The 57,671-nt window shown below is 56.2% G+C and carries 50 protein-coding genes and 1 pseudogene (2 of these 51 running past the window's edge); 27 read left to right on the top strand and 24 right to left on the bottom strand.

The genetic code is table 11. From position 1 onward, the window contains the following. Positions 1-991, bottom strand: partial view of a delta-9 fatty acid desaturase DesA gene (desA, locus tag AUC61_RS03595; protein WP_243244490.1) — the 5' portion only. Its footprint begins 194 nt before the window's first position; 991 of the gene's 1,185 nt are visible here — the first part of the coding sequence; its start codon is at positions 989-991; the stop codon falls past the left edge of the window. A 155-nt stretch (positions 992-1,146) separates the two neighbouring features. Here desA and dibA point away from each other — a divergent pair, with 155 nt between their 5' ends. The 6 genes from dibA (at position 1,147) to AUC61_RS03565 (ending at position 7,609) form a co-directional block, all read left to right on the top strand. Then, positions 1,147-3,063, top strand: coding sequence for a phosphodiesterase DibA (dibA, locus tag AUC61_RS03590; protein WP_243244489.1), 1,917 nt, complete (start codon positions 1,147-1,149; stop codon positions 3,061-3,063). A gap of 325 nt (positions 3,064-3,388) precedes the next feature. Then, on the top strand, positions 3,389-3,571 hold the full coding sequence (oscA, locus tag AUC61_RS03585) for a sulfur starvation response protein OscA (RefSeq protein ID WP_003170956.1): 183 nt from the start codon (positions 3,389-3,391) through the stop codon (positions 3,569-3,571). A 144-nt stretch (positions 3,572-3,715) separates the two neighbouring features. After that, positions 3,716-4,723, top strand: a complete 1,008-nt coding sequence (locus AUC61_RS03580; RefSeq protein WP_122667371.1) for a sulfate ABC transporter substrate-binding protein — start codon at positions 3,716-3,718, stop codon at positions 4,721-4,723. Between the two features lie 188 nt (positions 4,724-4,911). Then, entirely contained in the window at positions 4,912-5,733 is an 822-nt protein-coding gene (gene cysT, locus AUC61_RS03575) for a sulfate ABC transporter permease subunit CysT (protein WP_122667372.1), read from the top strand. A 13-nt stretch (positions 5,734-5,746) separates the two neighbouring features. Further along, on the top strand, positions 5,747-6,619 hold the full coding sequence (gene cysW / locus AUC61_RS03570; RefSeq protein ID WP_243244488.1) for a sulfate ABC transporter permease subunit CysW: 873 nt from the start codon (positions 5,747-5,749) through the stop codon (positions 6,617-6,619). A 3-nt stretch (positions 6,620-6,622) separates the two neighbouring features. Then, positions 6,623-7,609 carry a sulfate/molybdate ABC transporter ATP-binding protein gene (locus AUC61_RS03565; protein WP_243244487.1) on the top strand — a complete coding sequence of 329 codons (987 nt, stop codon included), beginning with the start codon at positions 6,623-6,625 and terminating at the stop codon, positions 7,607-7,609. A 101-nt stretch (positions 7,610-7,710) separates the two neighbouring features. Here the strand turns inward: AUC61_RS03565 and AUC61_RS03560 are convergent, their stop codons facing one another. Next, positions 7,711-8,235 carry an Mpo1 family 2-hydroxy fatty acid dioxygenase gene (locus AUC61_RS03560; RefSeq protein WP_243244486.1) on the bottom strand — a complete coding sequence of 175 codons (525 nt, stop codon included), beginning with the start codon at positions 8,233-8,235 and terminating at the stop codon, positions 7,711-7,713. Positions 8,236-8,318: 83 nt separating this feature from the next. On the opposite strand from AUC61_RS03560, the gene AUC61_RS03555 reads away from it, so the two are divergent. The 14 genes from AUC61_RS03555 to AUC61_RS03490 all read left to right on the top strand — a co-directional run bounded on the left by AUC61_RS03555 (position 8,319) and on the right by AUC61_RS03490 (position 25,606). Next, a complete protein-coding gene (locus tag AUC61_RS03555) occupies positions 8,319-9,038 on the top strand; it encodes a Crp/Fnr family transcriptional regulator (protein WP_243244485.1) in 720 nt (239 codons plus the stop codon). A 15-nt stretch (positions 9,039-9,053) separates the two neighbouring features. Then, positions 9,054-9,734, top strand: coding sequence for a response regulator (locus AUC61_RS03550; protein WP_243244484.1), 681 nt, complete (start codon positions 9,054-9,056; stop codon positions 9,732-9,734). A gap of 624 nt (positions 9,735-10,358) precedes the next feature. After that, entirely contained in the window at positions 10,359-11,639 is a 1,281-nt protein-coding gene (locus tag AUC61_RS03545) for an MFS transporter (RefSeq protein WP_279290907.1), read from the top strand. A 332-nt stretch (positions 11,640-11,971) separates the two neighbouring features. Further along, positions 11,972-12,553 carry an alpha/beta hydrolase gene (locus tag AUC61_RS03540; RefSeq protein WP_243244481.1) on the top strand — a complete coding sequence of 194 codons (582 nt, stop codon included), beginning with the start codon at positions 11,972-11,974 and terminating at the stop codon, positions 12,551-12,553. A 94-nt stretch (positions 12,554-12,647) separates the two neighbouring features. Beyond that, complete coding sequence (locus AUC61_RS03535) at positions 12,648-13,670, top strand: sigma 54-interacting transcriptional regulator (protein ID WP_422764926.1); 1,023 nt, start codon at positions 12,648-12,650, stop codon at positions 13,668-13,670. A 302-nt stretch (positions 13,671-13,972) separates the two neighbouring features. Beyond that, positions 13,973-14,914 carry a hypothetical protein gene (locus AUC61_RS03530; RefSeq protein ID WP_243244479.1) on the top strand — a complete coding sequence of 314 codons (942 nt, stop codon included), beginning with the start codon at positions 13,973-13,975 and terminating at the stop codon, positions 14,912-14,914. Positions 14,915-15,076: 162 nt separating this feature from the next. Then, positions 15,077-18,520 carry an RHS repeat domain-containing protein gene (locus AUC61_RS03525; RefSeq protein ID WP_243244477.1) on the top strand — a complete coding sequence of 1,148 codons (3,444 nt, stop codon included), beginning with the start codon at positions 15,077-15,079 and terminating at the stop codon, positions 18,518-18,520. Further along, positions 18,517-19,734, top strand: coding sequence for an RHS repeat-associated core domain-containing protein (locus AUC61_RS03520; protein WP_243244476.1), 1,218 nt, complete (start codon positions 18,517-18,519; stop codon positions 19,732-19,734). The genes AUC61_RS03525 and AUC61_RS03520 overlap by 4 nt, the downstream gene beginning before the upstream one ends. Before the next feature lie 192 nt (positions 19,735-19,926). Next, positions 19,927-20,709 carry a MetQ/NlpA family ABC transporter substrate-binding protein gene (locus AUC61_RS03515; RefSeq protein WP_243244475.1) on the top strand — a complete coding sequence of 261 codons (783 nt, stop codon included), beginning with the start codon at positions 19,927-19,929 and terminating at the stop codon, positions 20,707-20,709. A gap of 317 nt (positions 20,710-21,026) precedes the next feature. Further along, positions 21,027-21,923 carry a TauD/TfdA dioxygenase family protein gene (locus AUC61_RS03510; protein ID WP_243244474.1) on the top strand — a complete coding sequence of 299 codons (897 nt, stop codon included), beginning with the start codon at positions 21,027-21,029 and terminating at the stop codon, positions 21,921-21,923. Positions 21,924-21,938: 15 nt separating this feature from the next. After that, positions 21,939-22,817 (top strand): ABC transporter ATP-binding protein, encoded by an 879-nt coding sequence (locus AUC61_RS03505; protein WP_243244473.1) that lies wholly within the window; start codon positions 21,939-21,941, stop codon positions 22,815-22,817. A gap of 106 nt (positions 22,818-22,923) precedes the next feature. Continuing rightward, complete coding sequence (locus AUC61_RS03500) at positions 22,924-23,778, top strand: ABC transporter permease (protein ID WP_243244472.1); 855 nt, start codon at positions 22,924-22,926, stop codon at positions 23,776-23,778. A 147-nt stretch (positions 23,779-23,925) separates the two neighbouring features. Then, entirely contained in the window at positions 23,926-24,933 is a 1,008-nt protein-coding gene (locus AUC61_RS03495; protein ID WP_243244471.1) for an ABC transporter substrate-binding protein, read from the top strand. 460 nt (positions 24,934-25,393) lie between these two features. After that, the gene (locus AUC61_RS03490) at positions 25,394-25,606 is read left to right on the top strand and encodes a DUF6124 family protein (protein WP_095092925.1); all 213 of its coding nucleotides are present in this window, start codon (positions 25,394-25,396) and stop codon (positions 25,604-25,606) included. Positions 25,607-25,893: 287 nt separating this feature from the next. Here the strand turns inward: AUC61_RS03490 and AUC61_RS03485 are convergent, their stop codons facing one another. After that, complete coding sequence (locus AUC61_RS03485) at positions 25,894-27,054, bottom strand: AAA family ATPase (RefSeq protein WP_243244470.1); 1,161 nt, start codon at positions 27,052-27,054, stop codon at positions 25,894-25,896. A gap of 305 nt (positions 27,055-27,359) precedes the next feature. Between AUC61_RS03485 and AUC61_RS03480 the strand changes: the two genes are divergently transcribed. From AUC61_RS03480 to AUC61_RS03465, 4 genes are all read left to right on the top strand, one after another. Beyond that, positions 27,360-28,478 (top strand): efflux RND transporter periplasmic adaptor subunit, encoded by a 1,119-nt coding sequence (locus AUC61_RS03480; RefSeq protein WP_243244469.1) that lies wholly within the window; start codon positions 27,360-27,362, stop codon positions 28,476-28,478. Beyond that, positions 28,475-29,542, top strand: coding sequence for an efflux RND transporter periplasmic adaptor subunit (locus tag AUC61_RS03475; protein WP_243244468.1), 1,068 nt, complete (start codon positions 28,475-28,477; stop codon positions 29,540-29,542). The genes AUC61_RS03480 and AUC61_RS03475 overlap by 4 nt, the downstream gene beginning before the upstream one ends. Further along, positions 29,539-32,637: an efflux RND transporter permease subunit gene (locus AUC61_RS03470; protein WP_243244467.1), complete on the top strand. Its 3,099-nt coding sequence runs from the start codon at positions 29,539-29,541 to the stop codon at positions 32,635-32,637. The genes AUC61_RS03475 and AUC61_RS03470 overlap by 4 nt, the downstream gene beginning before the upstream one ends. Before the next feature lie 209 nt (positions 32,638-32,846). Further along, positions 32,847-33,305 (top strand): REP-associated tyrosine transposase, encoded by a 459-nt coding sequence (locus AUC61_RS03465; protein ID WP_243244466.1) that lies wholly within the window; start codon positions 32,847-32,849, stop codon positions 33,303-33,305. A gap of 244 nt (positions 33,306-33,549) precedes the next feature. Here AUC61_RS03465 and AUC61_RS03460 read toward each other — a convergent pair whose 3' ends face one another. The 12 genes from AUC61_RS03460 to AUC61_RS03405 all read right to left on the bottom strand — a co-directional run bounded on the left by AUC61_RS03460 (position 33,550) and on the right by AUC61_RS03405 (position 45,981). Further along, a complete protein-coding gene (locus AUC61_RS03460) occupies positions 33,550-34,176 on the bottom strand; it encodes a class I SAM-dependent DNA methyltransferase (RefSeq protein ID WP_243244465.1) in 627 nt (208 codons plus the stop codon). A 41-nt stretch (positions 34,177-34,217) separates the two neighbouring features. Then, positions 34,218-34,862, bottom strand: coding sequence for a methionine ABC transporter permease (locus tag AUC61_RS03455; RefSeq protein WP_027899910.1), 645 nt, complete (start codon positions 34,860-34,862; stop codon positions 34,218-34,220). Beyond that, a complete protein-coding gene (locus AUC61_RS03450; RefSeq protein WP_243244464.1) occupies positions 34,852-35,982 on the bottom strand; it encodes a methionine ABC transporter ATP-binding protein in 1,131 nt (376 codons plus the stop codon). Before AUC61_RS03450 ends, AUC61_RS03455 begins: the two co-directional genes overlap by 11 nt. 1 nt (position 35,983) lies before the next feature. Beyond that, positions 35,984-36,772 (bottom strand): MetQ/NlpA family ABC transporter substrate-binding protein, encoded by a 789-nt coding sequence (locus tag AUC61_RS03445; RefSeq protein WP_243244463.1) that lies wholly within the window; start codon positions 36,770-36,772, stop codon positions 35,984-35,986. 139 nt (positions 36,773-36,911) lie between these two features. Further along, entirely contained in the window at positions 36,912-38,270 is a 1,359-nt protein-coding gene (locus tag AUC61_RS03440; RefSeq protein WP_243244462.1) for an LLM class flavin-dependent oxidoreductase, read from the bottom strand. Continuing rightward, complete coding sequence (locus AUC61_RS03435; protein WP_243244461.1) at positions 38,270-39,475, bottom strand: SfnB family sulfur acquisition oxidoreductase; 1,206 nt, start codon at positions 39,473-39,475, stop codon at positions 38,270-38,272. The genes AUC61_RS03440 and AUC61_RS03435 overlap by 1 nt, the downstream gene beginning before the upstream one ends. A gap of 24 nt (positions 39,476-39,499) precedes the next feature. Beyond that, positions 39,500-40,747, bottom strand: coding sequence for an SfnB family sulfur acquisition oxidoreductase (locus AUC61_RS03430; RefSeq protein ID WP_243244460.1), 1,248 nt, complete (start codon positions 40,745-40,747; stop codon positions 39,500-39,502). 434 nt (positions 40,748-41,181) lie between these two features. After that, positions 41,182-41,910, bottom strand: a complete 729-nt coding sequence (locus AUC61_RS03425; RefSeq protein WP_243244459.1) for a hypothetical protein — start codon at positions 41,908-41,910, stop codon at positions 41,182-41,184. 577 nt (positions 41,911-42,487) lie between these two features. Then, complete coding sequence (tcyN, locus tag AUC61_RS03420) at positions 42,488-43,231, bottom strand: L-cystine ABC transporter ATP-binding protein TcyN (RefSeq protein WP_243244458.1); 744 nt, start codon at positions 43,229-43,231, stop codon at positions 42,488-42,490. Between the two features lie 3 nt (positions 43,232-43,234). After that, the gene (gene tcyL / locus AUC61_RS03415) at positions 43,235-43,903 is read right to left on the bottom strand and encodes a cystine ABC transporter permease (protein ID WP_027899902.1); all 669 of its coding nucleotides are present in this window, start codon (positions 43,901-43,903) and stop codon (positions 43,235-43,237) included. Beyond that, positions 43,900-44,697 carry a cystine ABC transporter substrate-binding protein gene (gene tcyJ, locus AUC61_RS03410; protein ID WP_095092907.1) on the bottom strand — a complete coding sequence of 266 codons (798 nt, stop codon included), beginning with the start codon at positions 44,695-44,697 and terminating at the stop codon, positions 43,900-43,902. Before tcyJ ends, tcyL begins: the two co-directional genes overlap by 4 nt. Before the next feature lie 288 nt (positions 44,698-44,985). Further along, positions 44,986-45,981: a D-cysteine desulfhydrase gene (locus AUC61_RS03405; RefSeq protein ID WP_243244457.1), complete on the bottom strand. Its 996-nt coding sequence runs from the start codon at positions 45,979-45,981 to the stop codon at positions 44,986-44,988. Between the two features lie 195 nt (positions 45,982-46,176). On the opposite strand from AUC61_RS03405, the gene epsC reads away from it, so the two are divergent. Further along, positions 46,177-47,130, top strand: coding sequence for a serine O-acetyltransferase EpsC (epsC, locus tag AUC61_RS03400; protein WP_243244456.1), 954 nt, complete (start codon positions 46,177-46,179; stop codon positions 47,128-47,130). A 68-nt stretch (positions 47,131-47,198) separates the two neighbouring features. On the opposite strand, the gene AUC61_RS03395 is transcribed toward epsC, so the two are convergent. From AUC61_RS03395 to AUC61_RS03385, 4 genes and pseudogenes are all read right to left on the bottom strand, one after another. After that, complete coding sequence (locus AUC61_RS03395; RefSeq protein ID WP_243244455.1) at positions 47,199-47,603, bottom strand: hypothetical protein; 405 nt, start codon at positions 47,601-47,603, stop codon at positions 47,199-47,201. A 662-nt stretch (positions 47,604-48,265) separates the two neighbouring features. Further along, a complete protein-coding gene (locus AUC61_RS03390) occupies positions 48,266-48,910 on the bottom strand; it encodes a polymorphic toxin type 44 domain-containing protein (RefSeq protein ID WP_422765017.1) in 645 nt (214 codons plus the stop codon). 216 nt (positions 48,911-49,126) lie between these two features. Beyond that, a pseudogene (locus AUC61_RS26555) lies at positions 49,127-49,330 on the bottom strand (PAAR domain-containing protein); the annotation flags it as partial. 3 nt (positions 49,331-49,333) lie between these two features. Continuing rightward, positions 49,334-49,819, bottom strand: a complete 486-nt coding sequence (locus tag AUC61_RS03385; protein WP_243244454.1) for a hypothetical protein — start codon at positions 49,817-49,819, stop codon at positions 49,334-49,336. A gap of 395 nt (positions 49,820-50,214) precedes the next feature. Here AUC61_RS03385 and AUC61_RS26475 point away from each other — a divergent pair, with 395 nt between their 5' ends. Then, positions 50,215-50,583, top strand: a complete 369-nt coding sequence (locus AUC61_RS26475) for a DUF6124 family protein (protein ID WP_340163285.1) — start codon at positions 50,215-50,217, stop codon at positions 50,581-50,583. 56 nt (positions 50,584-50,639) lie between these two features. On the opposite strand, the gene AUC61_RS03375 is transcribed toward AUC61_RS26475, so the two are convergent. The 3 genes from AUC61_RS03375 to AUC61_RS03365 form a co-directional block, all read right to left on the bottom strand. Next, a complete protein-coding gene (locus AUC61_RS03375) occupies positions 50,640-51,035 on the bottom strand; it encodes a hypothetical protein (RefSeq protein WP_243244453.1) in 396 nt (131 codons plus the stop codon). A 456-nt stretch (positions 51,036-51,491) separates the two neighbouring features. Continuing rightward, positions 51,492-51,902 carry a hypothetical protein gene (locus AUC61_RS03370; RefSeq protein ID WP_243244452.1) on the bottom strand — a complete coding sequence of 137 codons (411 nt, stop codon included), beginning with the start codon at positions 51,900-51,902 and terminating at the stop codon, positions 51,492-51,494. Continuing rightward, positions 51,889-52,944: a polymorphic toxin type 44 domain-containing protein gene (locus AUC61_RS03365; RefSeq protein WP_243244451.1), complete on the bottom strand. Its 1,056-nt coding sequence runs from the start codon at positions 52,942-52,944 to the stop codon at positions 51,889-51,891. The genes AUC61_RS03370 and AUC61_RS03365 overlap by 14 nt, the downstream gene beginning before the upstream one ends. Positions 52,945-53,428: 484 nt before the next feature. On the opposite strand from AUC61_RS03365, the gene betT reads away from it, so the two are divergent. Further along, on the top strand, positions 53,429-55,384 hold the full coding sequence (betT, locus tag AUC61_RS03360) for a choline transporter BetT (protein WP_243244781.1): 1,956 nt from the start codon (positions 53,429-53,431) through the stop codon (positions 55,382-55,384). 289 nt (positions 55,385-55,673) lie between these two features. On the opposite strand, the gene AUC61_RS03355 is transcribed toward betT, so the two are convergent. Beyond that, a complete protein-coding gene (locus AUC61_RS03355; protein WP_243244450.1) occupies positions 55,674-56,417 on the bottom strand; it encodes an SDR family oxidoreductase in 744 nt (247 codons plus the stop codon). A gap of 403 nt (positions 56,418-56,820) precedes the next feature. Beyond that, positions 56,821-57,671 carry the 3' portion of a nitrogen regulation protein NR(I) gene (gene ntrC / locus AUC61_RS03350; protein ID WP_027902131.1) on the bottom strand. Its footprint extends 586 nt past the window's final position, so the window shows 851 of its 1,437 coding nt (coding positions 587-1,437); its start codon lies off the right edge, out of view — the gene reads right to left on this strand; it ends in the stop codon at positions 56,821-56,823.

The following is a 57,671-nucleotide window of genomic DNA, read 5'->3' as shown; positions in this document are numbered from 1 at the left end:
TGTGCTCCAGCATGGTCTGAATGCGCAAGTGATGCTTGTCATCCAGTAGGCTGGTTTCACGGGACAACAGCCGTTTGGCGCGATGGAATTGATGGCGTACCGAAGCGTCGGCCTTAGCCAGTTCCTGAGCAACCAGTGGGCCGATCACCAGCTTGCGGTACTGGGCCATGATCTGGAAACGGTTGTTGAGGATCGCCATGGCGGTATCCATGTCGATACTGCCTTTGCCCTCGACGCGGTGCGCGATAGGTGCAACCCGCTGCACTTTGGCCAGACGCAGGGCACTGAATACTTTGATCCACGCCCAGCCCATGTCGAACTCCCACTTCTTGACCGACAACTTGGCCGAGTTCGGGTAGGTGTGATGGTTGTTATGCAGCTCTTCGCCGCCAATGATGATGCCCCATGGCACCAGATTGGTTGCTGCATCACGGCATTCGAAGTTGCGATAACCGACGGCATGGCCCAGGCCATTGACGACGCCAGCCGCCCAGAAAGGAATCCACATCATCTGAATCGCCCAGACGGTGATGCCCAGCGCGCCGAACAAGAGCAGGTCAATGACCGCCATGATCGCCACGCCCAGCAACGGATAAGGCGTATAGATTTTGCGTTCGATCCAGTCTTCCGGGCAGTTTTTGCCGTAAATGCGCAATGTGTCCGGATTTTCCGCCTCGGCCCGGTACAGTTCTGCGCCCTTGCGCAGTACAGTAGAAAGCCCTTTTACAACCGGGCTGTGCGGGTCATCGACGGTTTCGCATTTTGCATGGTGTTTGCGATGGATAGCGGTCCATTCGCGAGTGTTCTGCGCAGTGGTCAGCCACAGCCAGAAACGGAAGAAGTGTTTGAGGCCCGCATTCAGCTCCAGTGAGCGATGGGCGGAGTAGCGGTGAAGGTAAATAGTGACGGCGACAATCGTCACATGGGTCATGGCAAGAGTGACTGCCACTAACTGCCAGACTGAAAGGTCGAGCAAACCGTTGTACCACATAGGCTGTTTGGCCCTCGAAAAGACGCTTTGAATAAAAAAACAACAGTGCGCATTATCACTGAGCCACCAGATAAAACCAGTCGGGCTTAGAGATAAGAGTCGCCAGATGTTTCCTAATCTTTAATCCCGCATTTCATAAGGTTTTTAGTTTTCTTATGACCGACTCCTCTCGTGACGCACTGCGAACAGCCCTGTTTTATGGGGTTTTGTCGATTTTTTGGTTTGTCGTGTGTGATCACTGGCTGCCCGGGATGATCGAAAATCCGACTCGATTGGCGTTTGCCCAGCAGATGAGCGGTTATCTCTGGGTGGCGATCAGTGCCGTTTTCATCTTCATCGTTCGCAGCCAGTTACTGCGTTTCATGGGGGTCGATCTTATCCTGCGCCATCAACGCGAAGATCATGACCGTCTGCGTCTGGCGGCGGCGGTGTTCGATAGCACCCTTGAAGGTGTAGTCGTCACCGATAGCCAGGGGCAGATTGTCCACGTCAACCGCGCCTTCATGGAGATCACCGGTTATCAGCTGGACGAGGTTCTGGGCGTCAACCCGAGCAAGTTCAAATCCGGCCGTCATGGGCCCGAGTTCTACCGACAGATGTACCGCTCGATTCTTAGTGCGGGGCAGTGGAGCGGCGAAATCTGGAACCGCCGCAAAAGCGGTGAAATATACCCCCAGTGGCAAAGTATCCGCAGCGTGAAGGGTGACAGTGGCGAGATAAAGCACTTCGTCGCAGTGTTTTCCGATATCACCGCCATCAAGCGCTCAGAGCAGGATTTGTTGCAGCTGGCGCATTACGATCCCCTGACGGATTTGCCCAACCGCTTGCTGTTCATCGACCGCACGACGCAGGCACTTACCTATGCCCGCTCGAACAAGCGCGGCTGCGCGCTATTGCTAATCGATCTGGATCATTTCAAGAACATCAATGACAGCCTGGGGCATAACGTCGGCGACGAAGTGCTCAAGGCTGTGGCCGAGCGCCTCAAATCTTTGTTTGATGCTGATATGACCCTGGCGAGGCTGGGCGGTGATGAGTTTGCGCTGCTGATCGAAAACTGCCAGCAAGTGGTGCAGGTGGCCGGTTATGCACAGCGCATTCTGGATGGCTTCAAGACGCCGTTTTTACTGGGCAACCAGCAGTTGTTCATCAGTGCCAGTGTCGGTATCAGCTTGTTCCCTGGTGACGCCTCCAACCCGGCACAGCTGTTACGCAATGCTGACTCGGCGTTGTTCAAAGCCAAGAGCGACGGGCGCGAAGCGTATGCGTTGTACACCGAGGAGCTCACCGCGCACGCTCAGCAGCGGGTGCATCTGGCCAGTGAATTACGTCGCGCTATCGAGCGTCATGAGCTGCGGGTTTTTTATCAGCCGATTCACAACCTGCACACCAGCCGTATTCTGGGCGTCGAGGCGCTGGTGCGATGGCAACACCCCGAACGTGGGCTGGTGCCACCGGGGGAGTTCATCCCCATCGCCGAACAAAGCGGTCTGATTGCCGATATTGATGCCTGGGTATTGAACACGTCCTGCCAGCAGATGTGTGACTGGCTGGCGGCAGGCGTGGATATTTCCTTTGTGGCCGTCAACATTTCCAGCCGCCTGTTTGGCAGTGGTCATCTGGTTGAGCAGGTCGCCAAGGTGTTACGCGATACCGGGCTGGATCCGGCGCATCTGGAGCTGGAGGTGACCGAAAGCGCAGTGATGGAAGACCCTGATCAGGCTATCGAGCAAATGCACCGTTTGCGTGATCTCGGGCTGAGCCTGGCCATCGACGATTTTGGCACGGGTTATTCGTCGTTGTTGCGCCTGAAGCGCATGCCGGTGCAAAAGCTGAAGATTGATCAGGGTTTCGTCGCCGGTCTGCCTGGCGATGAAGATGATATCGCCATCGTGCGAGTGATTATTGCCCTGGCGCAAAGCATGGGCATGCGCGTACTGGCTGAAGGCATCGAGACGGTCGAACAGGCGGCGTTCTTGCTGGCCAACGATTGCGCAATGGGCCAAGGTTATTGGTTTGCGCGGCCAATGCCGGCTGAGCAGATTGATTGGGCGCATGCGCCGAGTTTTTAGCCAGCCGAAGAGGCAGCTCCTTTCAAACTCCCTACAAACCACAGAAATGAAATACATCCTGTAGAGCTCACCCAGGTTACGAGGCCAGCGATGGCGGAGTGTCAGGCAAACCGCTATCGCGGCCTCGCGGTGCTCGTGCGCTCCTACAGGTCCTATGTTTGGCCACCCCGAAGCAGCGCATACCTCATAAATTCATTTTGGTTATATGTAGATTCTTAAATAGTCTTTTTAAGAATATCCGTGCATCTCTAAGATTGCCTCCACGCCACAAGTGGAAACCTCGCGAACAGGTTCTTCAGGCCAATCTATTTCAAGGAGCACGATCATGAGCGCATCTCTGCGTAGCGTTGACGGTCAGGACGAAGCAGCGATTCTGCGCGAGATTCAGAGCGCGCTGCGCGATCTGCGTTTCGGGGCGGTGGAGATCACTGTGCATAACGCGCAGGTCGTCCAGATCGAGCGTAAGGAAAAGTTTCGTTTGCAGAACCCGGGTAACAAACCGAGCTGATTCACCTCGATCCTTGTAGGAGCTGCCGAAGGCTGCGAATGGCCTTTAGATCTGTTCGCAGCCTTCGGCAGCTCCTACAGAAAAGCTTCAAACCAAAATTAGAAAAAGCCAACAACACAACCAGATTTTCCAGGAGCTTGACCCATGTCCATTCGCCGTTATGCGCTGGCCGCACTCGCCAGTGCCGTGTTTGCCGGTTCCGCTGTTGCCAAGGATTACGAGCTGTTGAACGTCTCGTATGATCCGACGCGCGAGCTGTATCAGGAATACAACGCTGAGTTCATCAACTTCTGGAAGAAGTCCCATCCGGACGACAAAGTTGAAATCAAACAGTCCCACGGCGGTTCGGGCAAGCAAGGTCGTTCGGTAATCGACGGTCTGCGTGCTGATGTGGTGACCCTGGCTCTGGCCGGTGACATCGACGAAATCGCCAAATTGGGCAAAACCCTGCCGGAGAACTGGCAGACCCGTCTGCCGGACGCCAGCACGCCTTATACCTCGACCATCGTGTTCCTGGTGCGCAAGGGCAACCCGAAAGGCATCAAGGACTGGGGCGATCTGATCAAGAAAGACGTTTCGGTGATCACGCCAAACCCGAAAACCTCCGGCGGTGCTCGCTGGAACTTCCTGGCGGCTTACGGCTACGGCCTGAAAACCGGCGGCAGCGAAGCCAAAGCCAATGAGTACGTGAAAGAGCTGTTCAAGCACGTGCCAATTCTGGACACCGGTGCTCGCGGCTCGACCATCACGTTCGTCAACAACGGTCAGGGCGATGTGTTGCTGGCGTGGGAAAACGAAGCGTTCCTGGCACTGAAAGAAGATGGCGGCGCGGACAAGTTCGACATCGTCGTACCTTCACTGTCGATTCTGGCTGAGCCACCTGTCGCTGTTGTCGACAAAAACGCCGAGAAGAAAGGCAATACTGAAATCGCGACTGAATATTTGAAGCACCTGTACAGCAAAGAAGGTCAGGAAATCGCCGCGAAAAACTTCTACCGTCCACGTAACGCTGAAGTCGCTGCGAAGTACGAAAAACAGTTCCCTAAACTGGATCTGCTGACTATCGACAAAGACTTCGGCGGCTGGAAAACTGCGCAACCGAAATTCTTTAACGACGGCGGCATTTTCGATCAGATTTACCAGGCGCAGTAAGTGCACGACTGCACCGCGTTGACCCGGTAGGAGCGAACTTGTTCGCGAGGCGGTGAGCCTGACACACCTCGCCCACCGTCTCGCGAACAAGTTCGCTCCTACCGGACATGCATTTCAAGTCGGTTGTATTCGCTGAACAATAGGACCCGCACTCGTTTGCGGGTTGCGTGTGTTAACCAAGGACTTTTATGTCGCGACGTATCTCCCCCGTCATACCCGGCTTCGGGCTGACGCTGGGTTACACCTTGGTGTACCTCAGTCTGATTGTGTTAATCCCGCTGGCGGCGATGTTTATCCACGCCGCGCAGCTGACCTGGGATCAATTCTGGGCAATCATCACTGCACCGCGCGTGCTGGCAGCTCTCAAGCTGAGCTTCAGTACGGCTTTCTACGCCGCTGTTATCAATGGCGTGATCGGTGTTTTGCTGGCGTGGGTGCTGGTGCGTTACACCTTCCCTGGTCGCAAGATCATCGATGCAATGATCGACCTGCCGTTCGCCCTGCCCACCGCTGTTGCCGGTATCGCCTTGACTGCGCTGTATGCACCTAACGGTCTGGTCGGGCAGTTCGCCACGGACCTGGGCTTCAAGATCGCTTACACGCCGCTGGGCATCACCCTCGCGCTGACCTTCGTCACGTTACCCTTCGTGGTGCGTACCGTGCAGCCCGTGCTGGCCGATATCCCGCGTGAGGTCGAAGAGGCTGCTGCGTGCCTGGGCGCGCGTCCGCTGCAAGTGTTCCGGCACATCCTTGTGCCTGCACTGTTGCCTGCGTGGTTGACCGGTTTTGCATTGGCGTTTGCCCGAGGTGTGGGCGAGTACGGTTCAGTGATTTTCATCGCGGGCAACATGCCGATGAAGACCGAGATCCTGCCCTTGCTGATCATGGTCAAGCTCGACCAGTACGACTACACAGGCGCTACGGCGATCGGCGTGATGATGCTGGTGGTTTCTTTCATTCTGTTGCTGCTGATCAACTTGCTGCAGCGGCGTATCGAAACCCCATCCTGAGGAGGCGCAGAACATGTCCCATTCATCTGTTTCAGCCGCCGCCTCTGCCAACGCTGCCCGCCGTGGCAGCGCGGTGTCGCGCCGGATTCTGATCATCCTGTGCTGGCTGGTATTCCTGCTGTTCCTGGGCTTGCCGCTGTTTATCGTGGTGTCTCAGGGACTGAAAAACGGCCTCGGCGCGTTCTTTACGGCGATCCTCGAACCAGACGCTCTGTCAGCCCTCAAGCTGACGGTTATCGCTGTGTTGATCTCAGTCCCGCTCAATCTGGTGTTCGGCGTCAGCGCCGCCTGGTGCGTGAGCAAGTACTCGTTCCGTGGCAAAAGCATCCTGGTGACGCTGATCGACCTGCCGTTCTCGGTTTCGCCGGTCATTGCCGGTCTGGTCTACGTGCTGATGTTCGGGGCTCAGGGCTTTTTCGGGCCGTGGCTGCAGGATCACGACATCCAGATCGTGTTCGCCTTGCCGGGCATCATTCTGGCGACCATCTTTGTCACTGTGCCTTTCGTGGCCCGTGAACTGATCCCGCTGATGCAGGAGCAGGGCACGCAAGAAGAAGAGGCCGCGCGTTTGCTGGGTGCCAATGGCTGGCAAATGTTCTGGTACGTGACCGTGCCGAACATCAAATGGGGCCTGATCTATGGCGTGGTGCTCTGTACCGCCCGTGCCATGGGTGAGTTCGGGGCGGTGTCGGTGGTCTCCGGGCACATCCGCGGCGTCACCAATACCCTGCCGCTACACGTCGAAATTCTCTACAACGAGTACAACCACGTTGCAGCGTTTGCCGTGGCGAGCCTGTTGCTGATCCTTGCGCTGTTTATCCTGCTGCTCAAGCAGTGGAGCGAAGCGCGCATTAACCGTCTGCGCCAAAGTGCGGCGGAGGAATAATTCATGTCGATCGAAGTCCGTAATGTCAGCAAGAACTTCAATGCCTTCAAGGCCCTGAGCAGCATCAATCTGGACATCCAGAGTGGCGAGCTGGTGGCGTTGCTAGGCCCGTCCGGCTGCGGCAAGACTACCTTGCTGCGCATTATTGCCGGCCTGGAAACACCCGATGACGGCAGCATCGTTTTCCATGGTGAAGACGTGTCCGGCCATGACGTGCGTGATCGTAATGTCGGTTTCGTGTTCCAGCACTACGCGCTGTTCCGTCACATGACCGTGTTCGACAACGTCGCGTTCGGGCTGCGGATGAAACCCAAGAATCAGCGCCCGAATGAAAGCCAGATCGCGGTCAAGGTTCACGAACTGCTGAACATGGTCCAGCTGGACTGGTTGGCTGATCGCTATCCGGAGCAGTTATCCGGTGGTCAGCGTCAGCGTATCGCTCTGGCCCGTGCCTTGGCGGTAGAGCCTAAAGTGCTGCTGCTGGATGAGCCGTTTGGTGCTCTGGATGCCAAGGTGCGTAAAGAGCTGCGTCGCTGGTTGGCCCGTCTGCACGAAGACATCAACCTGACCTCGGTTTTCGTGACCCACGACCAGGAAGAAGCCATGGAAGTGGCCGACCGCATCGTGGTCATGAACAAAGGTGTGATCGAGCAGATCGGCTCGCCGGGCGAAGTGTACGAAAACCCGGCCAGCGATTTTGTTTACCACTTCCTGGGCGACTCCAACCGCCTGCATGTGGGTGAAGAGCACGTGCTGTTCCGTCCTCATGAGGTGTCGCTGTCACGCTCCGAGCTGGAAGGCCATCACGCAGCTGAAGTGCGTGACATCCGTCCGCTTGGCGCGACCACCCGTATCACTCTGAGGGTCGAAGGGCAGAGCGAGCTGATCGAAGCCGAAGTGGTGAAAGATCATGACAGCCTGACCGGTCTGGCGCGGGGTGAAACGCTGTTCTTCAAGCCGAAGGTCTGGCAGAAGGTTGCGAATATCTAGGGGCTAAGGCACCTGTAGGAGCTGCCGAAGGCTGCGAAGAGCGGTGTGTCTGACCCACAGCTTTCGCAGCCTTCGGCAGCTCCTACAGATATTCGATGTGTTTAAACCGCCTGCTTCAAATCCCGCTTGCGCACCGGCCCGACTCTTTCTTCAATCGCATGCTGCAACGGCTTGCGTATCCCCATCAAAAACGCCAACTCCGCCACCACAAACAACGGGCCTATGATCAGGCCGCTCACGTCATCGATGAATGCCGGTTTGCGGCCTTCGTAATAGTGGCCGACAAACTGGATGATCCAGCCTGCCACAAACAAACCCACTCCGGCGCTGAGCCAGACCATGGTCGCCTGCTGCGCAAGACTTGCTCCGGCCCACAGGCATAGCCCCAGTAATACGCCCATCAACACACCCAATGGCCGGTCAAGGCGCAGGTAGAAGACGATAGATGCCAAGGCGACCAGCGCCGCGGGTGACATCCACAGGCCGCCGATCATCCAGCCGGGGCGTGAGAGCAATACCGTCACCGCGATGACGATCAGCGGAATTCCTACAAAGTGTGTCGCAATATTCCGCGAGTCGCGGTGGTAGGCGGCGTATTGACTGAGATGGTCTGTGAGGTTTTTCATTATTATTCCTCTTTGAGCGATAAACGATTCTGCTACGGTTTCGTCTTTAACGCGATGCGATCAGTAATAACAGGGAGCAATAGATGACAAATGGAGCTGGATGGCGCTCGCGTTTGATGAGCGACTCATGGTTTGGGCATCTGCCTGCCGCTTTGCAGGATAGCTTGTTGGACGCAACCCGCCAGACGCGTAAAACACCGGGCAAATTTCTGTTCGAAAAGGGCGATGAACCCTGCGGTCTTTACGCCTTGGTAGAAGGCTCGGTTCGTGTTGGCGCCCCTGCTGATCAACGCCTGGTGCCACGTCTTGAGCCCGTCCGCACACCTTATTGGTTTGGCGAGGTCTCATTGTTCGACGGCATGCCGCGCAGATTCGACGTGTACTCCATGGAACAGAGCATTTTTCTGCATGTTCCGCAGTCGGTGCTTAACGACCTCCTGGAGGAAAATCCGGCTCACTGGCGTCCCTTCGCTGACCTCCTCAGCCAGAAAATGGGCATCAATCTGCTGCGTCCTGATCGCATCAAATTGCTGACTCCCAAGGCGCGGGTGGCGTGGCGCTTATTGATGCTTGCTGAAGGCTATGGTCATCTCAGTCACGCGCGACGTCTGATCGGTTTTGATGAAATAGAGGCGCAACGTACAGCAGATCTGTCACCGTCAGAGTTGCTCGACGTGTTGCAGGACCTGCATCAACGCAAGATTTTGCGCATGGGTGACGAGCAGGTAGAGATCTTCGATGTGATCAAACTGCGCAAGGCGGCCAACACCCTGCGTGCCAAGTCGTTATGCTTAGCGCCTTAATGACCGAGGTGAGCCATGCGGCTGCTGTTAGTGGAATACGATGCCAGGACGGCGAACGAGCTGGCTGAAGGCTTTGCCGAGTCGGGCTTTACGCTGGATGTGGCGCTCAATGGCCTGGACGGTCGCCACTTCGTAGAAGAGCAAAACTACGATCTGATCATTCTTGATGTGATGCTGCCAGGCCTTAACGGCTGGCAGCTGTTGCAACTGATCCGTCAGCGCGGCGCAACGCCGGTGCTGTTCCTGACCGCTCCGGATGCCATCGAAGACCGCCTGCGTGGCCTGGAACTCGGAGTCGATGATTACCTGCTGAAGCCCTTCAATTACGAAGAGCTGCTGGCCCGCGTGCGCAAACTGCTGCGTCGCGGTCCGACGGGCGATGCCGCCAGTATCAACATTGCCGATCTGGAAATAGACATGGCACTGCAGCGCGTCAGCCGTGGCGGCCAGCGTATTTCCATGGGCGAAAAGGAGTTTGCCTTATTGCAGTTGCTTGCCCGCCGTCAGGGTGAAGTCATCTCCCGAGGGCACATCGCAGCAGAAATCTTCGACAACGACCTGCGGCCGGTCACTGTTGCCATCCAGCGCCTGCGCTCCAAAATCGACGAGCGCTACCTTCCCAAGCTGATTCATGCCGTGGGCGATGACGGTTATCAACTGGCATTGCTGGATGTCGAGGCGTTTGATTTGCGGTGAAGGCTGATTCGTCTCCCTGACAGAATGCTTCGCACAGCAAGCCGTGATCTGTAGGAGTTCCCCCGCCGTCCAGACGTCGTGCTGTCGCGCAGCAAACATATACCTGTAGGAGTGACCGGCGTGGCGATCCACATTGCTCGCGATAGCGGTAGATCTGTTGAGAAGATATCGTCTGATCTGACGCTATCGCGAGCAAGCTCACTCCTACAGAAGCAGAATCCGCAAGTCATTAGTCGTCTGATGACATTTTAGAAAACTCTCTCCCCTAAAAGTCTTTAGTAACCCCATATCCAATGGTCTAACCCCGCCTTCATCCCATTGACAGTGTTACAAGGTGTGTCTATAAATCGCTTAGTCATACGACGACTAGGCGAAATTTCGATTTTTGCAACTATAAAAATAATACAAAGAGTAACAGCCCGATGAGCACGCACCCGTGTGGACAACCGCTCCCGCACTTCGCTTCCCCCAGCGTTCCCCGACGACCCCGCGCATGCGCGCAAGGGGTGTCTCTGCGCACCTCACTCACGGCCGTCTCGCCATAACACCGTTTCTCGCACGCTGACTCGCCGCCACTCCAATAACAAAGGTGAAGAGATGAAAATAAAAGGAATTCGCTGGTGGATGGTCGGGCTGGTCACAGCCGGCCTGATCGTTAACTACCTGGCCCGAAATACGCTGTCCGTGGCTGCGCCGACGCTAATGAGCGAGCTCAGCATCAGTACCGAGCAGTACTCGCACATCGTCGTTGCCTGGCAGGTGTGTTACGCGCTGATGCAGCCGGTTGCCGGGTACATCATCGATGCCATTGGTACCAAAATGGGCTTCGCGATTTTTGCCGTCGCCTGGTCGGCCGCCTGTGCTGCTGCGGCTTTCGCCACGGGCTGGCAGAGCCTGGCGATTTTCCGGGGCATGCTCGGTCTTACCGAAGCAGCGGGTTTACCTGCGGGTGTCAAAGCCACCACCGAGTGGTTTCCGGCCAAAGAGCGCTCGGTGGCCATCGGCTGGTTCAACATCGGCTCTTCCGTTGGTGCGCTGCTGGCACCGCCATTAGTGGTCTGGGCGATTCTGCAAAGCGGCTGGGAACTGGCGTTCCTGATCGTTGGCGGGCTGGGTATTTTCTGGAGCGGCCTGTGGCTAGTCCTTTATAAGCACCCGCGTGATCAGAAGCGTTTGAGTGAAACCGAGCGCGACTACATCCTCAGTGGCCAAGAGTCGCACTTCAAAGACGTACCGACGCAGAAGGGCAGCTGGAAAAAGATCATCACCAGCCGCAACTTTTATGCGATCGCCTCGGCGCGGATTCTGTCCGAGCCGGCCTGGCAGACCTTCAACGCCTGGATTCCCTTGTACTTGATGACTGAGCGGCACATGAACATCAAGGAAATCGCCATGTTCGCCTGGCTGCCTTTCCTCGCCGCCGATATCGGTTGTGTGCTGGGTGGCTACCTGAGCCCGTTTTTCCACAAGCACCTCAAGGTTTCGCTGTTCACCTCGCGCAAGCTGGTGTTGTTGTTCGGCGCATCCTGCATGATCGGCCCTGCGTGTATTGGCCTGGTTGAAAGCCCTTACACGGCGATTGCCCTGCTCTGCATTGGGGGCTTTGCACATCAAACGCTGTCCGGCGCGCTTTACTCCATCACCTCGGACTCGTTTGGCAAAAACGAAGTCGCGACGGCGACCGGCATGGGCGGCATGTTCGGCTATCTCGGTGCTGCGGCGTTTACCCTGGTATTCGGCGTGCTCGTGACCAAAATCGGCTACAGCCCTCTGTTCGTGGTGCTGGCGATTTTCGACATCGTGGCGGCCATCGTGGTCTGGAATGTGGCCCGAGAACTGCCGAAGCAGCCACAGCAAGCTGAAACCGTTCATCCGGAAGGTGCGCCGCTTTTGCCGACGGCTTGATCCCTCCTTCTGCAAACCAATATCTGTAGGAGCTGCCGCAAGCTGCGATGGCGATGTATCTGTTCCGCTATCTCGCAGCCTGCGGCAGCTCCTACAGATAAGCCTCCGTCGCCTATCTGTAACAAACTTTGAGTACCTTCAACCGTGCCCACTGATGGAGGGCACGCATACAGCAGTTTTTATCGGGGTTGTTCCTTAGGCAGGGGACGACCCCTTTTTTTATCCTATATATTCTTTTTGGCTATTGCTTGATAGCTTCTTATTCCTTAGCGGATATATGTCGCCTCCTTATACTGCGCTCAATGAATGCATCCATGCAGGAGGCCGACCCTATGCATAAAGAATCGATCCGCTATTTGATCGTGCCAGGCTGGCAAGGGTCAGGCGATGAGCATTGGCAAACCCATTGGCAAAACAGCCTGCCCAATAGCGCTCGCGTTGAACAAGCCGATTGGCTCAAGCCGCGTCGCGAAGACTGGGTCGGAGAGCTGCAACGCAGTATCTCGGCGGACAGCACGCCGGTGATTCTGATTGCTCACAGCCTGGGGTGCATCACCGTCGCGCATTGGGCGCGGCTGGCTCCATTGGAGTCGCTACGCCAGGTGCAGGGCGCTCTGTTGGTCGCGCCTGCTGATGTCGAGCGGCCTGCCTGCTCGCCTGCGTTGCGCAACTTCGCGCCGATCCCGAAGGATCTGCTGCCATTCCCGACCCAGATCGTCACCTCGGATAACGATGCTGCGGTCAGCACCCAGCGTGCCCTTGAGATGGCCCGCGACTGGGGCGCCGAAACAGGCATTCTCAGCGAGGCCGGGCACATCAACGTCAAGTCAGGGCATCGCCGCTGGGAACAGGGCTTCGCTTACCTGTATCGCCTGCAGAGCCGAATGGAACATCACGCACGGCGTCGCGCATGAACCTATGCAGCGCGAAACGTATCGCGCTTGCTTCCACGATCCATTTTATTTTTTAACGTTTGAGCCGTCGCAAGGGCTCAGGCGGGAGTTTGCCATGAGCCTGAATGAATCCTTCGGTCAGCCCTTGCTGACCTTCCCCGATGCAGAAAAAAGCCCGCTGAGCATCCGTGCCAAGGCGTTGGTATTCATCGATCCGCGTTCCCGCCAGCTTCGCGAAGAAATGGAACAGCTGGCGCCCCGTGCGTTGCCAGTGTTGATTCGTGGCGAGTCCGGGACGGGTAAAGAATTGCTGGCGCGACACATCCATCGCGGGAGTGACCGAACGGGGTTGTTCGTCTCGGTCAACTGCGGCGCGATCAGCCCGACCTATGCCGACGCCGAGCTATTTGGCTATGCCGCTGGTGCCCACAGTGGTGCGGCCAGCAGTCGCGCGGGATGGTTTGGTTCAGCCAATGGCGGCACGCTTTATCTGGATGAGATAGGCGACTTGCCGTTACCGATCCAGATCAAGTTACTGGCCGCTCTGGAGAATCACGAAGTCACTCGCGTCGGCGCGCATCAACCGAGCCCGGTAGACGTGCGGCTGGTTGCCGCCACCAGCATCGATCTGGCCCAGGCCGTGGCCGCCGGCAAATTCCACGAGCGGCTTTTTCACTACCTCAGCGAAGGTCATCTGGAACTGCCGCCTTTGCGCGAGCAGCCGGGCAACATCCTGCCGTTGGCCGAATATTTTCTCGGCATCTATAGCCAGCGTTTGAATCTGGCCGTGCCGCTGATCAGCGATGCGGCGCAGCAGGTACTTGAAACGCATCACTGGTCGGGTAACACCCGTGAACTGGAGAACGTTATCCACTTTGCGCTGCTGGTCAGCAGCGGTGACGAGATTTTGCCGGAGCACCTGAACCTGCCTGCCAGCGTCGACCCACTTGCGCAAGTGCAGCAGCTTGTAGGAAAGCTTCTCCTTGACGCAAAGGTTGAGCAACTCTTTGCACTGCGACGGGTGCTAGGAGCGGTCGATTCCCGGTTGGATGATCTCGCTCGCTACCCCATAACCCCCGGTTCCTCAGCGCCGCATCCTTGGCAGGGATGCGGCGTTTTTTTTTGGGGGGAAAACTAGGCGCTAGAGAACTTTCAGAGATCGGGAAATAGTCCTACAGATAGCGACTCTTTATCCCTGGTAAGTTGTTGAGATTTAACCATTGAACTTGCGGCAAGTGCCATTTTGTAGGCGCTGTTTATTACTTTCTATTTCGTACGCTAGACACTAAAAATTATTTAAACCAGTCTGGTGTTGAGGAGCGGGATAGTTGCTCTTTTACTACGAGGGTTCCAGTTGAGGTTATTAGGGCTAACGCTGGGTCCGTTGATTTGAACTATGAATTTAATAAGTTCCCTTTTTAGGGTTTACAAGGAGTTCACATGACTGAAAGATGGGTTTCATTGGAAACATTCACGGTCGTCAGCGTAGCAGGTGGAGGGCGTTTGTTTTGGAACGGTCTCCAGGCTGTAAAGTTACGAGTCGCTATCAAAGCCGTTGACATAAATAATAATCCGGTTGTTTTGACCGAGAAAGAATTACGCTCTATTAAGTTAGTCAATCATCATGGTGGGGCGGCGATACATTACCGGGAACCATTGCCAGGCTTGCCCAGGCCGGTGAGCTCGCAACACGGCTGGGATTGGTCTCGTGTCAATCCCTACGGTTATGACTATGTTCCGACTTCCTCCCAACAGCTAGCGTATGAAGCGCCCTCGGTAAAAAGTCGGAATACACACTATGTAGATCTCTATGTTCGTACTGTTCGCCAGGTACCGTTAACCGTTAGTCTTACCGTTGAGCGCGACGATGGCACACAGTTTGATTCGCGGGGCCATAGCGAGGGTAATATGATGATTACCCCTCTTCGGCCGACGACTTACCCAGTAGACAGGTACAAGTTCGAGGTTGTTCATACGATGGAGTTGGGGCAGTGGGGGAGGCTGGATTATATCCCTCTCGTGCTCAATGATAATGGTGTGAACATCGAATTTAGAAGCATTAGTGTCTCACCCATTGGCGTTGGATATCATGCAGGTAGCGCCACCGTAACCCGCGTGGGCATGGTATCGGGCTACATGGGGCCTGGGATTAACTCGATTATATATCCCTTTCCGCAACCGCCGGGTGCTCCGTCGTCTGTTACCGGTATAACACCCGTCAGGGGCCAGCCTGCAATAGTTACATTTAGAGATCGTTGGCTTTCTCCTGGAAAGGTAAAAAATGCGACGATCACCGCTATCGATATGTATGGCAACTCTCATACGCTTCGGTTTCGTATTGTAAGTCCAGAGCGTGTGGACGGTCGGTTAGAACTGTATTGAGTGTTAGGCGTGCCCGGTTAACTGGGCACGCCGCTCGTTATTTTAATGGCTGGACGATAATTATAAGGTGTGCCTCACGTGTATTCTAATGCGTATAATTTTCTAAGCTTTATCAATGCTGGAGTTGACCCCAGAACAGGCACGTACAGTTGCAATTTGTCGTTGTCTGATTTACTGGGTAATGCACTAAGCGGTCCCTCACTTCCGCTGTCAATTTCTTTCAATGGACTCAGCAACGCCAACATGGGCTTTGGTTCAGGATGGTCGATGCCCTTAACCCGGTATAGCCGTACCACACGGCAACTGAATGTGTTTAACGGCGCCACCTATCTTGCCAATACGGCACCGGGCCAATTCGTCATCGCTGACAAAAAAGTTCAAGACTTAAAAACCAGTCGTGTCGGCGATGAATTGATTATCGAGCACAAATCAGGCGTCGTAGAGGTACTGTCTAACCCGGCGCTTAACTGGGATGAGTGGACGATTTCAAAACTCTATTCTCCGGAAGGTAGGGTTTTAAGTTTCTCATACCGTGTCATCGGCGGTCGGCGGATGCTGCGTGAGATTCGAGATGAAAGTCAGACGTTATTAACCGTCGATGTGCTTGACGGTTCATCGAGAGTCTCCAGTATCTCCCTCTGGCCTGACAGCCCCACGGACAAACTGGTGTTTACGCTACAGATTCAGAGTAATGAGCTTACCCGGATCACCCTGCCGCTCGAAAATGGTAGAGCAGCGTCATGGCGTTTCACTTATCAATCTGTGGGTGGCCTGCGGTTAATCAGCAGGCTCGAACTGCCCACTGGGGGCGTCGAGCAAATTACGTATAGGGCTATGGAGTTGCGATTGCCTGCCGGAGCCCCGGTCAGGACTTTACCGGCGGTTGCTTCCCACGTCACTTTTCCTCGCTTGAACCAGCCCCATATAACCAGAAATTACAGTTACTCCAGCCGTAATTATCTGGGTAACGGATCCGGCGCTCCGTGGCGAAACGACGGCGATAACCTTTATCGGGCGGCGGGTAATTATGAGTACGAGATTAACGAAGACCTGATGTCGGGGGTCGGGTCCAGTGCGCGTGTTGCGCGCAGAACCAAGCGGGTCTACAACCGCTTCCATTTGCAGATTGAGGAAACAGTCAATCAAAACGGCAAAACCGTGCGCACCCGTACTCAATATCACGCAAGGACAGGTGTGAGCTTTGAGGGGCAACCCGGAAATTTCCAATTGCCGGCAAAGGTCGAGGTGTCCTGGTTTGATGCTGCCAAACCCGATGTCATCCGCACGGAAACCACGCTGACTGACTACGATGACATGGGCAACATCCTCAGAAAAGTGTCGCCATCCGGCATTACCGAGGTTTTCGAGTATTACCCTGTAGGGGCATCCGACGGTTGCCCGGCAGATACGTTCGCAAGGGTACGCTGGCTCAAGCTCAAAACCCTGATACCCGCAACGGATTGTGCCCCCGCCCCAACCCTGATCACTCGGTACCGCTACACCGAATTGGCTTCGGCTAGCCCCGAGCGGGGACGTTTTCTGGCCCTCGCACAAGAGACGGTATCTCAAGGTGAGCAAGCTATGCCGCTCATGGCAATCGCCCGACGGTATGAAGATGATCCCCATAGCCCGTTTTTTGGCCGTCTGAAGAGTCGGGTTGAAACGGCAGGTGGTGTAGATACCGTGTTGAATTATCGTTATGAACTTCTGAACGGGGCTGTCGGTGTACATACCTCGCTAGTCGCCAAAGACAGTACCCGCAGTACCAAGTCCGTCTGGATGAACATGCTGACCGCAGCAGAAATAAAAACGGTCGAGCAAATGGGGGTTACCCTCGAAACGAACCATGACCGTTTGGGGCGCAAAACCTCTGAGACGCTCGCCCCGCAGACCCCCGGTCAGGTTTCCAGAACGCACGCCTACCAGTTGGCAAACACGTTGGCTGACGAAGTGTCCACCCGCACGGTAGCTCCCAACGGTGCTGAAACGCTGACACGGCTTGACGGTTTGAATCGAAAAATTGCCGTTGAGGTTCAAGACATCGACGCTGTCGGTCAACCCATGCGTGCCGTCTACAGCGCCAACTACGATGGACTTGGCCAATTGGCGGAAGAAACCAGCACTGACTGGCTGGACGGCAAAGCTGTTCAATTGACGACCCGTTACACCTATGACGATTGGGGTAATCGCGTCTCGACCATCGGCCCGGATGGGGTCATCAGTCACGATCGAATCGATCCAGTCACGCTCGTCCAGACTCAGGGCATCGATCTGGCTGGTAAAACAGTCATCAGTAAAAATCTATTCGGAAAAAACGACACGGTTGAACGCTTTGATCGCAAAGGTGTTTCGTGTGGCGCCACGGAGTACGTCTACGACGGCCTCGGGCGATGTGTTCAGCAAATCGACCCTCATGGACGCACGACACGGTTTGTGTACGACTCTGCTGATCGTCTGGTCATCACTCAATTGCCCGACGGCACACGGATCAAAAGAGCATTCGTGCGAGGTAGCACTGAAGACCTGGCGACCCACATCTGGGTCAATGAATACCTGGCGGGCGAGCGTACCTACGACGGCCTGTTGCGAGTGACCAGCATCACGGTCGGTGGACGCACTGAAACATTCACGTACGAGGGGGCTCAGCCAAACCCGGCTACGCACGTCAGAGCCAGCGGTAAAGTCATTTCCTATCAATATGACCCGTCACTGAGTAATCAGATGACTGAGCGCAGCGTCGCCGGTAACAGCAACCTCGCCGCCAGCTTCCGCTACGACAATGCTCACGCGAAATTGATTCAGGCTTCCTGCCCGGCCAACCAGCAGCAGCGCAGTTACCTGCCGTCCGGCAAACTGCAGAACGACCGGATAACCGAAACTCAGGGCGCACTGGATGCCACGCATCGCACCTCGCTTCAAGGCTTGCCATTGGAATATGTAGATGCGGCGGGCACTAAGCAGATCACTCACTATGACGCGCTGTGTCGGATTGCCCAGGTTGAAAAGGGGACTGTCAAAGCGGACTACGGCTACGACTCTTTCGGACGCGTCAGCAGAATCGAAACGGTTGACAGCCAAAGCAAACGCAAACTTGTCACGCAGCTTGAATACGACGACTTCGGCCGCGAGGTGCGTCGGGTGCTCACGGTTGACTCCAGTCAGCCGGAAGAACTCTCCCAACAGTTCGACAATAAAGACAAGCTCATCCGGCGCATCTTGCAGCGTGGGAACACCGTGCTGCGTGATGAGCGATTTGCCTATGACTCTCGCGGTCGTCTGGAACACTACGAGTGCACCGGCCTGCATTTACCGGTGGACGCGGCGGGTAAACCGATTCTTGTGCAGGACTACATCTTCGACGAACTCGATAACGTCCGCCAGTTGAAAACCGTGTTCGCGGATGGCGAAAACATCGCTACTTACGAATACGAAAATTTCGACAAAACCCAGTTAAGCCGAGTTCGCCATAGTCATCCGGACTATGCCGCGCAACAGGCGAAATTTTCTTACGACCGAGACGGTAATCAGCTCAATGATGAGCGCAATCGCCGCCTGAACTATGACGAATTGGGCCGCCTTGAATCGGTCTCGGAGGCACAAGCATGAATCAGTTGATCAGTTATCGCTATGACGCCCTGGATCGCTTGATTGGCGTAGAGCCTGCGGGCGCTCCCGCCAGTACGCGGGTTTATCGGGATGGCCGGATCGCCACGCAACTGGAGGGCGGACAGCGGCATAGCCTGATGGAATCGGGTGGCCATGTATTGGCTCAGTCGACCTACTCGGGTAACAGGGTGGTCAACAGCCTGCTGGGCTGTGATCAGCAAGGCAGCGTGTTGCAGTCAGTCACGGGTAATCAGATCCAGCGCAGCGTCTACACCCCGTATGGTGGCGGTGCCAATGAAGGCGGGCTGCAAAGCTTGCTGGGCTTTAACGGTGAGCAACCGGACCCTGTGACTGGCTGCTATTTGCTGGGCAATGGTTATCGAGCTTACAACCCGGTGCTGATGCGTTTTCATAGCCCCGACACGATGAGCCCTTTTGATTCGGGGGGCGTAAACCCTTACGCCTATTGTGTGGGGGACCCGGTGAACATGACTGACCCGACTGGACACTTCTCTTTCAAGAAGCTTTTTAAGGCCCTGTTAGGCATCGTCATATCTGTCGCTGCCATCGCCCTCACAGCGGTCACCCTCGGAGCCAGTGCACCGTTGACCGGGCCGGTTATATTCCTCGCGGCGCTCAGCATTACTGCCGACGTCATCCAGATAGCAGGTGAGGTGGTGTCCTTGGCGGCTCCTGATTCCAAGGCCGGAGACATTTTGGGATATGTGGGCCTTGGCCTGGGGTTGGCCTCTCTATCGGGCACCTCTGCGGCGAAGGTTGCGGCCAAGCGAGGCAGTCAAACGGCGGCGCGCTTCATCAACAAAGGGGCCGGTGCGGCGGCTGCGGCACGGCAAGGGGCGATCAAAGTCAGTAACGGCAAGGCTATGCAAAGTTTTACGGGGGCCGCAAAGCTGGGCAAAGGTGCGAGGAACACCGTCGCAATGCAGAATCGCTTTCAGATGGCCTCTAAGCTTTCCGGCTACCTGGAAATCGCCGACTACTCATTCGAGGCTGTCGACTTGATTGGCGACCTGACCAGCGGGAGTGACAAGCCCGCAGGAACCAGTGGGCAGGGTGAGAGTGTTTCGACCATTGATTCATTCTTACGCGGCGATCCGGAGCAAAGCGCCCCAGGGTTGGGGCAAATCAATATCAAGCCAGGCGACTTCCTGACTGCTGATCAGGATCGGATGCAGGCGCTACGCGAGTTTTGATTTGCGCTCGGCGGCTGGAGCCCCCTGGCGGACAACTACAAAAAAGCATAAGTACTTGATAAAAAAGTATTGTATTGGAATAAAAAATATCGGTAATGTCCGCTCCACGCCCCCGACCGCACCAGCAGTCCGGGGGCAACTCATTGAAGAGCTGTCGTAAAGACCGACCTCGATTTTCTCTAAGGACATTGCATGAAAAAGACATTGCTGTTGACCGCTCTGGCGGCCGTATTTTCGGTAAGCGTGGCTCAAGCAGCCGAGAAACTGGTAGTCGGTGCTACGCCAGTTCCTCACGCGGAAATCCTCGAGCTGATCAAGCCTGACCTGGCTAAAGAAGGCGTGGATCTGGAAATCAAGGTGTTCACCGACTACGTGCAGCCAAACGTACAACTCAATGAAAAGCGTCTGGACGCCAACTACTTCCAGACCAAGCCTTATCTGGATGGCTTCAACAAAGGTAAAGGCGCGACGCTGGTCACCGGTGTTGGCGTCCACGTTGAACCGTTCGGTGGCTACTCCAGCAAGTTCAAGAAAATCGCTGATCTGCCAGAAGGCGCAACCATCGCCATCCCTAACGAAGGCAGCAACGCCGGTCGTGCCCTGCTGCTGCTGCAGAAGAATGGCCTGATCACGCTGAAAGATCCGACCAACGCGCTGGCGACCCCGAAAGACATCGCCACCAACCCGAAGAAGTTCAAGTTCCGCGAGCTGGAATCGGCCGTACTGCCACGCGCACTGGGCCAGGTTGATCTGGCACTGATCAACACTAACTATGCGCTGGAAGCCAAGCTGAACCCGACTAAAGACGCGCTGATCATCGAAGGCGCTGATTCGCCTTACGTGAACTTTCTGGTGACCCGTTCCGATAACGCTCACACCGACGCGATCGAGAAACTGTCCAAGGCGCTGACCAGTCAGAAAGTAAAAGACTTCATCAACAAGAAGTACGAAGGCGCGGTACTGCCAGCGTTCTGATTGCTGAGTTGAATACGTAATACCCAACGCCGACGCTGGCTACAGCGTCGGCGTTTTTGTGTGTGGGTTATCGCGCCGGGCACAAATCCCTGTGGGAGCGAGGCTTGCCCGCGATAAAGGCACCGCAGATATCAGGTCTACCGCGTTCAGCCTTATCGCGGGCAAGCACCGCTCCCACAGGTATTGGCGCCAAACCCGGCGTCTCAATTATCCCTAGCTCAATCCGGACTATTCATATGCAATAAAGATATTTAAATTTAGATTCTTATACCTATAAAGTCGTGGCTCATTACCACCAGTCTTCTGGAGTCCGAGCCATGTCAGCAGCCTCTCTCGCGTCATCACCCGTTCAAGCTGCACCTCAACAGTTTGAGGTACGTCCTTTTGCCGAGAAAGTGGGCGCTGAAATCGTTGGGCTCGACCTGTCCCGACCGCTGAATGACGTCGACTTCGCTCGCGTACACCGCGCGCATCTGGATTACCACGTTGTGGTGTTCCGCGATCAACAGATCACCCCGCAACAGCAGATCGATTTCAGCCGTCGTTTTGGCGTGCTGCAGATCCACGTGCTCAAGCAGTTCCTGCTGGCCAACCACCCGGAAATCCTCATCGTTTCCAACATTGTGGAAAACGGTCAACCGCTGGGTCTGGGTGACGCGGGTAAGTATTGGCACTCCGATCTTTCCTACAAAGAACAGCCGAGCCTGGGCTCGATGCTCTACGCGCAGGAATTGCCAAGCGAAGGCGGAGACACCTTGTTCGCGGACATGCACCAGGCCTGGGACACCCTGCCGGAGCATCTGCGCAAAGCCGTTGAAGGCCGTTCTGCCGTGCACAGCTATACCTCGCGCTACCGCGACGGGCACAACGCGCAAAACTGGCGGCCAACCCTGACCCCCGAGCAACTGGCGCAAGTGGTTGTGGTCAGCCATCCGATCGTGCGCACGCACCCTGAAAACGGTCGCAAAGCACTGTTTGTCAGTGAAGGCTTCACCACGCATATCGTCGGGCTGCCGGAAGACGAGAGTCAGCAGATTCTCAACGAACTGTACGCGCACAGCGTTCGTCCTGAGGCGGTGTACCGCCACAAGTGGGCACCCAACGACATGGTCTTCTGGGACAACCGCTCGCTGATCCACTTGGCGGGCGGGACGCCTGACCATCTGCGTCGCCGCCTGCATCGCACGACCATCCAGGGCGATGCGCCGTTTTAATACCGGGAGCTTTTAATGACTGTTCTGCAAAGCCACACGGCTAGCGCAAACTCGATTGCGCAACAGGTCGATCAGCCCGCTGCTGAAGCCCTGCTGCAAGTCCAGAACGTAAGCCTCGAATACCGCACGCCCGAGCGTGTGGTGCGGGCCACCCATCAAGTCAGTTTTGAAGTCGATCCGGCGGATCGTTTCGTGCTGCTCGGCCCTTCGGGGTGCGGCAAATCCACCTTGCTCAAGGCTGTGGCGGGTTTCATCAAGCCTAGCGAAGGGCAGATCCGTCTGGCGGGCACTGAAGTCCATGAGCCAGGCCCGGACCGTATCGTCGTGTTCCAGGAGTTCGACCAATTGCCGCCCTGGAAAACCGTTATCGAAAACGTGATTTTCCCGCTGTTGGCCTCGCGTACTTTAAAGCGCAAGGAAGCACTGGAACGCGCGCATTACTACTTGGCGAAAGTCGGTTTGAGCGCGTTCGCCGATGCCTACCCGCACACCTTGTCCGGCGGCATGAAAGCCCGTGTGGCGATTGCCCGCGCCTTGGCAATGCAACCAAAAATCCTGCTCATGGACGAACCGTTCGCTGCTCTCGACGCTTTGACCCGTCGCAAGATGCAGGAAGAGCTGCTGGAACTGTGGGAAGAGGTGCGCTTCACCCTGCTGTTCGTCACGCACTCCATTGAAGAAGCGCTGGTGGTCGGTAATCGCATCCTGTTGCTGTCGCCGCATCCGGGCCGCGTTCGCGCTGAAATCAACAGCCATCAATACGACCTGAAAAGCCTTGGCGGCGTCGGTTTCCAACACACCGCCCAGCGCATTCACCGGCTGCTGTTTGATGAAGGCGAAGAACAGGCGGTCGACCGCGAACTGAACTTCCAGGACATCCGGATCGCTTATTAAATTTGCAGATCCCCTGTAGGAGCTGCCGAAGGCTGCGAAGCGGTGTACCTGACACATTGCATCGCAGCCTTCGGCAGCTCCTACAGGGAGTCAGAGAGAACACACCATGAACATCCGTCAAGAATACGAAGTCACGCTGGAGCCTTTCACTCAGGAAGACCTGGCCCGTGACATCCCGCTGGCGCAACGCATCTGGCAAGTGAGCTGGGTCCGTAAAACCGTGATCCTGATCGTGCTGGCCATCCTCTGGGAAGTCGCCGCGCGGATTCAGAACAACGACCTGTTGCTGCCCAGCTTTCTGCAGACTGCTGCTGCTTTTTACGACGGCATTCTGTCGGGTGAGTTGATCAGCAAGGTGTGGATTTCCCTGACCGTGTTGATCCAGGGCTACCTGATTGGCATCGTCCTGGCCTTTGCACTGACAACTCTGGCGGTATCCACGCAGTTGGGTCGTGACCTGCTCGGCACCCTGACTGCGATGTTTAACCCATTGCCTGCCATTGCGCTGTTGCCACTGGCGCTGCTGTGGTTTGGTCTGGGTCAGAACAGCCTGATTTTTGTATTGGTGCACTCGGTGCTGTGGGCGTTGGCGCTCAATACCTATGCGGGTTTCCTCGGCGTCTCCGAGACCCAGCGCATGGCCGGTCGCAACTACGGCCTCAAAGGCTTGCGCTTTGTCTGGCACATCCTGATCCCTGCGGCGCTGCCGTCGATTCTGGCGGGTTTGAAAATCGGCTGGGCGTTTGCCTGGCGGACCCTGATCGCGGCCGAACTGGTCTTCGGCGCATCGTCCGGTAAGGGTGGTCTGGGCTGGTACATCTTCCAGAACCGTAACGAGCTGTACACCGACAAAGTTTTTGCTGGTTTGGCTGCCGTCATCCTGATCGGCCTGCTGGTGGAAAACCTGCTGTTCGCCAACGTCGAGCGCCTGACCGTCAAGCGCTGGGGTATGCAGCGCTGATTTAACTGAAAACACTCAAACCTTGTGGGAGCAGAGCTTGCTCGCGATAAGGGCACCTCGGTTTGCAGGTAGACCACCGAAACCTTATCGCGAGCAAGCTCTGCTCCCACAGACATAAGCAGCATTCGAACTCTCGTGAGGTTTCAAATGGCAATTCCTTTCAAGCGCTCAGCCATCATTGCGCTCGCTGCAACCATCGGTCTGCTCAGCAGCGGCGCACAAGCCGAAGGCAAGATCAGCATCGCCCAGCAATTCGGTATCGGTTACCTGATCCTGGACGTGGTCCGTGATCAAAAACTGATCGAAAAGCACGGTAAAGAGCAGGGCCTCGACATCAAGGTCGACTGGAACAGCATCTCTGGCGCAACCGCCATGAACGAAGCGCTGTTGGCTGGCGCGCTAGACGTGGTGTCCGCAGGCGTACCGCCAATGCTGACCATCTGGGACCGCACCAAGGGCAAGCAGAACGTCAAAGCCATCGCGTCGTTGGGTTCGATGCCTAACTACCTGCTGACCAACAACCCGAACGTGAAGACCCTCAAAGACTTCACTGACAAAGACCGCATCGCCGTGCCGGCTGCAGGCGTGGGTTTCCAGTCGCGCACCTTGCAGATCGAAACTGCCAAAGAGTTCGGTAACGAGAACTTCAAGAAATTCGACAACATCTCGGTGAGCCTGCCGCACCCGGACGCGACCTCTGCGTTGATCTCGGGCGGCTCCGAAATAAATTCGCACTTCTCCAGCCCGCCGTTCCAGTATCAGGCGCTGGAAAACAAGAACGTGCATAAAGTGCTGAGTTCTTACGACGTGCTGGGCGGTCAGGCGACGTTCAACGTGCTGTACACCACCGAGAAATTCCACGACGAAAATCCGAAAACCTACAAAGCGTTCTACGACGCACTGGCTGAAGCCGAAAAAATCATCAAGGCCGACAAACCTGCCGCTGCACAGACTTACATCCGCGTAGAGCAATCCAAGCTGGCGCTGCCGTTTGTAGAGAAGATCGTTTCCGATCCGGAAATCGACTTCACCATCACCCCGCAGCGCACCTTTATTTATGCTGAAAAACTGCAAGAACTGGGCGTGCTGAAAAACAAAGCGGCGAGCTGGAAGGATTACTTCTTCGAAGAAGCCCATGGTGGTGCGGGTAGCTGATGCCCGGACGGTAGTACTTTTCCCCGGCTAGCGCTAATCCCTGTAGGAGCTGCCGAAGGCTGCGAATCGATGTGTCTGGCGAGGTCTCTTCGCAGCCTTCGGCAGCTCCTACAGAAATTATCGATCTGTAACTTCACCTCACGAAAAATCCGCCTTTGAAGGCCCTTTCCTGCGGCCGTTTCCCTTTCTTCTGTGTGAAGTTTCCTAGAAAATCCTGAGCCCTTGCGCGTGCCAATTTCGGACACTAGGCTGCGTCCGTCACTGACTCATCAGTGATCGGGTTTAGCAGCCTGCTTTGTGAATTGACAGCGCAAGTACCGCGTTATGGCGGCTTTGCGTGGGGCATCTTCGGGTGCGCCGGTCTTGTTGATTCCACCGGTCTGCTAACCCGCGACAAAGCCGCCACCTTCTATTTGTTTAGCAGCGAACATTCGGTGGCTCCTTCAACAAGGAATCAACGATGAAAAAATTAACACCAGATCCACCGCTGCCAACCCTCGAAGAATCGCTGCTCCACGTCAGCGACCTACTACGCTGCGCAGCCGCCACCGCCTATGAAACCGGCGACACCCTCAACGGCCCCAAACGCGACCTGGCCTTCTCGGTCGTCCACCTGATCGCCATGGCCAAAGCCGAACTCGACCGCTCACTGGAACGCGTCGAACCCCGCTGAAACCCGCATATCAACTCAGTTCTGAGGCCGAAACGCTATCTCTGTGGGAGCCGGGCTTGCCCGCGATACAGGCACCGCCGATATCAGGTCTATCGCATCCCGCCTTATCGTCGGAATGCCGCCCAGACCAAGCCCAGCTCCCACAGGTTCTGCGGATCCCGCGACACGCATGCACTCTGTAGGAGCCGAGCTTGGTCTGGGCGGCATTCCGACGATGCGAACGCCGCAGGGATCCGTCAAGCCTATCCCCCACGTTCTGCGCCATCCAGACCGCAAGACCCGCCATCTCAATCCGGCCAATGCCACGCCGGTGCATCCAGCATCCCTTGCCCGACAATCCCGGTTTGCCCCAGTACCTTTTCAAGCTCGATCGCATTGCATTCCGGGCTTTGTTCCAGTGCTGCGATCAACCGTGTGGCATGGGACACAACCCAAACCTGACAGCTTTGCGAAGCCTTGATAATCAAACGGGCCAGCGCGGGCAGCAGATCAGGGTGCAGGCTGGTTTCCGGTTCGTTAAGCACCATCATGGTGGGCGGACGCGGGGTGAGCAGCGCGGCAATCAGCAGCAGATAACGTAATGTGCCGTCTGACAGCTCGGACGCAGACAGCGGCCGCAACAAACCTTCCTGATAAAACTCCACCGCGAATAGCCCGCCAGGCACAACATTGATTTTCAGGCTGGCACCGGGGAAGGCGTCGTTGATCGCAACATGTAATGCATTTGGGTCGCCAATCTCCAGAATGGTTTGCAACGCTGCGGCCAGGTCGCGCCCATCGTGATGCAAAACAGGCGTAAAGGTACCCAGTTGCGCCCTGCGTGCCGGGGCTTCGGAGTCGGTACGGAAGTGATCGTAAAAACGCCAACCGCGAATGGTTTCGCGCAGTGGTAGTACCTCCGGACAACTGCGCATGCTGCCTACCTGATCGAACATGCTGTCGAATGCAGGTGTGTGTTGTGCCAGCACATCCCAGTCGCGGCCATCGCGTGCGCGGATCATCGGGCCGCTTCGTTGCACTAACAGGCTGGCGGGTCGATACAACTGCCCTGCCCAGATGCACTCCTTCTTGATCTCCGGGTCCAGTGCGAACGCCGTAAGAGTGCTGTCAGGCAGACCCAATGAAATGGCGTAGCTGAAATCCTCACCGGCAAAACCGAGACGCAAGCGTTTGACTTTTTGCCGCGGCCCACCCCGCACCTCGACCTCGCCCGCAAGCATGGCCCGGCTGATTTTCTCCGGCCCGGCCCAGAACGTTGAGTCCAGCCCGCCTTCACGAGCCAGCGCGTTGATGACCCCTCCCTGAGCTGTTTCGCCTAGCAACCTCAATGAGCGATACAGATTGGACTTGCCGCTGCCATTGGGCCCGGTGATGACATTAAGACGCTCAAGCGGCACGACCAGGTTGTTGATCGACCGGTAATTGGCGACCGCGAGGGTTTTGAGCATGGTTGCTTCCTTGCCGGTGAGAAGAAGGGAGTTTAACCAGATCGCTTGGTGAATGATGGACCTGCAATTGTGCGAAATTGCCTGGATTACTGTGGGAGCTGGGCTTGCCCGCGATGGACGATAACGCGGTATGACTGAAAACCGCGGCGGCCTTATCGCGGGCAAGCCTCGCTCCAACAGTCCCCCGCATTTGCAACCAATAACGCACCTCAAGGAACCCTGATCTACGCTTAGAGTCGCATAGTCACGGCGCCACCCACTGTTTACAGCGAGGCACGCGCACGGCATCCGCATAAGGAGTCTGCATGCCCGCTTTCCCCCCAAGATTGGCGTTGTTTGGCCTGACGTTGTCGCTGGCGATTCTGACCGGCTGCGGCGAGGAAAAACCTGCTGACGCCAACCTGCCAAGAGTCTATGTGCAAGAAGTCGCATCCGCTGATTACGCCGCTCAGGTCGCATTGACCGGTGACGTTCAGGCCCGGGTGCAGACTCAGCTGTCATTCCGCGTGGGCGGCAAGATTATTCAGCGCACGGTTGATGTGGGTGATCGAGTCACGGCCAGGCAAGTGCTCGCCCGGCTTGATCCCAAAGACTTGCAGACCAACGTCGATTCCGCCGTGGCCGCTGTCGCCGCAGAACAGGCCCGTGTGACGCAAACCCGAGCAGCATTTGTGCGACAGGAAAAACTGCTGCCCAAGGGTTACACCAGCCGCAGCGAGTACGATTCCGCGCAGGCCGCATTACGCAGTAGCCAGAGCGCGCTCAACGCGGCGCAGGCTCAGTTGGCGAATGCCCGTGAGCAATTGAGCTACACCGCGCTGGTGGCTGATGCACCGGGTGTGATTACTGAGCGTCAGGCGGAAGTTGGGCAAGTGGTCCAGGCTACCGTGCCGATTTTCGGCCTTGCCCGGGATGGTGAGCGTGACGCGGTGTTCAACGTCTATGAGTCACTGTTCGCCCAGGCGTCCGGTGATGAGCCGGTGGTGGTGACGCTGCTTGATAACCCGCAAATCAAAACGATCGGCAGAGTCCGTGAAGTGACCCCGGCCGTGTCAGCCGAAACCGGCACCGTGCAAGTCAAAATCGCCCTCGAGAAATTACCCGATGGCATGGACCTTGGCTCGGTGGTCAGCGGGGCATTGACCACACAGGGCAAAGCCAGCGTCGAACTGCCGTGGGCGGCTTTGACCAAAGGCTTGGGCGATCAATTGGGCAAGCCAGCGGTGTGGGTGGTGGACGACCAGGGCAAGGCCAACCTCAGGGCTGTCACGGTCGGCCGTTATCTGACCGCCAAAGTGATCATCACCGATGGTTTGAAGGCGGGTGAGAAAGTCGTGGTGGCGGGTGGGCAGTTGCTGCACCCGGACATGCAGGTGGAAATCGCCGCCAGTGAACAGCAGAAGCCCGCGAAGGTGCAGCCATGAAGCGTTTGACGTGGTTGTTATTGCTACCGCTGTTGAGCGCGTGCAGTAAGGAAGAACCCGCGCCGGAGCCAGTGCGCCCCGTGCTTCATGTCGAAGCCAATGCGATTTCTGAGGAAAGCCTTGGACGTTTCGCGGGCAACATCGAAGCGCGTTATGAAAGTACGCTCGGTTTCCGGGTGGGCGGGCGAATTGCTCAACGCAGCGTCGACGTTGGCAGTGAGGTCGCTAAAGGGGCCTTACTTGCCACGCTGGACCCTACCGATCAGCAGAATAACGTGCGCGCTCGCCAGGGTGATCTGGCGCGCATCCAGGCGCAGTGGATCAACGCGCAAGCCAATGCCCGACGCCAGCAGGAGTTGTTTGACCGGGGCGTGGGTGCCCAGGCGAACCTGGATGTCGCGCAGACCGATCTTAAAACCACCAACTCATCGCTGGAGCAAGCCCGCGCAGCCTTGAGTCAGGCTCAAGACCAACTGGGTTACAGCGAATTGCGCTCTGATCACGCCGCGATCGTTACGCGCTGGCAGGCCGAAGCCGGTCAGGTGGTCACAGCCGGGCAAGAGGTCGTGACCCTGGCTCGTCCGGACGTCAAAGAGGCGGTGATCGATTTGCCGGGCTCGCTGGCGGATCAGTTGCCTGAGGGCGTCGAGTTCAAGGTCGCCAGCCAGCTTGATCCACAGATCAACACCACCGCAACGCTGCGTGAGATCGAGCCGCAAGCCGAGCGCACCACTCGCACCCGCCGTGCTCGACTGACCCTGAAAGAGACGCCGGAAGCCTTCCGCCTGGGCACCGCTATCAGTGTCAGCCTGAGTTCGGCCATCGCTTCGCGCACAGAGTTGCCGATCAATGCGCTGCAGGAAGTGGATGGCAAGGCGCAGGTGTGGATCATCGACAGGCAAAGCCAGACGGTCAATCCGCGTACCGTTAACGTCATCAGTCGCAGCAACGACAGTTTTGTATTGAGCAACGGGATCAAACCCGGCGAGTGGGTGGTGAGTGCCGGGGTCAACAGCCTCAAGCCGGGCCAGAAAGTTAAAGTCGATGAGGAAAGCCCGCGATGAAAGGGAGTTTTAACCTGTCCGAATGGGCCATCAAACACCAGTCGTTTGTCTGGTACCTGATGTTCGTCGCGCTGTTGATGGGCGTGTTTTCCTACATGAATCTTGGCCGTGAAGAGGATCCGTCCTTCACGATCAAAACCATGGTCGTACAAACCCGCTGGCCGGGTGCGACGGTGGACGAAACCCTTGAGCAAGTCACCGACCGCATCGAGAAGAAACTCGAAGAACTGGACTCCCTGGACTACGTGAAAAGCTACACGCGTCCGGGTGAGTCAACGATCATGATTTTCCTGCACGACACCACCTCCGCGAAGGACATTCCGGAGATCTGGTATCAGGTGCGCAAGAAGATCGACGACATCCGTGCGCAATTCCCGCAGGGCACCCAAGGGCCGTTTTATAACGACGAATTCGGTGATGTTTACGGGTCGATTTACGCGTTCACGGCGGATGGTTTTTCCATGCGTCAGCTGCGTGATTACGTCGAGCAGGTGCGCACGGAGATCCGCGAAGTGCCTGGGCTGGGCAAGGTCGAAATGATCGGCCAGCAGGACGAAGTGGTGTACCTGAATTTCTCTACCCGCAAGCTCGCGGCGCTGGGCCTGGATCAAAGCCAGGTGGTGCAAAGCCTGCAATCGCAGAACGCGGTCACGCCTGCCGGAGTGATCGAGGCCGGACCGGAGCGGATTTCGGTGCGCACCTCGGGGCAGTTTGCATCGGAGAAAGATCTGGCTGAGGTCAACCTGCGTCTCAATGATCGCTTCTATCGTTTGAGTGATATCGCCGACATCACCCGTGGTTATGTCGATCCACCGAAACCGATGTTCCGCTTCAACGGCAAGCCAGCCATTGGTCTGGCCATCGCGATGAAGAAGGGCGGCAACATTCAGGAGTTCGGTAAAGCGTTGCACGGGCGCATGGATGCTGCGACGGCCAACCTGCCGGTGGGTGTGGGCGTACACAACGTCTCGGATCAGGCCGAAGTGGTGGAGAAAGCCGTCGGCGGCTTTACCAGCGCGCTGTTCGAGGCGGTGGTGATTGTATTGATCGTCAGCTTTGTCAGCCTTGGCGTGCGCGCCGGGCTTGTCGTCGCCTGTTCAATTCCGCTGGTGCTGGCCATGGTCTTTGTGTTCATGGAGTACAGCGGCATCACCATGCAGCGGATTTCCCTCGGCGCTTTGATCATCGCTCTCGGCCTGCTGGTGGATGACGCGATGATTACGGTGGAGATGATGGTCACGCGCCTGGAAATGGGCGAAACCAAGGAGCAGGCCGCCACCTACGCCTACACCTCGACGGCCTTTCCGATGCTGACCGGTACGCTGGTGACTGTCGCCGGGTTTGTGCCCATCGGCCTCAATGCCAGCTCGGCGGGGGAGTACACCTTCACGCTGTTTGCGGTGATTGCTGTGGCGATGCTGGTCTCGTGGGTGGTTGCGGTGTTGTTCGCGCCGGTCATTGGTGTGCATATCTTGAGCGCCAACATCAAAAAGAAAGACGAAAAAGAGAAGGAAGGGCGCATTGCCCGCGGCTTCAACAACAGCATGTTCTGGGCGATGCGTCATCGCTGGATCACCATCATTTTCACCATCCTGATGTTTGTGGCGGCGGTGTTCTCCATGCAGTTCGTGCAGAACCAGTTCTTCCCGTCTTCAGACCGGCCTGAAATTCTCGTCGACCTGAACCTGCCGCAAAACGCTTCGATCAACGAAACCCGTAAGGTCGTGGATCGCTTTGAAGCGACGCTCAAGGACGACCCGGACATCGAGCGCTGGAGCACTTACATCGGCCAGGGCGCTCTGCGCTTCTACCTGCCGCTGGACCAGCAACTGGAAAATCCGTACTACGCGCAGTTGGTGATCGTCAGCAAAAGCCTCGAGCAGCGCGCTGCGTTAAGTGAACGCTTGAACAAGCGCCTGCGCGAAGAGTTTGTCGGCATCGGCAGCTTTGTTCAGCCGCTGGAAATGGGCCCGCCAGTGGGGCGTCCGCTGCAGTATAGGGTGAGTGGCGAAAACATCGACAAGGTCCGCCAGCACGCCATTGAACTGGCCACGCTGCTGGACGCCAATCCGCATGTTGGCGAGTTGATTTACGACTGGAACGAGCCGGGCAAAGTCCTGCGTATCGACATCAATCAGGACAAGGCGCGGCAGTTGGGCTTGTCGTCTGAGGACGTGGCCAAGCTGATGAACAGCATTGTCAGCGGCTCGCCGGTGACTCAGGTGCGCGATGATATTTACCTGATCGATGTGGTTGGGCGCGCTGAAGATGCCGAGCGTGGCTCGCCGGAAACCCTGCAGAACCTGCAGATCGTGACACCGGGCGGCACGTCGATTCCGCTGCTGGCGTTTGCGACGGTGCGTTATGAGCTGGAGCAACCGCTGGTCTGGCGTCGTGACCGCAAGCCGACTATCACGGTTAAAGCTGCGGTGGCGGATGATATGCAGCCGACGGATCTGGTCAAGCAGCTCAAGCCTGAGATCGACAAGTTTGCTGCCGGTTTACCGGCTGGCTACAAGGTCGCTACGGGCGGCACCGTCGAAGAAAGCGGCAAGGCTCAAGGCCCGATTGCCAGCGTCGTGCCGCTGATGATCTTCCTGATGGCGACGTTCCTGATGATTCAACTGCACAGTGTGCAGAAGATGTTCTTGGTCGCCAGCGTCGCGCCTTTGGGCCTGATTGGTGTGGTGTTGGCGCTGATACCCACGGGTACGCCGATGGGCTTTGTGGCGATCCTCGGGATATTGGCGCTGATCGGCATCATCATCCGTAACTCGGTGATTCTGGTGACGCAGATTGATGCCTATGAACGCGACGGCTACCTACCATGGGATGCCGTGGCCGAAGCCACCCAGCATCGTCGTCGCCCGATTCTGCTCACCGCAGCGGCCGCCAGCCTGGGCATGATCCCCATCGCCCGCGAAGTATTCTGGGGCCCGATGGCCTACGCCATGATCGGCGGCATCATCATCGCCACCTTGCTGACGCTGCTGTTTCTGCCAGCGTTGTATGTCGCGTGGTATCGGATTAAAGAGCCGAGTGATGAGCAGCGGGAGCAGGCTGAGAAGGGTGGGGAGCCAGCTGTAAATCATTGACCCAATCGTCGGAATGCCGCCCAGACAAGCCCGGCTCCCACAGGAAGTTGCATTCTCAGGCTGGAATGCACTCTGAATGTGGGAGCGGTGCTTGCCCGCGATATAGGCGACTCAGTGTTGAGTCAGACACATCCAGCCAATTAATCCTGAGCTTTACCTCACTAGCCTGACCTACCTTTTGAGTTCCACTAGAGCTCAAAGGCAATGGAATGCGATCTCTTCATCAATCTCGAAGGTTACGTATTGGCCGCCACAGCGAAGAAGGTCGGATCTATCTAATTACTTGCAATACCAAAGACCGCCAACCGATGTTTCGTGACTGGCGAGTAGGTCGAATTGTTGTGAGGCAGCTCCACCAAGCAGAGTGTGAGGGGCTTGTTAACTCACTTGCCTGGGTGGTGATGCCTGATCATTTCCACTGGCTGCTTGAGCTTAGACGTGAGTCGTTGAGCTATGCGGTTGGACGTACCAAGTCGCGTGCCAATTTTTTAGTGAGCAGCGCTTTGAAGCATACCGGCAGCATTTGGCAGCAAAGCTTTCATGATCGAGCGATCCGCCGGGAAGAGGATTTGAAAGCAGTCGCTCGTTACGTCATCTTGAATCCCGTAAGAGCCGGGTTGGCCAAGCGAGTTGGAGATTATCCGCTTTGGGATGCTGTTTGGATTTAACCGTTTTCTGAAGCCGAGTCGCGCCATTCGCGGGCAAGCACCGCTCCCACAGAAAATCGCGTTTCTACCTGAGAACGCGGTCTCCTGTGGGAGCGGTGCTTGCCCGCGATGGGGGCGACTCGGTGTTAAGCCTTGCGCCAGATACTCGCCAACCAAGGCTGCTCCCACATTCAGACTGCATTCCAACCTGAGAACGCGGTCTCCTGTGGGAGCGGTGCTTGCCCGCGATAAGTGTGACTCGGTGTTAAGCCTTACGCCAAACACTCGCTAACCAGGGCTGTTGTTCCCGAGGCAAACCAGCCGGGCGGTAGTAGTGTTCCAGCTCCACAAACCCTGCTGCATTGAGCAGTTCGCGCCAGGATTCCAGGTCGTGATACGAGCCATACCGTGGGCCGTTCCAGCCTTCGCGGTTGTCGCCTCTCGGGTTGGAGCTGAACAGGACGCCACCCGGTTTTAGCGTGGCGTGGAGTTCTTTCAGTACGCGGGGCAGCTCCTGCTTGGGGATGTGAAACAGCACGGCGTTGGCGAAAATGCCATCGAAGCGCTCAGCAGGCAGATCCAGCTCAAGGAAGTTCTGCTGCCACACTTCACAGCCCGTTTCAGCCCTGGCCATTTCAGCGAAACGCTCGGAGCCGTCCAGGCCTACCGGCACATGACCCATACTGCTGAAAGTTTTCAGATCACGGCCCGGCCCGCAGCCGAAATCCAGAATCTGCCACGGCGCTGCACCTTCAATATGGCGCAGCAATGCGGCGATGTTCTGGCTGACGTCGTGGTCGCGGGTGCCTTCGCGGAAGTCCTCGGCCACTTGGTTGTAGTGGCCGAGGGTTTGGTCGGTGATCTGTGCGAGGTCTTGCGCTTGGAGCTTCATGGCGAGTCTGTCTGAGCAATGAGGCGCCAAATATAACTCACTTAGCGCTTGTTCAGGCCTCGGGCCAGACGATCGCCGCCCAGTTGAATGACGGCCACCAGAATCACCAACAGCACGATGACGGTCAGCATGATCTGGGTATCGAAGCGCTGATAGCCATAACGGTAAGCGATGTCCCCCAACCCGCCCGCACCAATTGCACCGGCCATGGCCGAGGAGTTGATCATGGTCACCAGCGTGATGGTGAAACCACCGACGATGCCCGGCAGTGCTTCAGGCAGCAGCACGTGCCAGATGATGTGCCAGCGGCGGCAGCCCATGGCCTGCGCCGCTTCGATCAGCCCGTGATCGACCTCACGCAAGCTGACTTCCGCGATGCGCGCAAAGAACGGCGTGGCAGCAATGGTCAGCGGTACGACCGCAGCCCAGACGCCATACGTGGTGCCGACGATCATCCGGGTGAAGGGGATCAGCGCCACCATCAGGATCAGAAACGGAATCGAGCGGAACAGGTTAACGAAGCCGCCTAGTACCTGGTTGAGTGCGGGTGCTTCATAAATTCCGCCTTTGCCGCTGGTGACCAGAATCACGGCCAGCGGAATGCCCAGCACTAAAGCGATAAAAGACGACACACCGACCATCAGGAAGGTATCAATGGCGCCTTGCAGCAAACGATCAAACCACATAGCCCAGTACCTCCGCGTGTTGCGCCTGCTTGCGCGCCTGATTCACCAGAGTGTCGATGTTGTGTGGCGAGCCTGCCACTGACAGCAGCAAGTGGCCCAGCGCATGTCCCTGAATCCGTTCAACGCCGCCTTGTAGCAAACTGACGCGGCCACCCAAGGCTGCAAATAACGCAGCCAGGTCGGGTTCTTCACCGCTGTCGCCGGTGAAGTGCAGGTCCAGCACGACTTTGGCGTCCGGCGTTTGCGGGTCGGCAGCTAGCCGCGCTTGCAGGTCGTCGGGCAAACCATGTTGCAGCGGGGCGAGCAGGGTTTTACTCACCTCATGCTGCGGGTTGCCGAATACTTGCCAGACAGGCCCTTGCTCGACGACGCGACCTTGCTCCAGCACCACAACGCGGTCGCAGATATCGCGAATCACGGCCATTTCATGGGTGATCAAAATGATCGTCAGGCCAAGGCGCTGATTGATCTCGCGCAGCAGACCGAGGATCGATTGTGTGGTCTCCGGATCCAGCGCTGAAGTGGCTTCGTCGCAGAGCAGAATGGCCGGGTCATGCACCAGTGAGCGGGCAATGCCGACGCGCTGCTTCTGGCCGCCGGACAATTGCGCCGGGTAGGCCTTGTGTTTGTCTTGCAGCCCGACCAATTCCAGCAGCTCAGTGACTTTGCGCTGACGCTGCTCCTTGGGCACGCCCGCAACCTTGAGTGGCAGCTCGACGTTTTGCCACACAGTCTTGGCTGACATCAGGTTGAAGTGCTGGAAGATCATGCCGATGCGTCGGCGCAGCTCTACCAGCTTGTCTTCGTTGAACTCACCAATGTCCGTTTGTTCGATTAGCACCCGACCGCTGCTGGGTTGCTCCAGACGGTTGATGGTGCGGATTAGCGACGATTTGCCTGCACCGCTGCGGCCGATGATGCCGAAGATTTCACCCTTCTGAATCGCCAGATCAATGTTTTGCAGCGCATCCACGGGGCCTTGCTGACCCTGATAGGTTTTACCCAGATTAATGAACCGCACGTGCGCGCGGTTCAGGTCGGCGTGCAATTCTGATTGCTCTGCCGAATGCGCTGCGCCCGTCGGTTCAGGTGGCAGTTTGTGTTGCACGGATGCATTCATATCAACCTTCCCAGCCGGCTTGGTAGAGCTTGCCGTTGACCTTGTCCAGAGTGGCGCGCACGACTGGCGAGTGCTGGTAGATGTCGATGAATTTGGCCAGGCGTGGATCGTCTTTGCTCTGCGGCTTGATCACGAACTGGATGACGTATTCCGGGTGATCAAGGCCATCAAAGAGGATCGCCGATTCTGCATCGAAGGTTTTTGACAGGCGAATATAGGCCGGATAACCCTGAACCAGATCAGCGTCGTCGTAGGCGCGAACCAGTTGTACAGCCTCGACCTGAATGATCTTTATCTTTTTCGGGTTATCGACAATGTCTTCTTCGGTGGCTTTGTAACCCACGCCTTGCTTGAGGGTGATCAAACCAGCCTTGGCCAGCAGTTGCAGACCGCGACCGCTGTTGATCGGGTCGTTGGCGATGGCCACGGTGGCGCCGGTTGGCAGTTCATCAAAACTTTTGTACTTCTTGGAGTACAAGCCGACGTTATTGATGATCCCCGGCGCGTAAGGCACCAAGTCAAACCCGGCGGCTTCTTTGGCGTTGGTCAGAAACGGAATGTGCTGGAAGTAGTTCACGTCGATATCGCCCGCCGCGAGGCTGACGTTTGGCGCGATCCAGTCGGTGAACTCCACCAGCTCGACCTTCAGGCCTTGCTTGGCGGCTTCCTGAACAGCGGCTTCGAGCGGAATGGCGAAGGCGGCGGTGGTACCGACTTTCAACGGCGCGTCGGCGGCATGGGCGGTGAGGGTCAACAGGCTCAGGGCCAGGGTGCTGATGAGTTTTTTCATGGTGAGTGTCCGGTGTGTTGCAGGGGTTAGTTGTGTTGTTTGTTGGTTTGATCGCATTCCATTGTGGGAGCGAGGCTTGCCTGCGATTGGGTTTCCAGGCCATCGCGGGCAAGCACCGCTCCCACAGGTTTCGCGCCATTCAGTGGGACCGGTAGCTCGCTCCGACATGCTGCTCTGGCAACCGCGCGCCGCCTTCGGGAAATAACTTTTCCCGCAGGCTGCCGGTGTCGTAAGCGGTTTTGTATGAGCCGCGGCGTTGCAGCTCGGGGATCACCAGGTCGATGAAATCCATGTAGCTTTCCGGGGTGACGATGCGGGTCAGGTTGAAGCCGTCCAGACCGGTTTCGGCGATCCAGGATTCCAGTTCGTCCGCGACGTGTTCAGGCGACCCGACCAAGGTGATGTAGCGTCCGCCCAACGCGTGTTGATCGAGCAGTTTCTGCCGGGTCCAGTCGTTGTTCTTGAGGTTCTTGGTCGCCGATTGAATGGCGTTGCTCTTCACGTACTGAATAGGCTCATCCAGCTCGTACTGAGAGAAGTCGATGCCGGTTGAAGCGGCAAAATGTGCGACACCGGCTTCGGCGCTGGCGAATTCGCGATACTCCGCAAGCTTGGCCCGCGCCTCGGCTTCGGTCTTGCCGACAATCACGTTCAGGCCCATGAACACTTTGATGTCTTCAGAATTACGGCCAGCTGCTGCGGCGCTGTCACGCACCTTGTCGACCTGCTCCCGGGTCGCGGCCTTGTTCTGGCCGCTGATGAACACGCACTCGGCATGCTGCCCGGCGAACTGCAGGCCGCGCTCCGAGCTGCCCGCCTGAAATAGCACCGGCGTGCGCTGGGTGGACGGTTCGCACAGGTGATAGCCCTCGACCTGATAGAACTCGCCTCTGTGGCGGACCTTGTGAACCTTGTCCGGCTGGGCGTAAACCCGCTGCTCGCGGTCGTTGATGACCGCATCGTCTTCCCAACTGCCTTCCCAGAGTTTGTAGAGCACTTGCAGGTATTCGTCGGCCTGATCGTAGCGCCGGTCATGCTCGACTTGCTCGGTCAGGCCCATGGCCCGCGCAGCGCTGTCCAGATAACCGGTAACGATGTTCCAGCCCACCCGGCCCCGGCTCAGGTGATCGAGCGTCGACATGCGTCGGGCGAACAGATAAGGCGCTTCGTAGGTCAGGTTGGCGGTCAGGCCGAAGCCGAGGTTTTTGGTGACTGCGGCCATGGCTGATACCAGCAGTAGCGGATCATTGACCGGCAACTGGATGGACTCTTTGAGCGTCACATCCACCGAGTTCTGATAGACGTCATACACGCCAACGATGTCGGCGATGAACAAGCCATCGAACAGTCCACGCTCCAGCAGTTGCGCCAGTTCGGTCCAGTATTCGAGTGTGTTGTATTGGGTCGAGTTATCCCGTGGATGAGTCCACAAACCATGATTGATGTGGCCAATGCAGTTCATGTTGAAGGCATTGAGCAGGATCTTTTTCTTCGCCATCAGATCGTCCCCCGCAGCGGAGGGTTTTTGTCGTTCAGGTAGTAATTGCCGATGGCGTGGTACTTCCAGCGCACCGGGTCGTGCAGCGTGTGGACGCGCGCGTTGCGCCAGTGCCGATCAAGGCCATGCTCGGCCAGAGTGGCCTGGCTGCCCGCCAGTTCGAACAACGTGCTGCCTGCCGCGAGTGAGATTTCAGTGCTGATGGCGCGGGCTTCGGCGACGGCAATTGAAGCGGCGGCGACGTTCTCGGCGTTGCTGTCGGCCTGGGCGATATCCAGATACTCCCCGGCACGATCCAGCAGCGCTTCTGCGGCATACAGACGAATGCTCAGTTTGCCGAAGCTGCTCAGGGTCAGCGGGTCGTCTACGGCTTTTTCGATGCCTGAGTCGATCCACGGGCGTGTGCGCGTACGAACGAAATGCAGAGCATCTTCGAAGGCCGCGCGGGCGATGCCGGTGTCGATAGCCGCATGAAGGATCTGTGCCAATGGCCCAACGGTGGTGGGCCGTTCAAAAGCGCTCTGGAAGGGCACCACATCAGCAGCATCCACATAGACGTTCTCAAAGACCACCGAACCGCTGCCGGTGGTGCGCTGCCCGAAGCCGCTCCAGTCATCGATCACTGTCAGGCCTTCACTGTCAGCGGGCACGAATGCCAACTGCTGGACGCCATTTTCGTCGATCACTGAAGTGGGAATGCGCTGCGCATACAGTGCGCCAGTGGAGTAAAACTTACGGCCGTTGATGCGATAGCCTTCGCCGTCGCGACTCAGGCGAGTGGTGCGGTCGTGGGCTGTTTTGGTACCCAGCTCAGCCAGCGCATTGCCGAAGCGCAACCCGGCCAACGCTTCGGCATACAGGCGCTTCTGCTGATCCTCAGTACCGTTCACCCGCAGCACTTCCAGTGCATAAAAATGGTTCTGCGGGATTTGCCCCAAAGACCCATCCGCCTCGGCGATCAGGCGGATAACTTTTGCCAGCGTGACGTTCGACACGCCCGCGCCGCCAAAGGCCTTGGGCACACTGATGCCCCACAGGCCGGAGGTGCTGAAAAGATCCAGTTCGGCATGGGGTAGCCGACGCTGCTGATCACGTACCGCGCTTTCCCGTTTGAAGTGCGTGGCCAGTTCCTGGGCAATGTGCAGGGCTTGCTCATCGTTTTCGATGAGTGCAGCACGTTCCCGTAGTGGGGAATGCAAACTCATGACGCTGTACTCCAGTGGTCTGGTTTAAATCCACGAATGGCGGGCAGGCAAGGTGCCGTTGAGGTGCCACGCGCCGATGGCGTGGTATTTCCAGCGCACGGGGTCATGGAGGGTGTGGACGCGAGCATTGCGCCAGTGCCGGTCGAGGTTGAACTCAGCGAGGGTGGCGCGGCTGCCTGCCAGTTCGAACAGTTTCTCGCTGGCCAGCAGTGACACTTCAGTTGTCAGGACTTTGGCGCGGGCGACTGCGATGGATGCGCGCGCAGCGGAGAATTCGTCGATGGCACCGGCGTTGACCTCATCAAGGACTTTTGCTGCTTCACGCAGCAGCGCTTCAGCCGCATGCAGCTCCAGCTTGAGTTTGCCGATGTCGGCGATCACATAAAGATCATCGCTGGCACGCTCTACCTGAGCGTCAACCCAAGGGCGCGAACGTTCGCGCACAAACTCGATGGTGTCGTCGATGGCGCCACGGGCAATGCCTGCGTCGATCGCTGCCTGGATCAATTGCGAGACTGCGCCCTGAATATTGGGAGTCAGCGACAGCCGCCAGTTTTCGACAACCAGTTCGCTGTGCACCTCTACATTTTCCAGCAGAACCGTGCCGCTGGCTGTGGTGCGTTGGCCGAAGCCAGACCAGTCATCGACGATGCGCAGGCCCGCGCTGCCGCGTGGCACAAAGGCCATGATTTGCTGCCCTTGATCGTTCAGCGCCTTGACTGCTACCCAGTGTGCGAACAACGCGCCGGTGGAGTAAAACTTCTGGCCGTTGATGACCAGGCGTCCTTTGTGATTCGTGATGCGGGCCTTGAGCTCCAGGGTATTTTTGGTCCCCCGCTCAGGCCCGGCATTCCCGATCCGCCAGCCGTCGAGCACGCTTTTGAGCAATGTCTTTTTCTGTTGCTCGTTAGCGCTGCCCAGCAACAGGTGAATGATGCCGAACTGGTTTTGTGGGATTTGGCCCAAGGCGGGATCAGCCGCAGAGATGATTTTGAAAACTTCAGCGATGGTGACGAACGAGACCTGCGGGCCGCCGTAAGCGCGGGGAATGGAGATATTGCCCAGTCCGCTACGGGTGAACGCTTCGATCTGCGACCAGGGAAGCTGACGTTGCGCATCACGCTCTGCAGCGTTTAAACGGGCTTGTGCAGCCAGCGCATGCGCGGCGTCTATGGCCTGGGCGTCATTCTGTAATATCCGCGCAGGATGCAGCGGCGGTGCGATGTCCGAACCGTATTCGATCAAGGGGGTGTGAGACGTTGAAACGACCATTCAAACCTCGCAGAAACGCCCTTGCAGAGAGCGAGAAAAAAACACGATGTCCGGTGGTCCGGTGCATATACCCTAAAGCGACAAAAAAATTAAATATACGAATATTTTGGAATAAGCATAGAAGACGAACAGCTCAGCTGTTCAGGCGGTTTGTGCATAGGTCACGCATGTTCCGAGCAGCACAATGAGGATGCAGATTTTGAAAGGTTTACTGACGTTCATGAAAGCGGTCCCGAGTGGTGAAAGGTCACTCAGAAAGCCTAGTCAGTCGCGGGATCATTTAATTAGGTGCAGTTGTAGGCAGGTATGCAAAATTTCGTAGGAATAATCTTGAGAGCTCCTTCTTTGTGAGCGAGTTGACATTTAACAACGTCAGCCAATACGCGAAATTATAGTCACTTCGCATATTGGCATGGTTTGAAAAGTGTTCAGCTTTACCCCATATGATTATCCAGGGTGCTGACACTGATTTCTCGCGGCGGGGCCCATCGAGAGTTATTGCCAACTCGATCAATAACGCAATAGGTCACCTCCAGTTTCGGTTCATCACCGGCCTCGCGAATCAATGTTGCGGGCACGAGTAGCTTGATGGGCTTGCCAACGTTGTCTGCATCCAGCGGCTCCAGATCCATGCGTAGATCGCCCCAGCGCAGGGTGATTTCATCCCAGGGCGCCATATTCAGATAGGGCTCAATCGACAGTGGCAGGCCTTTTTTGACATCGCTGGTGAACAGACCATTGCGGATGACAGTATCCGGCAGCGAGACCGGAGCAAGCCCTTGGTTCTCCTCGCAGCTGTCATTGATCAACAGGCCACCGGGCATGTCCAGCTTCACCCTGAGCCTGCGGCAGGGCGAGTTGATGGGGATGCCACCGATTTTCATAAGCCGGTAGTAGGTCTTGATCGTGCCGCTTTGCAGGAAGCTTTCCGGTACGCGCAGGACCATGGTGTAGCCAACGTCAGACCTGTCCAGAACTTTGGATGCCACGTAACTGCCACCCCAGAATAATTCGATCAGATCGCCTGCCTCCATGTTCGGGTAGGGATCAATGTTGACCAGCAAGTGGGCGGCCGCACGGATGCCGACGCCGTGCCTGTGGGCTTGCGGGACGTAAGGTGGGAACAGTTTTTGACTGCCTGGTTTGCCGATAGTGTGAGTCATGTCTGAATGCCCGTCATTATTGAATGGGTTATTGTTAGTTGTAACAAAATCATTGATCGGATCATTGGAAGTTTCCCTGAGTCAGCCTGTAGATAGTTAACGTATAGTTCGGGCTTATGGGAAGCATTACAAAGTGTCGGGAAATCCCTCTTGCAACTACTTCGGGGTGTTGAACGTTTCTGTTGTTCTTGAGCTAATGTGGTTTACGCATAACTGTCAAGGCGCGAATGAGTTGAATGTTGGGCATGCGAATAAATAAGATTATTCCTACGTGATTTATACGAACTGTTTACCGTCGCGGCTTGGTCAGTCCTACCTGCAGAAATATAAGGTTATGTTTGTCGTGAATAAAAACCTGCTAGCTGACAAAGCGGACAAAGGCCCGCGCGAGCGAAGGCCGCGCCTTCACTCTTATTGAGGGTAATGAAGGAGAGGGCTACGTTCGGTTTTCTTGATGGTTTTTCGGCGGTGAGGCGAATGGATCAGCGGCGAGTTTGATCGATTGATTGATGTACAAATGTAAGGCGAATAGAAACAGCGCCAGAGGGCGCTGGTTTCTGGGTATTACTCTGTAGGATCAGGTGCGGCTTCGCTCCAGAAACTGCCTTGTTCTTTCTTCGCGAGGGTTTTCGAACAACTCTTTCGCGTCTCCCTGTTCAACAATTACGCCTTTGTCGATAAACACCACGCGGTTGGCTACGTCCCGAGCGAAGTTCATTTCGTGGGTGACGATAACCATCGTGCGCTTTTCTTCCGCCAGGGCGCGAATGGTCGTCAGCACTTCACCCACCAGTTCAGGGTCCAGCGCTGAAGTGGGTTCGTCGAACAGAATGACTTCCGGCTCCATGGCCAGTGCGCGAGCAATGGCCACGCGTTGCTGTTGACCTCCGGACAAACGCCGCGGGTAGGCATCTTCCTTCCCTGCCAGGCCCACTTTGGCCAGCAATTGCCGACCCAATCCTGTCGCCTTCTCAAGCGGCATCTTCTTGACCACCACCGGGCCTTCGATGACGTTTTCCAGCGCGGTGCGGTGTGGGAACAGATTGAAGTTCTGGAACACAAAACCGACATGCTGGCGCAATTCACGGATCAGGTTTTGCTGCTTGCTCAGCGGGCGGTTGCTGTCGATTTCGATATTACCCACGACGATCTTGCCGCTGGTGGGCTCTTCGAGAAAATTCAGGCAGCGCAGCAGGGTGGTTTTACCCGAACCGCTAGGGCCGATGATCGCCACGACTTCGCCGGCCTCGACCTTCAGGTCGATGCCTTTGAGCACTTGTTGACCCTTGAATTCCTTGGTGAGTTTTTCAACCACGATCATGCTTCAAGACTCCACATCATGGCGGTTGACTCTCTCTTCCAGACGGTTCTGCAGGTATGAAAGCGCCGTGGCCAGGATCCAGTAGATCAAGGCGGCAGCCAGGTACATGGTAAAAATTTCGAATGTGCGGGCGGTAATCAGCTGTGCCTGACGGAACAGCTCCGGCACCTGAATAGTGGCCGCCAGGGCGGTGTCTTTGACCAGCGAGATAAAGCTGTTGCCCAGTGGCGGCAACGCAGTGCGGGCAGCTTGAGGCAGAATGGCCCGACGCATGATTTGCGCACGGGTCATACCGATACTCGCACCTGCTTCCCATTGGCCGCGATCCACCGAGGCTATCGCGGCGCGCAGGATTTCACAGGCATACGCGCCCATGTTCAGCGAGAAACCGATCAGCGCAGCGGTCAAAGGATCCAGTTCGATGCCCAGTTCCGGCAAGCCGTAATAGATCATGAACAGTTGAACCAGCAACGGCGTGCCGCGAAAGAACGACACGTAAACCCGGGCGATGCCGCGTAGCAGCATCAGCGGTGACAAGCGCATGAGCGCCAGCCCGAAGCCTAGCAGCAGGCCGAAAAACATACCGCCCAGGCTCAGGAATATCGTGTAGTACGCGCCCTTTATCAGAAAGGGCGCGGAGTCCAGCGCAAGCTTCAGACCCTCTTCAATCATTTGGTCACGTCAGCCTGGAAGTACTTTTGCGACAACTTGGCGAGGGTGCCGTCAGCGCGCAGTTTGTCGATGGCCTTGTTGATGGCCGCAACCAGTTCAGGCTCGCCTTTACGGATGGCAATGCCGGACTCCTGACGGGAGAAGGGTTCGCCGGAAACAGCCAGGCTGTCCTTGGTTTTGGCGATCAGCTCCAGCGCGGCCAGGCGGTCAACCAGAATGGCGTCGATGCGGCCTACGCGCAGGTCCTGATATTTGGTCGGATCATCGTCGTAGGTTTTGACGATGGCGGCCGGTACGTTTTCTTTCAACCATTGCTCATAGTTGGTGCCGAGGCCAACGCCCACTTTGGCGCCTTTGAGGTCGGCTGCGGTTTTGAATTTGTCGGCGTCTTTCTTCTGTACCAGTGCCTGAATACCGGAGATGGTGTACGGCTCGGAGAAGTCATACTTCTTCTTGCGCTCTTCCGAGATGGTGACTTGGTTGATCACCACGTCCAGACGCTTGGACTCCAGAGCGGCCAGAATACCTGCCCATGGGGTTGCCTGCAGTTGCACCTTGACGCCCAGTTCTTTGGCCAGCGCTTCGGAGAACTCGACCTCGAAACCGGTCAGCTTGCCGCTTTCATCCTGGAAGCTGAAAGGAGGGTAGGTGCCTTCAAGGCCTACTTTGATCGTGCCGGCCTTTTTGATCTGATCCAGTTGCTCACCGGCAACTGCTTGACCCATCAAGCCAGAACCGAGCACCAGGCCCAGGGTGGAAAGTAGAACGGTGCGCCGAATGGCAGAAATAATCATGACTAGCCCCATTTAAGTTGTTTGGTTTCAGGCAAGAATCGGACCTGACGAACGCTACGTTGGCAGCGGATGTTTATCCAGCTTTTTCAGCGCTTTGATCCGTGCTGGCGGCGATCATAAAAGCAGCTGCTTATGGTTCAAAATAACTAAAAACCTGATTCATATTCGATTTTTGAATAATCAATCGCGTTCTTGTAGGAGCTGCCGAAGACTGCGAAGGTCAATGTCTGACACTCCGCTATCGCAGCTTTCGGCAGCTCCTACAGACGCAGCGTCAAGCTTCAGTGTTCAAGCAAACACACCCGGATAAGCAAACAGCGCAGGCGCACCACCGGTGTGCAGGAAAATCAGCGGGCCGTCATCAAAGCGTCCACGACCGATGCCATCCAGTAGCCCGGCCATGGCCTTACCGGTGTAGACCGGGTCCAGCAACAGGCCTTCCTGACTGGCGACCAATTTAATAGCAGACAAGGTGCCGGCATTCGGCTCGCCATAGCGCGGGCCGAAATACTCGTCCCATAGCTCCACGTTAAAAGCGTCGGGCAGCGCTACACCCAGTAGCTCGGCTGTGCGTTCGGCAAGGCTCTGCACTTTCGGGCGCTGAGTTTCTTCAGGGCGCGACACCGTTACGCCGATCACAGGTAACTGCGGCAACGCTTCCGCCAGTGCAAGGCCCAGGCCGCTGTGAGTGCCCGCACTGCCTGATGCCAGAACGACAGCGGCGAAATCCAGACCGGTCTGTTTGATTTGCTCCGCCAGCTCAAAGCCAGCACGTACATAGCCCAGCGCCCCGACAGGGCTGGAACCGCCAATCGGAACCAGATAAGGTTTTTTACCGCTGGCACGCAGGCGTGCTGCGAGTGCGTGTAACTGCTCGTCGGCGTTGTCGAGGTTTTCGACCATCTCGACCTTGGCGTCGAACAAGTCCAGCAACAGGCGATTGCCGTTGTGCAGATAACTGCTGTCTTCGGTGGCGATCGGGTTTTCCAGTAGCGCCACACAGCCCAGACCCAAACGAGCGGCCAGCGCCGCAGTTTGGCGCACATGGTTGGACTGAATCGCGCCAGCTGTAATCAGCGTGTCGGCACCTTGCGCGAGCGCATCGGCGGCGAGGTATTCCAGCTTGCGAACCTTGTTGCCGCCCAGTGCCAGTGTCGTGGTGTCGTCGCGCTTGATATAGATGTCGCGGCCCGCCCAGACCGACAGGCGCTCCAGTTTTTCCAGTGCGGTTGGGGCACCGATCAAGTCCAGGCGATTAAATTGAGCGAGCTGTTGTTTGATCATGAGAATTAGTAAGCCGTACAGAGAGTCGCAGGACTATAAGCAGACGCTTCCTACAGGGCAACTTCTTGCTGCTTATGCCCTCAGAGCAGATGTCCTACTCAAATTGTTATTTTTTGGGCTGAAATCTTTGCCGTAGAGTGGCCGCATAAGCGGCCAGCGCTATAAGGCCGTACCCTGAACCGAGGAGAAGTCAGCGTGAGTGATATCCCAGAGGCATCCGCCGAAGGCCGATCCAGTCACTGGCAGTTACAGCAGATCGTCAGTGAGTTGCGCACTGCACGTGATGACTGGCGTGCACGTAACAAGCGCGTCAGCGGCGAGCATGGCGGCCGAGAGCTGCCCTCCAGGGCTGCCATGCGTGACATTCTTGAGGCGCTGTGTGGGGCGCTGTTCCCGATGCGTCTGGGGCCGGTGGACCTTCGCGAAGAGAGCGAGGACTTCTACGTCGGCCATACGCTCGACGTGGCGCTTAACGCGCTGCTGGCTCAGGCTCGACTGGAACTGCGCTACGTCGCACACCAACGCTCTGAAGACGTTCGTGCGCTGGATAAGCAGGCACTGGACCTGATTCAGGGCTTTGCCCGTGCCTTGCCGCAGATGCGCACGCTGCTCGACAGTGACGTGCTCGCCGCTTATCACGGCGACCCGGCGGCCCGCAGCGTTGACGAAGTGCTGCTGTGCTATCCCGGTATTCTGGCCGTCATCCACCATCGCATCGCCCATCATCTGTATCGCGCAGGTCTGCCATTGCTGGCGCGGATCAGCTCGGAAATCGCCCACTCCGCCACCGGTATCGACATCCATCCCGGCGCGCAGATTGGCCCGAGCTTCTTCATCGATCACGGTACAGGCGTCGTCATCGGCGAAACCGCCATCATTGGCGAGCGAGTGCGCATCTACCAGGCCGTCACCCTGGGCGCCAAACGCTTCCCGGCAGACGAAGACGGCCAACTGCAAAAAGGCCACGCCCGCCACCCCATCGTTGAAGACGACGTGGTTATCTACGCTGGCGCGACGATTCTGGGCCGCATCACGATTGGTAAAGGCTCCACTATTGGCGGCAACGTCTGGCTGACGCGAAGTGTGCCGGCGGGTTGCAACCTGACTCAGGCGAATTTGTTGCAGCAGGATGATGGGAGTCAGAAGTAGCGGGCTGAAAGTGTTCTAGCCCAAACGCGGGACCGAGCTTTGCTCACACTCCCGCGCTCAGCGGTGCTTCAGCATGGGTAGCAGGCAATGTCAGCGGCCGGTGGATCAGTGCATAGCTTGACCCGCTCCAGGTCTGTCGGGCCTTCCGGGTGGATGTCCAAATCGCCGTTTTTATCTAGGTGTACGTCTGTGCCATACCATCTAGGGCTAACCTTGGCGCACCCCCAGTACACTCGATTTTTCCACCATTCTACTACCATGAAAAAACCGTCCTTGGGGAAGAGCTCTCCCGGTTCAGTCGCTTTTTCACCCGGATAAAGACCGCCTCGGTAGATCCTATGGTGGGTATTCCAGCGGTAGTTAATTTCATCTACCCCATCTTCGGGGTAATGCAGCGTCGCTATTGGCACCGACATGTACCAAATGAAAAATATTAGAATCATCGCGGTTAAGGCTTTGCCCAGTAACTTCATATGGAGTTACCTAGTTCATTTTTGTAGCAGTCATGTAGCTCAACTCTTCTTGGGCTTCTTTGGGCAATGTACGGTTACTCCGGGTAATGCGGTAGACCATAGAATAAAAGCCATTACGGGTAACAACGGGATGAGCTACCATTTTATAAATCCTTCTTGAGTTTTATTAGTGGTGATGGGCGCGGCTTCTGTATCGGTAAAGCGTTGGATTTAATAGTGGCTGGGACGCTAGGGTACATTCTGCCGGGCTAAATGAGCCCGGCTCGCTCGCCCTCTTGTTCTATCTTGCTGGACAAGTACTCAAATGGCCGACATCAGTACCGCTGTCGGGGCCTTTGTCAATTTCTCCGTCAGCTCCGATATATATCTTGGTAGTCGGCCATTTAGGTTGTATTAGGACACATCGAGTTTTGTCTAGATTGCTCCAGTCAAACTGCATAAAAAAGCTATCGTCTGCGAAAAGACGAGCCGGCCCACCTGTAGAGTCACCTGGAGATATTTTCCATCTGAAAATATCGTGTTCAGTGTTTAATACGAATTTTAGCTCCCCACTCCCTTTTTCCGAAAAATAAATCTTTACTCGAGGCACGCTTACGTACCAAGCGAGATATATGATTAGTAGTGCTGTTATGAACCTGCGTTTAAGGTAGAGGTGGCGAGGCCTATTCACACTTGTGAGCCTCTATACCTGCTCCCCATTCAGCGCGATTACCTGCCAGTACCTCATTCATAATAGCTCTAGCTGTAACTCCACCGTTTGCATAAGATCTAAATAAATTCATTCCAATAATAATTGATTTTCTGTCTGGGATATCATCCCAGGCTCTCAGTCCAGTAATGTCCGCCGATCGATGAGGGCTTGGCTTGTTTTCCCAGTCTGATAGCTTTCGTGCTGCATCTGAAATTATTTGCTCTGCCCCTGCTCCATCTAATAAAACAGCTTCTGAAAAACCTGCAGCGATCCCGATATATCCATAATGGATGTTTGACCAAATGTCATAGTAATACACGTAGTCGCCTTGCTTATGCCAATAGTCGCCAAACTTTTCCTTGATTTTCGGCTTGTGATCCCAAGGCCTATTCTGCCCAACCCACTCAGTCCACAGTGCAAACGCCCTAGCTTGTTTGGCCAAGGCAAAGGTATGGAAGTCTGGTTGCGTCCCCAACCGCTTATAAAACGGCAGTGCCATGTATTCTCTGGTTTCTGCCCCTGCGTCATAGCTATTCAGTTCTTTCATTTCCAGAACCGAGGGGTGGTTAATATTGCGATTCATCTCATCAGCAATATAAGCGGCCAGTTCCTCCATGCGATCCGGGTGATTGCAGGTTTTGGGGTTGGTAGGAGGCGGGGGGACGGGGTCAATTATCTGAGGCGCAGATGCAGGCTGACTGTCCGCGCGGGGCTGCGGTTGAGCCGAAGCTCTAGCAGGTGCTCGGGCCGTGGGCTTGTCTGCTTTTTCGTAAGAGTGACCTAGCGAGTTAATGAGCTGAGAGCGGCAGGGGCACGAACTAGTGCTGTCCAGCGTTCCTGCCGGAGACCTGCCGTTGCTGTCGATGAATCCAATACCGCCTACGATTTTGTAGGCTTGGCCGTCTACGCCGCATGTAACTGGATCGCCTTCCCGGGCATGATTGAAACCCATCATGGTGGTGCGGCCGTCTCCTGCTAGTACGACTCCACCGCATGAAGTCTTGTCGCCCTCGCGAATGAAATAACCCCTAGCCATAAGTCAGGCCTTCACAACCGGAAGGAAATCTACTTCCAGCGGTTCGCCGTCCCGTTGCAGAAACAAGGCGATGTGTTGTGGTGTGTTGATGATCTTGTCGCCATTACTCAGCACGCTGCCGACCAATGCAAAGTCGCTATTCGCGTTTCCCGCCCCAGTCACGATCTTTGCTCTGCGGCCATCGGGGTACACGGCGTAATCACCTTTGTGGGCGACCCGAACCTGTTGGCCGTTATTCACTACTATCGTCATTGATGAATTTGTCTGTTCAATGACTCCGCCATCGCGGGTTTGGCTGCCTTCGGTTGCAAAGCGGTAAATGGCGACAGGAGGATGCGCTTTTCGATATGCCTGCTGCTCGCGAACGCAGTTCAAGGCCTCTTCGCTGAACTCGGCCAGCTGTTGCTCGGAGAAGGGCGACACGTCCAGAGAGCGGAGCAATTCCGGTGTGAATTCGTTGGTGTACGACTGAAGTGCGGCGGTGCTCATAGGATTCATCCCGATTCTTTGGTTTAACGACATCTGCGTGACTGGTGGCCACTGCGAGATAACCGACGCTAAACGAAAGTTACGGATGGCTATGTAGGGCGAATCTCAAAGGGTTGAAGGATGGTTCTCGGAAACGTTTTATTGGGCTTGGAAGCTTTGTTTGAGAGAGGCGGGCGAGGGCATTAGCCAAATTTGCAGGCAATCGCCCACGGTGCCCGCGCTACATTTCTCTTTTTCTTGAGTGAAGTTTCCTAGACAATCCCGCCCACTTGCGGCTGACGAGTTCGGCTACTAAGGTGCCTCGGTCGCTGCAATGTCAGCGATTGGGTTTAGTAGCCCAGGTAGTCAGTCGTGCAGCACTCAACCTTGAAGCAGACGTTTTTTACGTCCATTTTATGGCGGCTGTGCGCAGGGCGCTTTCGAGCGCGCCGGTGCTGACTCCCGGTCTACTAACCTTCGCACAGCTGCCACCCTTATCGTTTAGTAGCGATACCTGGCGGTCATTTTTTCTAGAGTCAGGGAATTCAATCATGATCCAACTCACAGACGCTTCTCCTTCGAATATGGAGGAGTCCTTGAATCACGCTTCTCACCTGCTGCAATGTGCAGCCGTCACCGCCTATGAGAGCGGTGATCGCCTGAGTGGTGCGGACCGGCTTCTGGCGATGTCGGTATTGCATCTGGTCGATATGGCACGGAGTGTTATTGATCATTCTTTGGCACGGCTTGAGACAAGAGGATCGTGCGCTAATCAGAGCGTTTAGGGGGGTGGCCGGGCTAGATAGCCCGGTTTTTCAGTGTTTGGAGGTTAGATGGCTCGCTAATCCCACGGGCACTTGCTCAACCTTTCGACGTCCGTGCCACTGCCTTCACTCATGTCAATATTGCCGTCTGCACCGATATAAATGCTCGTCGTTGGCCATTGGGGATTAATCATTATGCAGTGGTTCCTTTTCGACGCCGTCCAATCAAGCACCATCAGGAATTCTTCGTCAGGGAAAATATGACCAGCGTCAGCAGTTACACCTCCAGGGCGAATTTCACCTCTGTAAATTCGATTCTGGGTGTTCCAGACGAAGTCTAATTGACTGCTCCCTTGCTCAGAGTAGTAAACATGAACCCTAGGTAATGCCACATACCAAAAGGTAAAAAGGCCTAGTAGTGTGATAAGTGTCATAAGCCAGAAAGAACGGTACCAAGGTTTATCTGCACTCATGGTTTCGCCCAATCAAACTGGCACTCTTTCAAACTATCTACATCAGTTTCGCTCTCTCGCCGAATGTCGATATTGCCATTATGGTCCAAATGGATTTCAGTGGTAGGCCACTTTGGTGTGATGCTGATGCAATGCCGGCGCTCATTATCTCCCCACCAGTAAAACTCCATGAAAAATTTTTCGCTAGCAAAGATAGGACCGACGTCACCTGTGGTTCTATCAGGAAGCAAGTCGCCCTTCACAAACCTATGCTCTGTATTCAAGATGTAACTTATGTTTTTATTGCCGTCCTTTGAATAGAGGATGTAAACACGGGGCTGCGCGTAGTACAAGATTACCAATAGCACAATGCATGTTAGCAAAGCCCACCGCCATACATCCATTGGTCTTCTATCTGCAGGCATACTTTTTATATTCCTAATGCTCAGTTGCCGATAGGTACTACCAAAACCCTGCTCATTGCAGCGTATCGGTACTCCACGTGCATTTGCGCAATCGTTCTATATCAGTGCCGCTTCCTTCGGTGATGTCGATATTGCCGTCCGCGTCAATGTAGATACTGGTCGTTGGCCATTTTGGATTAATCCTTATGCAATGATTTTTTTTAGAGGCAGTCCAATGGAAGTCCATGAAAAACTTATCGTTTGGGAATATATCTCCTATACCGCCGGTTATTCCGCCAGGAGGTATTTCTCCTTTGTAAATACTATGTTGAGTATCCCAAATGAAGTCCAGCTGACCCACTGCCTTGTCTGAGTAGTAAACGCCTACTCTTGGTGTTGCCATGTACCAGAAGCTGTACAAGGTAGTTAGGGTGAGAAGTAGGACGCGCCAGACTGAACGATACCAAGGTTTACTTGCACTCATGTGGCCGAATCCCCTTCACCCAGCGAGCAACCTCTATTTCAAAGACTTTTTTCATGATTATCGTTGATGTGATTCCACCACAAGGATAGCGGCGGTAAAGATTTACTCCTATTTGTATTGACTCCCTGTCGGGGGCGTCATCCCAAGCTCTCAATCCCTCTACACCGGGCGTTTTACTAGGCCCCGGATATTTTTCCTTATCTTGAATTCTTCTAATCGTGTCTGAAACTATTTGCTCCGCACCCGCGCCATCAAAAAGTACGCTCTCCGAAAACCCGCTTGCGATTCCAATGTATCCGTAGTGAATATTCGACCAAATATCGTGAAAGTAGTCGTGGTCCCCTTGTTTTTGCCAAGCGCCGTCAAATTTTGATTTGATCATCGGCTTATGATCCCAAGGCCTATTCTGCCCAACCCGTTCAGTCCATAACGCAAATGCTCTAGCTTGTTTAGCCAAGGCAAACGCATGGAAATCGGGTTGCTGCCCCAGGCGACGATAAAACGGCAGTGCCATGTACTCTATGGTTTCCGCCACCGGGTCGTAAGTATTCAGCTCCTTCATTTCCAGCACAGAAGGGTGATTGATATTGCGGTTCATCTCGTCGGCGATGTAGCTGGCCAGTTCCTCCATGCGATCCGGGTGGCTGCAAGATCCGCCGTCAGCGAAATGGGCGGGCTTTTTTGCTGCTGACGGGTGAACTGAGTTACGAGATTGGGTTGGGGAGCTACGCTCCGATTGAGCTGGGGTGTTTGTTTCAACCCTGTACGTAGCCGAAGTTACTGATGGGATTAGCTGCGCTCGACATGGGCAACCGCTGACGCTGTCCAGTGTGCCTGCTATGGGGACTCCATCACTGGTGAAGTGTGGAATACCCCCCAGGATTTGATACGTTTTTCCGTCTTTTCCGCAGGTGACTGGACCGCCTGCACGAGCGTGAATCACGCCATTCCAAGTGATGCCGGGGGCGGCATCGAGAACTTCGCCCCCGCAGTCGGTTTTATCCCCTAAGCCAATGTAATAGCCGGTCCGCATTTCGATCATCCTGATTCTTTGGTTTAACGACATCTGCGTGACTGATGGCCACAGCGAGATAACCGACGCTAAACGAAAGTTACGGATGGCTATGTAGGGCGAATCTCAAAGGATTGAAGGGTATTTCCCGAAGATCATTTTTTGCTTCGAGTGGCTGCGGAAAGTAGGTATGAGATCCGTGAAGGTGGCCGTCAGAAACAGTGGGCTTAGCAGGTAGGAATAAGCCCCATTCTTTAACCCGACAAGCGGGAACGATTCCCGTGAACCGGGCGTCATAACCTCCCTTGAGCCAGCCTCCACTGGCCCCGCGATTAGCCGTCGCGGGGCTTCCATGTTTTAATTGAACGCTTGTTCAATTAAAACCGGTGGTTCGCTGCCCGCTCATAACAGGAGGCTTACCTTTGCTTAATCCGTTTGTTGCCGTCTTTTCCTACGACCTTGAGGTGCATGGCTCATGAGTGCACCTGCTAGCCAGTCCAGCGGTATGGTTCGCATGAATCCGCCGGTGTTTTATTTCGCGGCGACGGTTATTTTGCTGTTCGGTGTGTCAGTCATTTCCTTCCCGGAGGCCGCTGGCCAGTGGTTGCTGGCAGCGCAGAACTGGGCGGCCAATACGGTCGGCTGGTACTACATGCTGGCGATGACGATTTATCTGGTCTTCGTGGTGGTCACCGCCTTGTCTGGTTACGGCAAGATCAAGCTCGGTGCCGACCACGACGAACCCGAATTCAGTTATCTGTCTTGGGCGGGCATGCTCTTCGCCGCCGGGATCAGCATCACGTTGTTCTTCTTCTGTGTGTCGGAACCCCTGACGCACTTGTTGCAGCCGCCACAAGGCGAAGCGGGTACGTCTGAAGCCGCGCGGCAGGCGATGCAGTTGCTGTTTCTGCACTGGGGCTTGCACGGCTGGGGTGTGTTTGCGTTTGTGGGGATGGCGCTGGCGTATTTTGCGTATCGCCATAACCTGCCCTTGGCGTTGCGCTCGGCGCTTTATCCGCTGATCGGCAAACGCATCAACGGGCCTATCGGTTATGCGGTGGATGGCTTCGGCATCATCGCGACTATTTTCGGCCTGGGTGCCGACATGGGGTTTGGGGTCTTGCACCTGAATTCCGGGCTGGATTACCTGTTTGATATTCCGCATACCCAATGGATTCAGGTCGGGCTGATCACGCTGATGATGGGCGCGGCGATTCTGGTGGCGATCGCAGGTGTCGATAAGGGCGTGCGTGTCATGTCGGACATCAACATGTTGCTGGCCTGTGCGCTGTTGCTGTTTGTGTTGTTTGCTGGTCCGACGCAGCACCTGCTCAACACCTTGGTACAGAACATCGGTGATTACCTCGGGGCGATAACCACCAAGAGTTTTGATGTGTATGCCTACGATGAACCGAGCGAGTGGCTGGGTGGCTGGACGGTGTTTTACTGGGCCTGGTGGATTGCCTGGTCGCCTTTCGTAGGTCTGTTCATTGCGCGTATTTCTCGCGGCCGGACCATCCGTGAGTTCGTGTTCGGGGTGCTGCTGATTCCGTTGGGCTTCACCCTGGCGTGGATGTCTATTTTTGGTAACAGCGCCATTGATCAGGTGCTCAACCATGGCATGGTCGCGCTGGGTCAGTCGGCCATTGACGATCCGTCACGCACGCTTTATTTGCTGCTGGAAACCTATCCATGGAGCAAAACCGTTATTGCGGTGACGGTGTTCATCAGCTTCGTGTTCTTCGTCACTTCGGCAGACTCGGGCACTGTCGTGCTTTCAACGCTGTCGGCCAAAGGCGGTAACCCTGATGAAGACGGCCCGAAATGGCTGCGTGTGTTCTGGGGTGTGGCGACTGCGCTGGTGACCAGTGGTTTGCTGTTCTCTGGCAGCATCGATGCGCTGAAATCAGCGGTGGTGCTGACGTCGTTGCCGTTCTCGCTGATCCTGCTGTTGATGATGTGGGGCCTGCACAAGGCGTTCTTCATGGAGTCCCAGCGACAGATCGCGCAGTTGTACTCGCTCGCACCGGCATCCGGGGCGCGGCGTGGCGGCTGGCGTCAGCGCTTGAGCCAGGCCGTGCATTATCCGTCGCGAGACGAGGTGTACCGCTTCCTGGATCAAACCGTGCGCCCGGCGATCGAAGACGTTACGGCGGTGTTTGCCGAGAAAGGTCTGAACGTTATCACTCAGCCTGATCCGGCTAACGACAGCGTCAGCCTGGAAATTGGCCATGGCGAAGAGCGGCCGTTCATTTATCAGGTAATGATGAAGGGCTTCTTCACGCCGTCGTTTGCGCGTGGCGGGATGGGTTCCAAGCAGTTGAACAACCGTCGCTATTACCGCGCCGAAGTGCACCTGAGCGAGGGCAGTCAGGATTACGACCTGGTGGGTTACACCAAAGAGCAGGTCATCAACGACATCCTCGACCAGTACGAACGGCATATGCAGTTCCTGCATTTGGTGCGGTAGGTCAGTGGGACCATCTAACCTCGGTCCCACAGGTTTGCGTAGATTCTGTGGGAGCCGAGCTTGCTCGCGATAAGTCTGGACGAGGTTGCAAGTCAAACCGCGTCACCTTTCATTCCGGGCAAGTCCCGCCCATAGGTTGGCTTCATTCGTGAAGGCGGTTTTTCAGTCCATATACGGCTCTGTATACACCTGCCCTTTCGCGAATGAATTCGCTCCCACGGATTTGTGTTTGCAGGCCAACATAGAATCTCCCACAGGGATTTGAGTTAGCAACTCGGCTCACATCGATCTACGCCAACCCACCGTTGGCACGCAGGATCTGCCCGTTGACCCAGCCTGATTCCGGCCCGGCCAGAAAGGACACGACATTGGCGATGTCTTCTGGCTGACCCAGGCGTTGCAGCGGCGGCATGTTTGCGAAGTTCTTGATCTGTTCTTCAGTTTTGCCATTCAGGAACAGCTCGGTAGCCACTGGACCGGGCGCTACTGCGTTGACGGTGATGCTGCGACCGCGCAGTTCCTTGGCGAACACATGAGTGAATGATTCAACCGCAGCTTTGGTGGCGTTGTAGATCGCGTAGCCGGGAATGTTTAGTGCCAGCGCCGAGCTGGAGAAGTTGATGATCCGCCCGCCATCGTTCATTCGCTCCCCGGCTTCACGTAGCGTGTTGAAGGTGCCTCGTGTGTTGATGGCGAAAGTCTGTTCGAACAGTTCGTCGCTGGTGTCGACGATGGGCATGGTTTTCATGATGCCGGCGTTGTTCACCAGCACATCGACTTTACCCAGTTGTTGCTCGGTCAGATCAAACAGGGTGCGCACATCGGCTGCGCTGGCGACGTCGGCCTTGATGGTGATCGCCTGACCGCCGTCGGCTATGAGGCTGGCGACCAGCGTCTCGGCTTCGGTTGCGCTGTTGGCGTAATTGACGGCGACGGCAAAACCGTCGGCTGATAGACGCTTGGCGATTTCAGCGCCGATACCGCGTGAGGCTCCGGTGACAATGGCGACTTTGCGAGGGTTATTCTGAGTCATGGTCCACCTCCGTTCTGAATGTGTCGTTACTTTCACATGTTGAGGGCGGGGGATAAACAGGCGGGAATTGGCATGATTGTTCGGTAAATCTGAACAAAGGCGTTCGCTTGGCAGATGCTGACCTGTGGGAGGGCGCCCAGTGTCCATAACAGCAAACGCATGGCCCTGTAGGAGCTGCCGAAGGCTGCGAATGCGGTATGCCAGGATGAATGCTTCGCAGCCTTCGGCAGCTCCTACAGGGCCATGCGTTTCAATGCAGTTAGGAGGGGGCCCAGTGAGCTCGCAATCGCGAGCAAGCTCGGCTCCCGCAGAATCAAATCGGGGTCGGTATCCAGTTGTGTGGATGCAAAAAGCCCAGAGCTGCTCGCGCAACGCTGGGCTTTCGGGAGAACGAAAGGCTTGATCAGCCTTCATCGCCCTCGTCATCGTCACCACCATCGATCTTCATGCCCAGCTCCTTGATCTTGCGAGTCAAGGTGTTACGGCCCCAGCCCAGCAACACAGCGGCGTCGCGACGACGGCCAGCGGTATGCTTGAGGGCGGTTTCGATCATGATGCGTTCGAAGGTCGGCACGGCACTGTCCAGAAGGCTGGATTGACCGCGAGCCAGTGCCTGATCGGCCCATTGGCGCAATGCCTGTTCCCAGTTGGTCACTGGCGCTGCATCTTGCGGCAGGCTCAGCAGCTCCGGCGGCAGGTCGCTGATGTGCACTTCACGGCCGGAAGCCATGACGGTGATCCAACGGCAGGTGTTTTCGAGCTGACGCACGTTACCTGGCCAAGGCAGGTGTTTGAGGTATTCCTCGGTTTCCGCCTTGAGCAGTTTCGGTTCAACCGCCAGCTCCTGAGCCGCACGGCTGAGGAAGTGTTTAGCCAGAGTCGGGATGTCTTCGCGACGATCCGACATGCGCGGGATATGGATGCGAATCACGTTCAGACGGTGGAACAAGTCTTCCCGAAATTTGCCAGCCTGCACCAGTGTTTCAAGATTCTGGTGGGTCGCCGCAATGATGCGCACGTCGACTTTGACCGGCGTGTGACCGCCCACGCGATAGAACTCGCCGTCAGCCAATACTCGCAGCAGACGGGTTTGGGTGTCGGCAGGCATGTCGCCGATTTCATCGAGGAACAGGGTGCCGCCGTCCGCTTGTTCAAAGCGCCCGCGACGCAAGTTCGCTGCGCCAGTGAATGCGCCTTTTTCGTGGCCGAACAGTTCAGATTCCATCAAGTCTTTTGGAATGGCTGCCATGTTCA

Source organism: Pseudomonas maioricensis, from assembly GCF_022790535.1.
GTDB lineage: Bacteria > Pseudomonadota > Gammaproteobacteria > Pseudomonadales > Pseudomonadaceae > Aquipseudomonas > Aquipseudomonas maioricensis.
Note: the sequence above shows the minus strand (reverse complement) of the source record. Positions and strands in the feature narration are given on the sequence as shown.

Excerpts from the sequence above, each read along its gene's own strand:
- AUC61_RS03555 (WP_243244485.1), top strand. The coding sequence starts at position 8,319 with ATGACAAATGGAGCTGGATGGCGCTCGCGTTTGATGAGCGACTCATGG.
- AUC61_RS03470 (WP_243244467.1), top strand. The coding sequence starts at position 29,539 with ATGAAAGGGAGTTTTAACCTGTCCGAATGGGCCATCAAACACCAGTCG.
- AUC61_RS03395 (WP_243244455.1), bottom strand. The coding sequence starts at position 47,603 with ATGAAGTTACTGGGCAAAGCCTTAACCGCGATGATTCTAATATTTTTC.
- AUC61_RS03370 (WP_243244452.1), bottom strand. The coding sequence starts at position 51,902 with ATGAGTGCAAGTAAACCTTGGTATCGTTCAGTCTGGCGCGTCCTACTT.
- AUC61_RS03440 (WP_243244462.1), bottom strand. The coding sequence starts at position 38,270 with ATGGCGAAGAAAAAGATCCTGCTCAATGCCTTCAACATGAACTGCATT.
- AUC61_RS03385 (WP_243244454.1), bottom strand. The coding sequence starts at position 49,819 with ATGAGCACCGCCGCACTTCAGTCGTACACCAACGAATTCACACCGGAA.
- AUC61_RS03510 (WP_243244474.1), top strand. The coding sequence starts at position 21,027 with ATGTCAGCAGCCTCTCTCGCGTCATCACCCGTTCAAGCTGCACCTCAA.
- AUC61_RS03405 (WP_243244457.1), bottom strand. The coding sequence starts at position 45,981 with ATGATCAAACAACAGCTCGCTCAATTTAATCGCCTGGACTTGATCGGT.
- AUC61_RS03435 (WP_243244461.1), bottom strand. The coding sequence starts at position 39,475 with ATGAGTTTGCATTCCCCACTACGGGAACGTGCTGCACTCATCGAAAAC.
- AUC61_RS03390 (WP_422765017.1), bottom strand. The coding sequence starts at position 48,910 with ATGGAGGAACTGGCCGCTTATATTGCTGATGAGATGAATCGCAATATT.
- AUC61_RS03580 (WP_122667371.1), top strand. The coding sequence starts at position 3,716 with ATGTCCATTCGCCGTTATGCGCTGGCCGCACTCGCCAGTGCCGTGTTT.
- cysT (WP_122667372.1), top strand. The coding sequence starts at position 4,912 with ATGTCGCGACGTATCTCCCCCGTCATACCCGGCTTCGGGCTGACGCTG.
- tcyN (WP_243244458.1), bottom strand. The coding sequence starts at position 43,231 with ATGATCGTGGTTGAAAAACTCACCAAGGAATTCAAGGGTCAACAAGTG.
- AUC61_RS03445 (WP_243244463.1), bottom strand. The coding sequence starts at position 36,772 with ATGAAAAAACTCATCAGCACCCTGGCCCTGAGCCTGTTGACCCTCACC.
- AUC61_RS03480 (WP_243244469.1), top strand. The coding sequence starts at position 27,360 with ATGCCCGCTTTCCCCCCAAGATTGGCGTTGTTTGGCCTGACGTTGTCG.
- oscA (WP_003170956.1), top strand. The coding sequence starts at position 3,389 with ATGAGCGCATCTCTGCGTAGCGTTGACGGTCAGGACGAAGCAGCGATT.
- AUC61_RS03540 (WP_243244481.1), top strand. The coding sequence starts at position 11,972 with ATGCATAAAGAATCGATCCGCTATTTGATCGTGCCAGGCTGGCAAGGG.
- AUC61_RS03425 (WP_243244459.1), bottom strand. The coding sequence starts at position 41,910 with ATGACTCACACTATCGGCAAACCAGGCAGTCAAAAACTGTTCCCACCT.
- AUC61_RS03485 (WP_243244470.1), bottom strand. The coding sequence starts at position 27,054 with ATGCTCAAAACCCTCGCGGTCGCCAATTACCGGTCGATCAACAACCTG.
- AUC61_RS03355 (WP_243244450.1), bottom strand. The coding sequence starts at position 56,417 with ATGACTCAGAATAACCCTCGCAAAGTCGCCATTGTCACCGGAGCCTCA.
- AUC61_RS03450 (WP_243244464.1), bottom strand. The coding sequence starts at position 35,982 with ATGAATGCATCCGTGCAACACAAACTGCCACCTGAACCGACGGGCGCA.
- AUC61_RS03430 (WP_243244460.1), bottom strand. The coding sequence starts at position 40,747 with ATGGTCGTTTCAACGTCTCACACCCCCTTGATCGAATACGGTTCGGAC.
- tcyL (WP_027899902.1), bottom strand. The coding sequence starts at position 43,903 with ATGATTGAAGAGGGTCTGAAGCTTGCGCTGGACTCCGCGCCCTTTCTG.
- AUC61_RS03520 (WP_243244476.1), top strand. The coding sequence starts at position 18,517 with ATGAATCAGTTGATCAGTTATCGCTATGACGCCCTGGATCGCTTGATT.
- AUC61_RS03500 (WP_243244472.1), top strand. The coding sequence starts at position 22,924 with ATGAACATCCGTCAAGAATACGAAGTCACGCTGGAGCCTTTCACTCAG.
- AUC61_RS03475 (WP_243244468.1), top strand. The coding sequence starts at position 28,475 with ATGAAGCGTTTGACGTGGTTGTTATTGCTACCGCTGTTGAGCGCGTGC.
- AUC61_RS03505 (WP_243244473.1), top strand. The coding sequence starts at position 21,939 with ATGACTGTTCTGCAAAGCCACACGGCTAGCGCAAACTCGATTGCGCAA.
- AUC61_RS03515 (WP_243244475.1), top strand. The coding sequence starts at position 19,927 with ATGAAAAAGACATTGCTGTTGACCGCTCTGGCGGCCGTATTTTCGGTA.
- AUC61_RS03465 (WP_243244466.1), top strand. The coding sequence starts at position 32,847 with ATGCGATCTCTTCATCAATCTCGAAGGTTACGTATTGGCCGCCACAGC.
- AUC61_RS03560 (WP_243244486.1), bottom strand. The coding sequence starts at position 8,235 with ATGAAAAACCTCACAGACCATCTCAGTCAATACGCCGCCTACCACCGC.
- cysW (WP_243244488.1), top strand. The coding sequence starts at position 5,747 with ATGTCCCATTCATCTGTTTCAGCCGCCGCCTCTGCCAACGCTGCCCGC.
- AUC61_RS26475 (WP_340163285.1), top strand. The coding sequence starts at position 50,215 with ATGGCGGCTGTGCGCAGGGCGCTTTCGAGCGCGCCGGTGCTGACTCCC.
- AUC61_RS03535 (WP_422764926.1), top strand. The coding sequence starts at position 12,648 with ATGAGCCTGAATGAATCCTTCGGTCAGCCCTTGCTGACCTTCCCCGAT.
- AUC61_RS03550 (WP_243244484.1), top strand. The coding sequence starts at position 9,054 with ATGCGGCTGCTGTTAGTGGAATACGATGCCAGGACGGCGAACGAGCTG.
- AUC61_RS03375 (WP_243244453.1), bottom strand. The coding sequence starts at position 51,035 with ATGAGTGCAGATAAACCTTGGTACCGTTCTTTCTGGCTTATGACACTT.
- AUC61_RS03365 (WP_243244451.1), bottom strand. The coding sequence starts at position 52,944 with ATGATCGAAATGCGGACCGGCTATTACATTGGCTTAGGGGATAAAACC.
- tcyJ (WP_095092907.1), bottom strand. The coding sequence starts at position 44,697 with ATGATTATTTCTGCCATTCGGCGCACCGTTCTACTTTCCACCCTGGGC.
- betT (WP_243244781.1), top strand. The coding sequence starts at position 53,429 with ATGAATCCGCCGGTGTTTTATTTCGCGGCGACGGTTATTTTGCTGTTC.
- AUC61_RS03490 (WP_095092925.1), top strand. The coding sequence starts at position 25,394 with ATGAAAAAATTAACACCAGATCCACCGCTGCCAACCCTCGAAGAATCG.
- AUC61_RS03495 (WP_243244471.1), top strand. The coding sequence starts at position 23,926 with ATGGCAATTCCTTTCAAGCGCTCAGCCATCATTGCGCTCGCTGCAACC.
- dibA (WP_243244489.1), top strand. The coding sequence starts at position 1,147 with ATGACCGACTCCTCTCGTGACGCACTGCGAACAGCCCTGTTTTATGGG.
- AUC61_RS03455 (WP_027899910.1), bottom strand. The coding sequence starts at position 34,862 with ATGTGGTTTGATCGTTTGCTGCAAGGCGCCATTGATACCTTCCTGATG.
- AUC61_RS03460 (WP_243244465.1), bottom strand. The coding sequence starts at position 34,176 with ATGAAGCTCCAAGCGCAAGACCTCGCACAGATCACCGACCAAACCCTC.
- AUC61_RS03530 (WP_243244479.1), top strand. The coding sequence starts at position 13,973 with ATGACTGAAAGATGGGTTTCATTGGAAACATTCACGGTCGTCAGCGTA.
- AUC61_RS03545 (WP_279290907.1), top strand. The coding sequence starts at position 10,359 with ATGGTCGGGCTGGTCACAGCCGGCCTGATCGTTAACTACCTGGCCCGA.
- AUC61_RS03565 (WP_243244487.1), top strand. The coding sequence starts at position 6,623 with ATGTCGATCGAAGTCCGTAATGTCAGCAAGAACTTCAATGCCTTCAAG.